Genomic DNA, 52,006 nt, shown 5'->3' on the forward strand with positions numbered 1-52,006 from the left:
AGATCATGCAGATACGAAGAAGTTCCCTACTGTTAACAAAGTATGATCCCGCCCTGCTCACACAGGGAGCTGAGTTTGGGTTAATAGTGGCAGAATATACTTGGCCTCAAACGCCGCGGTATCTAAGGGACGTGAAAATAAATACCCTTGTAAAACCGTGCAATGGCGCGCAGTACAAAACTCTGCTTGCTCAACGGTTTCTACTCCCTCCGCCACAGAAATAACATTAAACCCATAGGCAAAGTTGAGTAAAGCAGCGAGCAATCGGGTGTCTTTTTCATCTTTATCGTAGGAAGCGACAAAGCTTTTATCGATTTTCAGCACGCTGATCGGAAACAGTTTGATGTGTTCTAATGACGAAAAACCCGTCCCGAAATCATCGAGGGCAAAACGCACCCCTAATCCGGCGATTCTATCGAGCACTTTGGCATGTTCATGGGGATCTTCAATGAGGCAATTCTCTGTAATTTCAAGCTCTAATGCTCCAGCAGGCAAGCCTGTCTTAGTCAATATATGCACTATTTTATCGAATAGGTTCTCATTGCCTATTTGAGAGGCGGAGAGGTTAACTGCAATAGTAAATTCTTGGCCTAAAGGCTGTAACTGGGATAACCAAATCTGAGCTTGGGTGCAGGCTTGTTCAAGCACCCAATCATCAATGTCATCCATTAAGCCAATTTCGTCAGCAATAGGTAAAAATTGATCGGGGGCGATAATGCCATCCACTGGATGCTGCCATCGGATAAGGGCTTCCATCCCCACCAACTGATGGGTTTTCGCATTAACCTGTGCCTGATAATGGACCTTAAACTCATGTCTTTTTAAGGCCATACGCAAACTTGACTCGATATGATTACGGTAGCGCACCTCTTTATCTAAGGCTTCGGAATAAAACTGTATCTGATTTCGGCCCATCTTTTTAGCGCGATACATGGCAATATCGGCGCATTTCATCAATTCAGAACTATTCGAAGCCGCTTCATTATAAAAAGCCACACCGATACTGGCGCCAATAAGCACGTCGTTATCACCGAGACAAAACACGTCCTCAAAGACTTTTAGCAGTCGATTGGCCACTATCATGGGGAAATATTTATAATCGTTATCCGTCACCAGTACGACAAATTCGTCCCCGCCTAAGCGGGCAATAATATCGCCATCGCGCAGCACTTCACTTAATCTGGCCGCCACTTGAACTAACAGCACATCACCAGTTTGGTGGCCTAAAGTGTCATTGATCGCTTTAAAATCATCGAGATCGAGTAAGATAACGGCTAAATAATCGTGGCAACGTTTCGCCCTTGCGATCGCTCGATTCAGACACAGTTCAAAGCCATAACGATTAACCAACTTAGTGAGCGAGTCGTGCTCGGCCAGCTCTTTGAGTTTTTGATGGCTATTACGTAACGCCAATGCCATTGAAGATCTTTGTTTTGCGTAGCGAATCGCACGGGTTAGTATCCGCGAATTAACCTCATCCTTGAGCAGAAAATCCTGCGCACCTAATTCAATACAGCGCTGGGCCAGTTTCTCATCTTCATAGCGACTCAGCATCACGACCACAGTCTGGTCTTGCGTCATGGCATTGAGCTTAATCAACACTTCTAACCCATTGGCATCGGGCAATAAATAATCCAATAGAATGCCATCGAAATGGCGTTCTAAAGCAAGATTTAACCCATCAAATGCACAATTTGCTTCGATCACATTAAACGTCAATTTCGACTGTCTAAGTGCTCGGATAATTGCCGTTCTATCGACTTCATCATCATCGATCAGTAGTAAATCCATATACTCACCTTATGCGGATGGGAGCTCGACTATTCGCCAGTAACCTTCAAGCATGTTAAAAATATTGTTAAAACCGTCTTTTATGTCAGTTTTAACCATGTAGCCAGCCACATGATGGCTATAGGCTTTCATTCTATCTTCATCGGTACTCGACGTCGTGAGCATAAAAACGACAGATGATGAAAGTGAAGGATCTGAACGTATCCGCTCAAGAAACTCAAAGCCATTCATTCTTGGCATATTAAGGTCGAGTAAAATTAGATACGGGCCTTTAATTGTGTCTAAGCTGGTGAGAATTGCGAGTGCCTCAATGCCATCCCGTGCGCGCACTAAAGGATTGAGTAACCTAAGCTGTCTCATCGCCCGCTGCACGGCCATGTAATCCACATCATCGTCATCAACTAATAAAATAGTGACCTGTTGATATTGATCTGCTGCTCTCATAAAAGCTCCTTTTTCACTATGTGCTTAGGCCAAGTAAAGTAAAAACAACAGCCTCTACCCTGCGATTTGAGTTGAATATTACCGCCTAAACTTTCAACTGTTTTCTTCACAAGTGATAAACCTAAACCACTGCCTTCGACTTCATCTCTAGGTTTAAGTGTTTGAAACATTTCGAAGACTTTATTCTGATAGGCACTCGAAATACCTGGCCCATCATCCAACACACTGAATAGATAATGTTTACTTGTACTCTCACATAAAACGGTAATGACACCTGTAACTAAGTCATGGTGCTTAATGGCATTACTGATTAAATTGCGTATCACCAATTCCAACAAGGCGCGAACGGTATGGAAGTTCGGAAACTCCCCTTTGAGGACTAATTCGAACCCCTGAGGTGGCGCAACGAGCGCAAACATATCTTCAACCAGTTGCCGACTGTTGACCTCAGTGGTTTCAGTATCGACACGGCCAATACGGGAGAACATCAATAGCCCATCGAGCAATAACACCATGCGGTGAATACGGCTTTGGATCAGCCCGAGATATTTCTGCACATTTTCATTGGTGTTATCGGATAAATCCTCTGTTAGCCAAGAGGTTAACTGCTCGATACCCCGTAGCGGGGATTTCAAATCATGGGAAGCGATATAGGCAAAACGGTCGAGTTCTTGATTGATGCGCTCAAGCTCTTGCATGTGTTCTGCACGCTGAACTTCAATGCGCTTACGTTCAGACACATTGTTAATTGTCGCAAGAATGAAAATGCCATTACTGAAATGAATAGGCGTCAGCCCCACTTCTATCGCGAGTCGACTGCCATCTTTACAACAGCCAAATAAGTCATCCCGCATCGACATATTTTTCGCAATCGGCTGCACTAAATAATGATTCATGTGCTGCTGGTGCACATCCCTCAGCGCGTCTGGCAATAACATATTGATAGAGCGGCCGAGTAACTCATCTCTGGCATAACCAAATAAACGTTCGGCATGGGTGTTTACCAATGTAATAATTCCAGCCTTATCCACCATAAACAGTGCGCTTGGAGAGGCTTCAATGACGAGTCTAAAGCGTTTTTCATTCGCGATTAGCTCAGAGGTAAGTAATGACTCTTTATATCGATTACGCGCCATGATTAGCACCGAGTAAAACAATGCCAAAATGAATGCACAACCGATAAATTGCAGCCAGATACCTTGGGTCTCTTCCGATCTTGAGATAAAACGCGATTGTGATGAAATGTCCAAGCGCCACTGCCTACCGCCAATCAAGTCGGTCTGTGACTGATAAAACACATCTTTTTGATTTGGCAGTACTTTACTGCTAGTGAACATTAAACTGTCTGCATTTGCCTGCGGGTTTTCATAAATAGCAAGTTTCAAACCTGAGAATCGATCTCCCATAATCCCTTGCATGAGGTCGTCCATCCTAAACGCCGCATATACGAGTCCAATCGCCTGTTGTTTCCGTTCAACCTCCGTTGCCACCGTTCCTTGATAAATGGGTAAATACATCAAGAAACCCGCTTGAGCATCTTCGGGCGTATCTTGAACTAAGGCCACCTTGCCTGAGATAGTTGGCTGGCCAGTGCTAATGGCGTAATCTATGGCTTTGCGCCGATTAGCCTCGGAACACATGTCATAACCAAAGGCTCTTTGATTGCGCCAATCAAAAGGCTCTAAATACAAGATCACGCAATACTGATCACGTACGCCTTCTGGGTATACTTTATAATCTTTAAAGCCTTCGGCCTGAACGTGTTGGACATGGTTATCTAATGTGTCAGGCTTAAGTAACTGAGCATAGCCAAAGCCTTGAAAACCTGGGTAATACTCAGATAAATGCGCATTGACAACATAGGTTTGCCACTCCTTTCGGGTCACATCATTTGAAGATAATAACAAGCCAACACCACCGCGTAAGACTTGCTCATAGGCAAGCATTCTGCGATTCACCGCTTCGGTTAACTCTTGCACACTGTTTTCGAAACGCTCTTCACCCCTATCTCTAAGATATTGCTCCAGCACATACCAGGAAATGCCCATGAAAAGTAAAGCAGCGATAATCATCAGCCAGCTAGAGCTCAGCACGCTAAAATAGATATTATTTGATGGGCTATGCAGTTTAGAAAACTCATCCTTGTCCATTTGAGCCAATTCCCTAGCAAACTATCAGCAATAAACCTAGTTACAAGTGTTGTTGTAAATATGTCTAAATTCAAGTTTATCCTACTATTTAACTCGGAATTAACCCGAATATATCGATGACACTGTTGTGCTCTCAATCACAAAATAAGCAAGAACTGAATTAATCAAATATCCAATTGTAGCCTCAGGCTTAAGCCAAACAGCGGCAAGCTGAATCATCCGGCACACGGGAAGAATTTTTCACCCTGACTCACAAAATTATTTGCTTTTCTACCCTACTCTTTTTAGTTAGAAAGTCGTTAGGAACAACAAGAGGAATTCGTTATGGCTCATATTACTGAAGTCGTGCCCAACGATACTGAACTTGAGGCAATGACCACACCGAAAAACAGCAAAGCTGCCGAGGCAATGCAACATAGACGTGAAGTCAAAAAGCGTTTAGAAGACTACCTCGAACGGGCGGAGTTAAAGCGTGCATTAGGAGATGACGATTTTTTCTAGCCTATTTGATCTCAGTATCTAGTGGGCAAAATTAGGGTGATGCTGCGTTAAATAGCAGATTATTCATCTAGGACTCTCACAGTTCTTGTCCACTCAGACCTAATATCTCACCCAGCTCTCAGTGCTGGGTGTGACCTTGTTTAGCCCTCTTAATCACCACCTTCAAAGCTACATCATCCTTGTCACTTTTTACCGCTTTTATAGGCTTGCGTTTTAATCAGCAACCATTCGGCCTTAGCACCTAAATAAACGTAAGCACCTAATCCTACGAGTAAACCAACTACGGCTAACATCATCCAAATCGCGGGTTCAATATATTGTTTCTCGCCGAGTGACGCCTTGAACATAGTCAATAACGCCTCAATGGAAATGGCAATAAGGATGGTAGACACAAACCGTGTAATGGTTCGCCGCGTTGAGCTGTGGCGAAAGATATCCTTATGCATTAGCACTTCTTCTTCGAGAATAGTTTTTCCGAGATCAAAAATCGCTAAAGCTAACGTCATAAAAATAATGATCCCAAAAGGTTGCAGCGGATCTTGGCCAATTCGCTCGACCGTAAAGAGTCCGTAAATATCCCGCAATGCGGTCCAGAGCAATACAGTAACCAGCACAAACAACCCTGCCACTATCACGCCATAAACCGCTTTAAATGCTGGCGTTACGCGCCGCCGTGCACTGTCGCCCATCATAAATTCAATCAAACGGGTCAAGTCCACATCCACCACTAAATAACCCAGTTTTTGCTCCTGTTGATAAATCGCTAAAGAGGCGGAGAGGCATAAATTACCACTGGCATTGGATAAATAGGGACGTGTAATGTTGACGCCATCGGACTCATCACGATTAATGAAATAGGGTCGTTGGCTGCGATCACGATTGCCACCTAACGGAATTAACTCAATTTGGTGGTCTACTACAGCGATATTCTGACTTATCTGCAAGCCTTGGCTATCGAGTAAATACATCAGCTCGACAAAGGGATAGCTCTTCGCGATTCCTTTCATCGCTTTGACATCGACCTTAGGTTGTTTAAATAACTCGGCATCGGCAATCCCAGTTAAAATGGACTCCATCAGTTCATGCACTGTGGCTTCGTATTCGTGATACCGCTCGATCACACTCAAATAACTCATCGCTGCCATGTTTTGCTCCAATCAACCGATTTCTAAGTCCAAAACAAAGCAGCTTTAATGCCATATCAATAAAACAATATGAAACAGATAGTTATTAATTTATATCCAATGCACACAGCGCTAAAATAGTCACAGGTGCACCAAAATGATTCACAAAACCGATAACAGTTAATTTATGTAATCGGTATATTTCCTCAGCTAGTCTGCGAATCAATATGAATAAATGAGGTTTAAGGCTATGATTAGCCACATCTCTCTCGCTGAAATTACCTGCAGGATATACGGGAATGTCTGAGTCGTTAGCCCAATATCAACAAGATCTACGCCGTTTTTCCGATGAATTAATTCGCATCCAAACGCCAATAAAAATCTTAGATGCCATCAAATGGCCGCGGGAAATGGAGGAGCGTTTTCTCTCAAATAAGGGCACTGTACTACCGGCTATCAAGCAAGAGTTCTATCAAAACATTGCCTTACCTTTTGACCCAGTCAAAACCCAAGCAGAACTCGCCTCCCTCAAACAGGATATCCATAGACGTTTAGGTAAACGGGATAAACTCGGCAAGATATTAGTAGCCAACGTCGATCAATATCGCCTTGTAGTTGATATGTTAGGAAATAGAGGTACGCCAACCTTTGGTAAATTAAGCCAAGAATTATACGGTAGTGCTAGCCATAAACTGCATGGCGATCGCCATACGCTGCGCCAGTTAGGCGATAAGCTCAGCTACATTTTCTCGCTGCCTGCGGCGAGACACATGAATAAACATCATCCTAAAATTATTAGCGCACCCGAAGCGGTCCACGTGCTTAGTCAACGTTTAGAAAAGTACTTCCATAGCGATGATATGCGCGTGCGCCTCAGTGACGGTATCGTTTCTGACGCTGCTGTGGGTGGCGATACCGTTAAGCTCAATAGCAGAGCCATGTTTAGCGAATCCGATCTCAATGTATACGAAGTTCACGAAGGTTGGGTACATGTCGGCACTACGCTTAATGGCCGAGCCCAACCCCACGCCACTTGGCTCAGTGTCGGTTCGCCGCGGGTAGCCGCGACTCAAGAGGGTTTAGCTGTTTTACTGGAAATGCTAACCCTCAGTTCAAATCCAGGGCGAGCTCGACGCATCAGCGACCGTGTCGCCGCGGTCGACATGGCGGAAAATGGCGCCGACTTTATTGAAGTATTCAATTATTTCAGAGGATTAAACCTGAGCGCGACCGACAGTTACCGCGTCACCCAAAGGGTTTTCCGTGGAGGTATGGTGGAAGGCGGCAGCTTCTTCACTAAGGATATTTCCTATGTGCGCGGTTATGTGGAAAACATTAACTTTATCCGCAGCGCTATCACCTCGGGCCTTCCCGAACTTATCCCTATGTTGTTCCTCGGTAAATTGGCGATCGAAGATATCCCAGTGTTATACCAAGCTTGCCAAGAGGGCATACTGACGACACCGAAATATTTACCGCCCATGTTCGATAACTTTAGCGGTCTTTATGCTTGGTTTGGCTTCGCCTCAGGCTTAGCAGGAATCGATTTGAAAGGCGTACAACGTCACTTCACACGCCTGTTTAAAGATGTACCTAACGTCGCTCCAGCCTTTGAGTTACTCGATGATACTGAGTTCGACAACAACTCAGATTAATACGGCAATATTATTGATTTAAATAAAAAAGCTCACAATCATGTGAGCTTCTTTTATTCTAACGTGACTCAACTTTATTCATCAGATTAAGATTGGGCTTTTGCTGCTTCATCGGCACGCTTTTTAATGAAGTATTCCCGTGTTAACCCAAAGACCACAGGGCTTAACAGTGCCAAGGCGATTAAGTTAGGAATGGCCATCATGGCGTTTAAGGTATCAGCCAATAACCAAATAAAATCTAACGAGCTAACGGCGCCTAGTGGCACGGCTATGGTCCATAGCAACCTAAAAGGTTTTACCGCTTTAATACCAAAGAGATACTGCACACATTTTTCGCTGTAGAAACTCCAGCCAATAATGGTGGTGAAGGCAAAGATAGACAAGGCGATAGCCACGATATAATTACCCAGAGGCAAGGCATGGGAGAAAGCGTATGACGTCAGCGCGGCGCCATTTTCACCCGAGGTCCAAGAACCAGAAACCACAATCGCCAAACCTGTAATCGAACAAACCACGATAGTATCGATAAAAGTGCCGAGCATAGCCACCAGCCCCTGCGCCACGGGATTATTGGTTTGTGCCGCAGCATGGGCTATCGGCGCACTACCTAAACCCGCTTCGTTGGAGAATACGCCGCGCGCCACACCAAAACGAATCGCCGCCCACACAGCTGCGCCCGCAAAACCACCTTGGGCTGCCACTGGATTAAAAGCGCTGTGAATAATTAGGGCGAATGCAGCTGGTACGTCTTGAATATGCACCACCAACACACCTAGGCCAGCAGTGATATAAAAAATCGTCATAAATGGCACTAACTTACCGGCAACTTCAGCGATACGCTTAATACCCCCCATCAATACCGCGCCGACCAGCAGCATCATCACCACGCCAGACACCCAAGCCGGAACGCCGAAGTTACTGCTTAATGCTGCGGCGACTGAGTTGGCTTGTACCGTGTTGCCAATACCAAAGCCAGCGAGTGATCCAAAAATCGCAAATAGAGTGCCCAACCAAGCCCACTTTTTGCCAAGACCATTTTTAATGTAATACATAGGGCCACCGACATGGTTACCCTGATCGTCTACTTCGCGAAATTTAACCGCCAGCACAGCCTCAGAATACTTAGTCGCCATGCCAACTAATGCGGTGCACCACATCCAGAATAACGCGCCTGGGCCACCGACAAAAATTGCCGTCGCCACACCTGCAATATTACCCGTACCAATGGTGGCTGAAAGGGAAGTCATCAACGCATTAAACGGACTCACATCCCCTTTCACATTTTTATCTTTATCGGGAATACGGCCAGACCAGAGTAACTTAAAGCCTGTGCCTAACTTCAGAATGGGCATTAATCTCAGCCCGAGGGAAAGAAACAAACCAACGCCTAAGATCATCACCAACATAGGTGTGCCCCAGACAAAGCCATTAATCAGGCCAACAAACTCCGTAATCGCTTCCATTCAAACCTCGTGATTGCTTGTTATTGTTATAGTTTGACTGACGCCGTCGGATTAGGACTTGGCCTAACGAACACGACATATCAAGGAGCCAATCTAACAGTTGCACCTCAGATTACAACGAATAGTTAACAATTGGAAATCTAAATCATCTGCGAATTTATCTGAAATGGATTGGCACGCAGAGTCGTTGCCGAGCGGTGAGATATTGATTTGTAACATAAATAAAAAATCCCCGCATTGAGTATGCAGGGAGTATCTCGAGCAATACGCCGCTATGTAGGATAATTAACTTAAGCTGGTTTCCACACTAACTGTGGCAGCGCGGTTAAATCTAACCTGTCGCCATGGGTCGCAATCGCGGTGGCCTGAGGTTTAGTCTTAGGATCTTGATTAACCACATCGACCAATCCATGCTGCGCATCGGGTTCTCCGTGGACTAAAATCAGCGGCGGTTGGCCTTCAAAATGGCGATACCAACGCAATAATTCAGCTTGATCTGCATGGGCAGAAAGCCCGCCCACTGTGTGTAACTTAGCCGCAACTTTAATACTATTGCCATGGATAGTCAGCTCCTCAGCACCGTCAACCAAGGCACGCCCTTGTGTGCCAAGGGCTTGATAACCACAGATAATCACATCGCATTCAGGTCGCCATAGATTATGCTCTAAGTGGCTACGAATACGCCCACCGTTACACATGCCGCTCCCCGCAATAATGATCAATCCCTTATGCACTTCATTCAGCGCCATCGACTCTTCGGTCGTCTGGATAAATTCGACATTCGACAACAGCGGATGCTGCCCAGGATGTTGGCGGGTAAAGCGTTTAAAATCCTCATCCATCAGCGGATAATTATTGACGTAGACGCGAGTCGCCTCAATCGCCATGGGGCTATCTAGGCAGATTTTCCAGCGACCGAGATCCCATTCTTTAGCATATAAATGAAAGAGATATAATAACTCCTGCGCCCGTCCAACCGAGAAAGCTGGCAGCAAGATATTGCCTTGGCTCTCGTTGACTGTCTTAGCAAAAATGTCTTTCAACTCGGCTAAGGTTTCCGTCCAACTACGGTGAAAACGGTTGCCGTAGGTGCTTTCCATTAACACTAAATCCGCCGTATCCACTAAGGTCGGATTGCGTAAAATCGGCATCCCCGCACGGCCAAGATCGCCACTGAAAACGACTTTTTTCTGGGACTTACCCTCGCCTAACCACAGCTCGACTAAGGCAGAACCTAAAATATGTCCCGCATCTGAGAGGCAAATATCCACATGGGGAATGACCCGAGTTACTTGGCCGTATTCCAGCGGCACAAATTGGGTGATGGCCTGTTCGGCATCTTCAACGGTGAATAGCGGTTCTAAGGGTTCAAGATCATGTTTAGCGCGCTTTTTATTAACCCTTTCGGTGTCGCGAGTCTGCAGCATGGCCGCATCTTTGAGCATGATGGCGCACAGTTCTGCCGTGGCTTTATGGGTGTAGATAGGCCCATCAAAACCCGCTTTAACTAAGAGTGGTAAACGCCCTGAATGGTCGATATGGGCATGGCTGAGCACAACAGCGGAAATAGACTCAGGGTCGAAGGCGAAGGGATCATGATTACGCAGTTCATCCGCTTTACCACCTTGGATCAAACCACAATCGAGTAATAAGTGTTCATGATCGACCGAGAGTAAATGGCATGAGCCGGTAACTTCCTCTGTCGCTCCTAAAAACTGCAGTGTCATTCGCATGGTGTCCCTCCAACGTTTTTACCTTGTATAAAGCTAGACTATGCCCTTATTCCTCAAAGAAAAAGAATTAATTGGTCGCATGCGAGCAATGTCAACTTTCGCCGTAACACTCAAGCATCAATAACCTAGTAGCGGGTATAACTCACCTTGGCGCACGGTTTTATCGGCATGAGTTAGGGTCCCATCACGCTGCCATTGAGCGAGCTGAGCTTGAATGATAGGTAGTGCTTCTTTTGCCGTCATACCCGCACTAATCTGGTTACTGTAGAGCAATTTCAGCAAAATATAATCGAGCCCAGTGAGTAAGTCCTGCGGGGTTTTATCATTAAAGATGGAGGGGAATACTTTTTCAGAATCATTGGGCAACCCCAGCACTTGGGTGACTTCCTCGACCACACAAGCCACTAACTTACCGTGCATTTTTGCCTGATCAACGGGAATAATCACCCATGCGCGGTCAATTTCACTGTTAGCGTTCAGAGCAAACTTGGCCATACACACTGAGCCATGGACATTCTTCGCCGAACTTGGCCCCATTAAGCGGGTAACTTCACTCTCCCATTGGGATTGACGAGTAAACACTAAGTGCAGATTCGCCTCAGAAAGCGTATCCACCAGCTGAATATCATGATCCGTAATCTCGGCTAAGTGCGCTAAGTGCATCTGTACTAATTGGGTGTGCAGCGCCCTATCGCCCACTTGATGCTCAATAAACACTCGCACCGGAATGCGCCACTTACGCACACGATGCTTATCTTTATCGTATTCATTTTTAAGGGCGACTTCGCTAAAAGCTTGGGTGATATAGGCTGAGTTTTTCCAATCTACTGCGGGACCTAACGCCGGAGCTAATGCCGGAGTTAACGCAGATTGCATTGGAGCAGCGTAAAGCGGACAAGCAGTAGCAAAGAATAAACCTAAGATAAAACACCCACTGCATCCTAAACGCCGCAGACGCGCAAGTAACATAAACCCGTTGCAGTAATCTGTTGATACCTTACACCACGTTTGCATTGGCACTTATTCCGCGACTTGCCGAGGTAACTTAATCGAAATCATAGCAGTGATGCCGATAAAAGCGGTCGAAATCCACAAACAGGCAGCTAAACCATAGGCTTGATACACTAAACCAGACAGCACAGTGCCGACCAAACGCCCCATAGCATTGGCCATATAGTAGAAACCCACATCCAGCGATACCGCCTCTTCACTGGCGTAACTCACAATCAAGTAACTGTGCAGCGACGAGTTCACCGCAAACAGGGCACCAAATAACATTAAGCCCAACAACAAACTGGCTTCAGGGTAAAAACTAAACTGTATCGCGCTGGCAATGAGCGCTGGTACAAAGGCTAGCAAACTGGCCCAAATTAACGCGCTGCGACCATCGGGTACAGCACCGACTGCTAAGCTTTGGTGTTCATGATTCCCTGTGATCTTAGGTGCCAAGGTTTGCACTATGCCATAGCCAATAACCCACACAGCTAAAAAGCCGCCCACCGCCCAATGATCCCAGCCAAATTTACTCGCCAGATACACAGGCAGCGCCACCACAAACCACACATCTCTGGCGGCAAACAGGAATAGTCGTGCCGCCGAGAGAATGTTCACACTGCGACTCTTAGAGAAAATCTCCGTAAATTTAGGCTTATTCTTGGCTTTACCTAGATCCTTTTTCAGCATCACTAAACTGAGTAACCATACGAGTCCAAGCATGCTCGCCATAGTGGCGATCGCCAGCTCAAACCCTAGTAACGCAAGCAAGGCGCCGCCGAGGAAAAATCCCGCACCCTTGAGGGCATTTTTAGAACCCGTTAATAAGGCAACCCACTTATAAAGCTTGCCCTGCTCGCCTTTTGGCACTAGCAGTTTGATCGCGCTTTTGGCGCTCATCTTATTGAGATCTTTAGCAACTCCAGATAACGCCTGCGCCGCCATCACCCAAGGCACGCCGGCGAGCCACAAAGGTAAACTCGCCGCCGGCACTAATAACATGGCTAAGGCAAACACTTGCATCCCAAGACCCACGTTCATGGTGCGATTTAACCCTAAACGCGCACCAAGATAGCCGCCCAGTAGATTGGTCACTACGCCAAAAATCTCGTAGAACAAAAACAGCATAGCGATCGCTAGCGGACTGTAGCCAAGGTCGTGAAAATGCAGCACCACTAACATCCGCAGTGCGCCGTCGGTTAAGGTAAAACTCCAATAATTGAAAGTGATCAGCAAATATTGCCGCACGGCAACAGGCAATTGCATTAATTGTTCAAAAAGCTTGGCGGCAGACATTGAGCTCTCCTAGCGGGGCAAATCAAGCTGGCCGACTAAACGGGCGAGCTCAGCCGTACGGTTAGCGTAGCCCCATTCATTGTCGTACCACACATAGAGCTTAAGTTGAGTGCCATTCACCACCATGGTCGAGAGCGCATCAACAATGCTCGATCGCGGATCGGTTTTGTAATCCACCGACACCAGCGGCCGCTCTTCATAGCCTAAAATCCCCTTAAGCTCACCCTCGGCGGCGGTTTTAAGTAGCGCATTCACTTCCGCTTCAGTAACGGCGCGCTCAAGCTCGAATACACAATCCGTCAGCGAGGCATTAGCCAGTGGTACCCGCACGGCATGACCATTAAGTTTACCCTTAAGCTCTGGGAATATATGAGTAATTGCTGTCGCGCTGCCAGTGGTGGTTGGGATTAAACTCAAACCACAGGCGCGGGCGCGGCGTAAATCTTTATGCGGCGCATCGAGAATGGTTTGGGTGTTAGTAATATCGTGGATAGTGGTCATAGAACCGTGTTTGATGCCTATCTGCTCATGGATCACTTTCACCACAGGCGCAAGGCAATTAGTGGTACAAGATGCGGCGGTCACTATGGGATGAATGGCAGGATCGTATAGTTGATGGTTCACGCCCATCACCACATTTAACACGCCCTCTTCTTTCACGGGAGCAGTGACAACCACCCGCTTAACACCTTGATCTAAATAAGCTTGCAGTAAGGCTTTGGTTTTCATCACCCCAGAGGCTTCAATCACTACATCGCATCCCGACCAATCGGTCTCGGCAATGGCTTTATTGCGCGTGGTGCGAATGGCTTTATCTTGGATCTGGATCGCATCGGCATTCGCCGTCACTGGATAACGCCAACGGCCATGGACAGAATCAAACTCGAGTAAATGTGCCAATGTATGGGCGTCGCCTGCGGGATCGTTGATCTGCACAAACTCCACCTCATCCCAGTCCCATGCCGCGCGCAGTGCTAAACGCCCCATACGGCCGAAGCCATTAATGCCGATTTTGATTGCCATGATGATATCCCAATATGTTGATTTTAAATTTATATTGTTAATTTTTAATATGTTATGAATAAGACGGACTTTTTACTTAAGTGATAACATCGCCATTGCCAACCCTAGTGGATGACAATGGCGCATCTTGTTAACGACGATTATTGCTAGGCCAAAAGCAAGTCTTGCTCAACGATAATGGCGGCTAATTTACTCCCTTAGCCATCCTTCAATTTCATCTCGGGTCGGTACTGAGCCGCTGTGGATTAACTCACCATCGATCACGACTGCGGGGGTTTTCATTACGTTAAATTTCAACAGGGTTTGCGGATCTGTGTCCTTTTTCACAATCGCATCCACGCCCATTTCTTCTGATATGTCCGCAATCATCTCGGCGGTTTTACTACATTTAGCGCAACCACTACCTAATACTTTGACTTGTTTCATGTTATTTCCTTAAAGATACGGTGCTGCAAAATTAAAAATCCAACCTACTAACGTAAATGCCGTCAATAGCACAACCAACAGCAGCGCCAACAGGCGCCACTGCATCACTTGTTTGAGTAAAATAAATTCGGGGAAACTGGCAGCCACTGTGCTCATGCAAAACGCTAGCGTAGTACCAATTGGTAGACCGTTCGCCAGCAAACTTTCCATCACAGGAATGATGCCCGTCGCGTTCGAATACAGAGGAATACCGACTAACACTGCCGCAGGCACAGACCACCATTGACCTTGGCCTAAATGGGTTTCAACCCAACCCTCAGGCACAAAACCGTGCAAGGCAGCGCCAAGACCCACGCCGATAATGACCCACTTCCAGACTCGGCCAAAAATCTCAACCGCCTCAGCTTTGGCAAATTGATGCCGTTCAGAAAAAGATAAGACCCGCGCAGCGGTAGAAACGGTATCAGATACCGCCATTTGGCGCCCACGGACGAGGGCTTCGGCGGCGAAGGATTGCAACCAACGTTCGGCCTTCATCGCATCTAACAATAATCCGCCGAGCACACCCACTGTCATGCCCACAACCACATATAGCAAGGTAAATTTCCAGCCGAGTAAACTGATGAGCAGCAGCACGGCGACCTCGTTGATCAAAGGAGAAGTGATCAAAAAGGCCATAGTGATCCCAAGGGGGATCCCGGCCGAGGTAAAACCTAAAAAGACAGGGATACTCGAGCAAGAACAAAAAGGCGTGATGGCACCAAAAATCGATCCCAGCAGATAACCCACGCTCTTATTCTTACCCGCTAAATAATCGCGGACTCGCTGAACATCTAAGGACGCACGCAGCAAGGCGATGAGATAAATCATCACCACCAGCAATACAAAAATTTTACTGACATCTTCAACAAAAAAATGCACAGCGCCGCCCAAGGCCGAACCCGCCTCTAAGCCAAACACGCCGTACACTAGCCAAGTTGCCAAATCAGTAAATATTTGGAACATATTGATCCCTAAAGCGTTATTAACTTACATCATGCGATGACTTAGATTAAAACCAGTGCCGCGTGCGATTCGCAAAATACACCAGCGACAACATCACAGGCACCTCAACTAATACTCCAACCACAGTCGCGAGAGCTGCTCCCGAGTGCAGACCAAATAATGAAATGGCCACTGCCACCGCCAACTCAAAAAAGTTTGAAGAACCTATCATGCTCGCAGGTGCGGCAATCGCATGGGTCAGTTTTAGTTTTAAGGCTAACCAATAGGTTAAAATAAAGATGCCATAACTCTGAATAATCAAAGGAATCGCGATGAAAAGTATGTTCTGTGGCTGGGAGATAATGGTTTCAGCCTGAAAACTAAACAACAACACGACAGTGGCTAATAAACCGATCACAGACCAAGGTTTAAGCTTTGTCAGCAACTGCGGCACAGCACTCACATCATGGCGAGCTTCAAGGCGTTTTCGAGTCGCGACACCGGCAATCAAAGGCAGTAACACATAGAGAACCACGGAAAGTAACAGGGTTTCCCATGGCACTTGAATATCGCTCACACCGAGTAATAATGCTGATAGTGGCGCAAATAAAAACACCATAATGATATCGTTTACAGAGACTTGCACTAAGGTGTAGTTAGGATCGCCCTTCGTCAGTTGACTCCACACAAACACCATGGCGGTACAAGGCGCCACACCGAGCAATATCATTCCCGCGATATATTCACTGGCAGTTTGTGGATCAACCCAGTCGGCAAATAGCAACTTGAAAAATAACCAGCCTAACAATGCCATAGTAAAAGGTTTGACTAACCAGTTAATGAAAAGCGTTAATATCAATCCTTTCGGCGCTTTACCGACATCTTTCACCGCAGAAAAATCAATCTGCACCATCATGGGATAAATCATTACCCAGATAAACAAGGCGATGACTAAGTTAACATGGGCAAATTCGATGGCGGCCACAGCGGCAAACACACCCGGAGCTAAGTTTCCAAGCACTACCCCAACAAGAATACTTAAGCCAACCCAGACACTTAAATAGCGTTCAAAGAACCCCATAACGACCTCGACTCACAAAATGCATTCTTTTCAATTTAACAACAGGCTTTAGCGCGTTCGGGACGAGCACCCATGTTGCACAGGTTGTTCATATTCGCGGCTAAAAACGGACTGTTGGCCTCACAACTTTGCGCTAGTACTTGCTGACACCAAGGACTCAACTCAGGATTGATTTGATAAAAAACCCATTGCCCCTGACGCCTATCGACTAAGAGCCCTGCTTTTTTTAACTGCGCTAAATGCCGAGAGATCTTAGGTTGGATCTCCGACAGCGCAGCCATTAATTCACACACGCACAACTCCCCTTCTCGCTGGATGAGCAGTACACATTTCAGCCGAGTCTCATCGGCAAGGGCCTTAAAAAAGGCGACGGGTTGCATGAAATAGCCCCTATACAAATCAAATAAACATATGAATAAAAGTATATATGAAAAAACACATATATCTAGTCGCTATCATCAAAATAAACTCTGTATATAACCCATTTAAATTTAAGAAGATGTTTTTTGAACCAGATCACATCAGCACAATCGATATGAAAACCATTAATTGCAAATGATAATGGTTGCCATTAAAATCCGTACTAAGCTAAAAGTTATGGTGCAATATGTTGTTTTCTCTCCTCTACCACATCATCAAACCAAAGCTCTGTAATCATAAAAACATTAGATAATTGCCAAACTCCGGAGCCAATCCATATGTCTACTAAAGGCATTTTTCGTGTATCCCTTATTCAAATCGCCATCTTAAGTGTGCTTACTCAAACAGTTTATGCCGAAGAATCCACGCCTAATATCGAACACCTCGAAGTCAAAGGTATTCGCCAACCATTTCGGGGGGATGTGCCACTGAAAGCTCAGCCGCAGGCGGTAGAAAGCCTGTCGATGGAGCAAATTAGCGATGCGGGTATATCAACGCTGATGGATGCGTTGGATTTATCAAGCTCAGTCAATCGCCAAAATAATTTTGGTGGTATGTGGGACAGTTTCGCCGTGCGCGGCTTTGTGGGCGATGAAAACGTCCCCTCAGGTTATCTAGTTAATGGTTATGATGCGGGACGTGGTTTTGGTGGTACTCGTGATACTGCGAACGTAGAAAGTATCGAGATCATGAAAGGCCCAGGTTCTGCTCTTTATGGCCGCGCAGAACCCGGTGGCACCATTAACATCATCACCAAAAAACCTAAATTTTCCCAAGAAGGCTATCTGCAAGCCAGTGCCGGTCGCTGGGATAATTACCGTCTTGAGGGGGATTATACTAACGCCATTACCGACGATTTAGCCTTTAGGGTTAACGGTGCGATTGAAGACAAGGGTAGTTTCCGCAATCCCGTTAATTCGGAAAAACGTGTTTTAACCCCTTCTTTGCTTTGGGTAGCCAGCGATACCACGCGTCTAAGCTATGAACTGGAATATGCAAACCAAAAAGTCCCCTTCGACCGCGGAATTGTGGCTATCGACGGCGACATTAAAGCCTTACCCATTAATAGATATCTAGGTGAGGCCAGCGATGGTGCGACCCAAATAGATTTGTTAGCCCACCAATTTACCTTAGAACATGACTTTGGTGATTGGAGTTTGTTATCGGGTATTAGCTACCGCGACACAGGACTTGAAGGCTACTCAAGCGATCCAGAGTTGGTAAAAAGTCGTCAAATGCTCAACATCGACGGTGAAACCCTAAGCCGTCAACATAACTACCGTAACTTCACCTCAACTGACTTATCGGGCCGCGTTGAGCTAAGCTGCAAAGTCGAGACCGGCGATATTAGTCACCACCTTCTCATTGGTGCAGACGGTTATCACTTCCATTTCGACAAATATTGGGAGCGCTTCCGCCCAGCCGCTGGCGATACCACTTACAGCATCAATGTTTACAATCCAGTCTATGGACAAATTGCGCCCGAAGGCGCCCTGCTCTACAACCAAGTAGAGACTCAGGATAACTACGGGATCTATTTGCAAGACCAACTCGATCTCAGCGAAAAATGGAAGCTCACCTTAGGTGGCCGCTTTGACAGTTTCGAGCAAAGCATTGAAAACCATAAAAACCAGACAGAATCCAATCAAACCCAAAATGTCTTTAGTCCAAGAGCCGGTATCGTTTACGAATGGCAACCTTGGTTAAGCCTCTATGGCAGTTACTCTGAAGGTTTTCGCCCTAACACAGGTTCTGATTATCGCGGTGTCGCATTCGAACCCGAAGAGAGTAAATCCTATGAGCTAGGTACTAAGTTTGAGTTAGAAAATCTGACAGGCTCTATCGCCCTCTTCCGCGCCGAAAAGAGTAATGTGCTAACTGCAGACCCTGTGAATTCAGGTTTTTCAGCGGCACTAGGTAAAGCCGATAGCCAAGGGATTGAGCTGGATTTGGCTGCCTACCTAACAGCCAATACTCAGCTGTTGCTATCCTACGCTTATACCGATGCCAAGACGGCTAACGATATTCTCAACGCAGATTGGGGCGTGAGCATTCCCGAAGGCAGTCGTTTAATCAACATTCCAAAACACAATGGTCATCTCACGCTAAAACATGATACTTCATTGTTTGGTTCCGATGCCTCCGCGGGAGCGACATTGCTTTATGTGGGCGATCGCTTAGGTGAAACCATTGATCCAAACTACATACTGCCAGCATATACCTTAGTGAATCTATTTAGCACCTACGCGTTAAATCAGGATCTTAGCCTGCAATTTAATATCACTAACCTGTTCGACGAAGTTTACTATCAAAGCTCTTATTCATCGATGTGGACTATGCCAGGCGAGCCACGCAGCTACAAAGTCAGCGTGCGTTATAATTTCTAAGCACTGCTGATCTGTTTCCAATCAAAAAGCCCCGGAATCTTTCTGGGGCTTTTTACTCGGTGATCAATTACAAACCGCGCTGCCATTCCTGCCTTAAGGGAATGCTGCGCGGCGCGTTAATTGCCTGCTCGACCTGTGCCAGCAATTTGGCCTTGTCCTTACCTAATACTCCTTTTAGCACAAGGTAATTAGAGGCATGATCGGATCTAAATATCGTTTGCTCTAATTCCAAATGATCCAATAAGGTGTGCATTTCTTGGAACAAGCCCATTTGATCCGGCAACTGAAATTGCCCGCCAAATACCGCGTCCATTCGCTCCGTGCCTAGCGGTAAAGTGACTACCAATGTGGATAAATAATCGGGCTGGGCGGCATTCATTAACTTGGCCGAATTAACCGCATGTTGATGGGATAGCGCGACACCGCCTAAACCATTAAGGATCATCACAGATGACTTCATCCCCGCCGCGCGGATTTTAAGCAGTGCCGCTAAGGATGATTCGAAGGTTTCGCCCTTTTGGATTTTGGCGAGCACTTCGTCATCGCCACTTTCGCAACCCACATAGAGTAAAGACAGCCCGAGTTCGCGCAGACGTGCGAGTTGCTCTGGGGTTTTATTATTCAGATTGCGCGGCAAACAATAACTGCTGATGCGAGTCACCTGCGGCAAGTGGCGGTTGATCAGCTCACAAATCGCTTCGAGGCGCGCAAAGGGCAAACTCATGGCATCGCCATCGGCCAAAAATACCCGAGAAACGGGGACGCCAGACTGAGCAACGGCCAAAATATCCTGCTCAACCTTGTCGAGCTTTTGTGCCCTAAAGGCTTTTTGCGGTTGGGTATACATGTCGCAAAAGCTGCACTGGTTCCAACTGCAACCATTAGTCACTTGCAGTATCAATGACTTCCATTCAGATGGCGGTCTAAATACTGGCTCGATATAGTTAATCAACACTGCAAGCTCCTAATAATTGGTCTCACGGTTAAACAATGATTTGGTGATAAGTTTCCACATGAAATGACTCAACCAATTCGGGCATCACTTGGTGGAAATAATGTTGAATCGCATCTTTAGCGCAATGCTCATCGAAGGCGGCAATATCGACAAACTTCTCTACAAACGTCACGCGACGTGGTTCATCACGGCTCACATTGAGTTCGTAACGAATACAACCCGCTTCACGGCGCGTATCAGGAATAAGGCTCGCGAGCGCAGCGATTAGCGCTTCGGTTTTGCCCTCTTTAGCCAGAAAACTCGCCACGCAGGCAATTTGTTGTTGATTGATTTTATAGTCCGTTGCAGTCGTCATTTCGGTTCCTTAATTGGCTTAATTTGGATGCTTACACGCATTGCTTATATTGATAGCCGCTTACGCTGGCTGATAGCGCATATCTAAATGGGGAATTCCATCTTCTAAATACATCTCAGAGCAGGCGACAAAACCGAGCTTTTGATAGAAAGCTTTAAGGTAATCTTGAGCGCCAATTTGGATCCCCGCATCGGGCCAAGTCGTCAATGCCGATTCGATGGCGTGCTGCATTAAAGGCATGGCTAGCCCTTTGCCTCGTCCCGCTGGCGATACCACCACGCGGCCAATACTCGCCTCTGGATAACTTAAGCCCGGCGGCAAAATACGCGCGTAGGCAAGCAGTTCCCCATCTGGCGATAAGCCCATTAAATGCAGGGTTTCTGGGTGTCTATCCTTCTCATCAAGCTCAGGATAAGCGCAGGCCTGCTCGACCACAAACACATCGACTCTTAACTTCAATATGTCATATAGGGTATTGGCATTTAATTGATTAAATGTAAGATTTTGCCACTGCAAACGATTATCCCTCTGTAAATCATCGAAAAAGAGCTTTGAGTCTACCACAGCATAAAGACCATAAAAAAGCGCCTTAATCCGTGAGGACTAAGGCGCAAAGCTGTTGCGTAAACCAATAGATCTGGGGAAATCTATGGCGACAACAGGATAACGAAAAACGTTATTACTCAACCATGGCATCGTGGGCCACAGGCCCAGCCGGTTTACGGATCAGCAGCACGGCGAACACTGCGATAAGTAGCAGAGCGCCCATGATGTAAAACACATCGTTATAGGCCTGAATATAGGCTTGCTGACTCATGGTTTTGCCCAGCAAAGCTTTCGCCTGCGCGGCCGCGGTATAGGGATCTGAACCACCCGCCTGCAACACACTTGCGCTTTGGGCTAAATAATCCTGTGCCTGCGTGCTCACTGCGGGTAAGGATTCCTTAATATGGGCCAAATGCCCGCGCGACAAAGTGTCAGTCAGGGTCGCAACCAGTGCAATACCAAAGGCGCCGCCTAAGTTACGCATCACGTTTAATACCGTCGATGCCGAAGCATTTTCATGGGGTTTTAAATGCATGGTCGCAAGCATACCAATAGGCACCAAAATAAACGGCTGACCTAAGGCACGCACCACTTGCGAGGCGATCATCTGCGGTCCGGCATAATCTGCGGTCATCTGGCTATTCATGTAATAGCTAATGGCGAACATTAAAAAACCAAAGGCAGCGAGATAACGACTATCGAAGCGCTCCATTAATTTTGGTACTAAAGGCAAGACTAATAGCTGCGGAAATCCCATCCACATAATCACACCACCAATTTCTAACGGTGTGTAATCATGGACTTGTGATAGATAAAGCGGGATCAAATAAATAGCGCCGAATAGTGCCATCCCCAGTAAAAAATACGCCACGGTAGAGAGCACAAAATCACGCTTACCAAGCAGGCGTAAATTCACTAACGGTTCTTTACGCCTTAACTGGAGCCAAACAAACAACACCAGATTGACTACGGCAATAATGGCCAGATTGCGAATGAGTTCCGAGCCAAACCAGTCCTTGCGGTTACCTTCTTCGAGCACCACTTCAAGGCAACCCATCCCCAGCGCCATAGTGACTATGCCCGCCAAATCGACATTCTTTAGTTTATCCCAAACGACCGACTGCTTCTCTAAACCGTAGGCCAACATGGCCATGACCAACAAGCCTGGTGGCACATTGATATAAAACAGATAATGCCAGCTAAATTGCTCGGTCAACCAACCGCCTAAGGTCGGGCCGATTGAAGGCGCAAAAGTCGCCGTCACGCCAAATAACGCCATGCCGACGGCACGTTTGTTATCAGGTAAAAACTCAAGAATAAGCCTAAAGGCCAGCGGGATCAGCGCGCCGCCAAAGAAGCCCTGTAGCGCCCGAAAGGCGATCATGGCCTCTAAATTCCACGCGATTGAGCAAAGCACAGAAGCAAAGATAAAGGCTGCTGTAGTCCATAACAGATAACGCCTGACCGACAATCCCGTGCTGAGCCAACCAGAGAGTGGAATAGCGATCATCTCAGCCACCAGATACGCGGTCGAAATCCAACTGCCTTCTTCGAGCGTAGCCCCAAGACTGCCTTGAATCTCCTTCATCGATGCATTGGTGATTTGGATATCGAGGATCGCCATAAAGGCGCCGATCAACCCACCAAATACCGCGATCCATGAGCGGCGACTGCCACGCTCATAATCAGTAGGCTTGTTAGGGACACTGATGCCCTGCGCCTCCATATCGGCAGACGCAGTGATAGAGCCAGTTGCGCTCATACTAACGACCTGTATTTGCAGCGATTGCCGATGTTACAGGACCCGACGCCGTATCCACTTTCACGACCGCACTTAAGCCCGGTAGCATGTGTGCTTCTTCCTCAGACAAATCTAAGCGAATACGCACGGGAATACGTTGCACGATTTTTGTAAAGTTACCTGTAGCGTTTTCCGCAGGAAGTAAACTGAATTTGGCTCCGGACGCCGGTGACAGACTATCGATAACACCTATAAAGGTTTTGTCGGGAAACGCATCGAGACTGACCTGCACCGACTGTCCTGGTTGCATATGTTGGATCTGGGTCTCTTTAAAGTTCGCCGTGATCCACACTGCCCCATCCGGAACCAAACTGTAGAGTGCTTGGCCGGGTTGCACATACTGCCCCACCATAGCGCCACGTTTACCAATCACCCCAGAAAAAGGTGCGGTCACACGGGTATCATTTAACTGAATTTTCGCCAATTCTAAGGTCGCATTGGCCTGCTCTACTACTGAACCCGCCTGATCTAATTGGGCATTAAACACAGCTAACTCACGTTGCTTTGCCACTAACACGGCTTTGGCTTCATCGAGGCGGGCGGCGGCAGAATCGAATCCCGCTTGCAGTTGATCGACATCATCTTGGGAGCTGTAATTACTGACTTTAAGCTTTTTCGAGCGACTCAATTGTTGCTGTGCACGTATTTTATCTGACTCAGCCGCCACGACACCGGCACTGGCTTGGGTGATTAACGCCCGTTGTAACTCAACCTTAGCGGCTAAGGTTTGCAAATCCGCCTTCGAACTTGCCAGTGAGGCTTCGGCTTGGCTCACTTTGGCGCTAAATTGGTTATCTTCGAGCTGAGCTAATAGCTCACCCTTTTGCACATGCTGGTTATCGGTCACATCGCTTAACACGACGTAGCCGGGTACTTTAACGCTGATATGGGAAATATCGGCCTCAACATAAGCGTTATCAGTGGTTTCGATAAAACGTACCTGTGTCCACCAGTAATAACCGCCTCCCGCAACCGCAGCGAGTAACAGTGGAACGGCGATAATGAGTTTACTTTTGGACATGAATGACTCCTTGATTAGTGATATCTAGTGTACTACTGTCTCACTAAGTTTATTAGTCAGTAAAAAATCAACCCACTGTTTCACAGGTGTAACAATGATGGATCTCAATCGCGTGCAAATTTTCGCTCAAGTGGTCGAGCAAGGCAGCTTTACGGGCGCCGCCAAAGCCCTTGGGATCACTAAGGCAACCGTCAGTCGTAAGATAGCCGAACTCGAAGCTGATACCGGCACACAACTGTTATTTCGCACCACCAGAGCCCTAAAACTCACCGAGGCGGGATCGAGTTATTACAACAGGATCAATAAGATCCTCACTGATCTACAGAGCGCCGAAAATCAGCTCAGCGCCCAACAGCAATTGATCAAAGGCAATCTAAAAATTGTCTGCCACTTAAAAACAAAAAAGAGGCTAATTAGCCTCTTTTCGATGTTTTTACCACTTTTAGCCTAGTCGGCGTATTGAGGTAAAGTAGGAATCGCAGCAACACCAGAGTCGATAGCCGCCTGAGCAACCGCACGGGCAACATTAGACAATAAACGTGGGTCCATCGGTTTTGGCAGCACGTATTCAGGGCCAAAACTCAGTGAACTCACATTAGGATAAGCCTTCAACACACTCGCAGGCACAGGCTCTTTTGCCAGTGCAGCAATGGCATGAACCGCGGCGATTTTCATCTCATCGTTAATGCATGACGCACGTACATCCAAGGCGCCACGGAAAATAAACGGGAAACACAATACGTTATTCACTTGGTTTGGATAATCGCTGCGACCGGTACCCATGATCAAATCGCTGCGCGTTGCGTGAGCCAGTGCCGGTTTGATTTCAGGATCTGGGTTAGAACAGGCAAAAATTACTGGCTTATCGGCCATCAACGCAACTTCTTCTGCACCTATCACGTCAGGACCAGATAGACCTAAAAACACGTCTGCGCCTTTAATAACATCAAGAAGCGTGCGTTTGTCTGTATCATTCGCAAATAGCGCTTTATATTCATTAAGATCCGTACGGCCAGAATGAATCACACCTTTAGTGTCTAACATATAAATGTTAGCGCGATTCGCACCACACTTGACCAGCATAGTCATACAAGCAATGGCTGCCGCACCTGCGCCCATACACACAAACGTTGCGTCGCTGATCAACTTGCCTTGAATTTCCAGCGCGTTAATCATACCCGCCGCGGTCACAATTGCGGTGCCGTGTTGATCGTCATGGAATACTGGCACTTTACAACGGGCAATCAATTCACGTTCGATAACAAAGCATTCTGGCGCTTTAATATCTTCAAGATTGATACCACCAAAAGTGTCAGCAATCGCAGCAACTGTATTGATAAATTCTTCAGGCGTATTGTGGGTGATCTCAATATCTGTCGAATCGATATTTGCAAAATGCTTGAATAATAATGCTTTGCCTTCCATCACAGGTTTAGAAGCCAAGGGGCCTAAATTGCCTAAACCTAAGATCGCCGTACCATTGGTAATCACGGCAACCGTATTACCTTTATTGGTATAACGATACGCATTGTCAGGATTAGCCGCGATTTCACGCACAGGCTCAGCCACTCCAGGGCTATAAGCTAGAGCGAGATCGTGACTCGTTTCGGCAGGTTTGGTAAGGCAAACTGCGGTTTTGCCTGGTATTGGAAATTCATGATAATCGAGTGCTTGTTGACGAATATCTGACATTTTAAAATCCTGAAATGCGACATTTATAATTTATGAGAGTAAGGCCTACCAACACACATCTAGTCTCACCAAAGGGTGATGTTAATAGTCTGGCTGGTCGGGGTAAGATACGCCAATAAGGGGGATTTTTAAATAAGAGATTCAGAAATTTCACTTTAGCCTGCAAATATCACCTCTAAGCTTAGTTTTATAAACTTATCTCCTATAATAAAGCTGCATTTCTTAATATATTTTGTAGGAAACAAACATATATTTTGTAGTTATAGCGCTAGTTGTAGCGAGTTAATCTCAAAAATGTTGGTTAAATTACAATATATAACGGCTAGCATATTTATCTTATAGATAATTGCTATAAATAAGTCGAATTACATACTTGAACTCGCAATACTCAGTAAGTTGACGATTAATTGAGTGAAGTCGTACCAGATGGGGGATTTAACATAAGTATTAAGATAGGCGTAAATAAAGCAGTTCAGCAAATGACAGAAAGCAAAAAGGCGCCATAGGCGCCTTTTCTAGAAACATTGCAATCGCAATTATTTCTTTGCAAGCACTGCGAAGCGCTTGTTGAATTTGTCGATACGACCGCCAGTATCAACAACTTTTTGTGTACCAGTGTAGAATGGGTGACAAGCACCACATACGTCTAAATGCAGATCTTTACCAGCAGTAGAGTTTACTTTGATAACGTTACCACAAGTACAGTTTGCAGTGATGATAGCGTATGTTGGGTGGATACCTGGTTTCATTGGGGTTACCTCAAAAGTGTAAGGCCATGTCGCTCTTCCAACCCGTAGTCGGACACCACATGCATGTTAATAACAATATGTTTAGGGCGCAGAATGGTACAGCATACCCACAAGGGATACAAGTAGATTATCTGAGCGTTTGGCGGTTAATCTGCGTCTATTTTGACTTTAGTTCGCCGCTTCATTCTCCCGCCTCTTTAGCTTCAAACATCGCCTGAGCCTCTTTGGCGTTAGCATGCTGTGCCAAAATCATTTTCGAAGGACAGGACAGAGCCGCATTACTCTTGAGTGCGTTGATTTTATTTTTTGAGAACGCCGCAGGATTCGCCTCATAGATCGCCAGCATAGCGCCATAGACACTCACGTCCCAATCGTTGGCATAGCGATTGGCGATTCGCCACAAGGTCTCACCTGCAAGATAAGTTAACTGACAATGTTCAGGTGTCTGCGAAGCGGTTGGGGACGTTTCAGCGGCATTCACTTTGAGTTCGCTATTTGTTGTCTTAACTGCTTCAGTGACTACGACTTCAGACATAACAGGCTCAGGCATCATAGTTTCAGCAGACGTTGCTTTAACGGCAACAGGTTCAGAGTTTTTGGCGGCAGCCTTTACCTCGGCAACCTGGGTATTTTGCTCATCCGCTGCTTCAGGAAATTTAAAGCCAGTCACAACTTCAGCCGCTGGCACTGTGGGCTTAGTATTTACATGAGTATTTACATGAGTATCTATATGAATATTTGCAGCCGTAATAACCGTCGCGGTCTTAGCACCCACCGCTGATGTGGATTCTGCGGCCACTTTTACAGGCTGAACATTCACTTTATCCGCACGCTTTTGCACCAGCGCTGTCGTCGTATTTTTACTGCCCGATGCCGCGCTCATAGATAGCGCAGCCGATGTTGGCTTAGCCTCGCCAAATAGATTGATACTTTTGACCTCGTACCATCGGTCGAGTCGATACTCCCTCACTAAGAGTTTAGCTTTGTCATCCTTTACATCTTCAACACCTGTGAGCAAAACTAAAAAGCGATTAAGCTCCTCAACCATTAACTTTTCTTCGCCGCCAGCTTGCTGCACCACAAACTCTAAGCGCGACATGTCTTGATTGTCCGCAATCACATTCACCCTGAGTTTTGGATAACCACCTAACTCAAACATGCGGCTGTTAACGCTCACATGGGAGACTTGTGCCATGCTCGGTGCGCTACACACTAACGCGAGTAGACCTAATGATTTCACTATATTAGCCATTTATTTACTCTCAACTATCCTTGGTAAACCATCATTAGGGCTAGCCCTAGCCAGCCGCGCTGAGTACACTAAACCACATTCTTGCCTAAGACTTGCCTGCATATGTCATTGTTTGTCGAAGTTGCGTTACCTGTGCCTATGCGGCAAACCTTTAGCTACCGCGTACCCGAAACTTATCCTAGTACACCGCAGATAGGCGTGCGCGTTAAAGTCCCCTTCGGTCGTCAACAATTAATCGGATTAGTCACAGGTATCACAGATACGTGCAGCTTAGCGCCTAAGCAGATTAAGTCTGTGCTTGAGTTTATCGACGATAAACCTTTGTTGCCTGAATCACTTTATAAATTAACCCTTTGGGCCGCGAGATACTATTTTTGCAGCCAAGGGCAGATGCTAACCCAAGCCTTACCAGTGGCCCTTCGCAAAGGGCTCGATGCCGCGCCGCAAAAGATCCAATTCTGGCAATTAACTGAGATAGGCCAAAATATTGCGCCAGAAGCGGTTAAGCGAGCACCCGCACAGAAAAAATTACTCGAGTTACTCAAACCCGCCAGTTTAACCCAAGAAGAAGTGATCAGCTTAGATATCAGTAAAGCGGCACTGAAAGCCCTAGAAGATAAAGGCTGGGTGGCACGCCACGAAAAAATCGCCGAGCTTAACCTCGACTGGCGCACCACACTCGAAATGGACGAAACGCCACATAAACTCAATAAAGAACAAGCCGTCGCCGTTGCCACTTTAAATCTGCAACAAGGGTATCACTGTACTTTATTAGAAGGCATTACCGGTTCGGGTAAAACAGAAGTCTATTTGGCGGTGCTGGAAGAAATTCTTAAGCAAGGCAAGCAAGCGTTAATTTTAGTGCCTGAAATCGGCTTGACGCCCCAGACTATCAATCGCTTTAAGCGCCGTTTTAAAGTCAATGTCGCCATATTGCACTCAGGGTTAACCGACAATCAAAGACTCGAAGCTTGGCGCCAAGCCCGCTGTGGTCAGGCCGCCATCATTATCGGCACCCGCTCGGCCTTGTTCACGCCTATGGCCTATCCCGGCATAATCATACTTGATGAAGAACACGACAGTAGCTTCAAACAACAGGAAGGCGTCGGTTATCACGCCCGCGACTTGGCAGTCATGCGTGGCCATTTAGAATCAATTCCGGTGATATTAGGCACGGCAACCCCCTCACTCGAAAGTCTACAAAATGCCTTAAGTGGCCGTTACCATCATTTGCAATTGGGTGAGCGCGCTGGCTCGGCTAAAAAAGTGCGCCAAGGGATTATCGACATTAAAAATATGCCGTTAAAAGCAGGCATGTCGGTACCGCTGCTGAACGAAATACGCCTGCATTTAGACGCAGGCAACCAAGTATTACTGTTTCTCAATCGCCGCGGCTTCGCACCCGCCCTGCTTTGCCACGAGTGTGGGCACTTACACGAGTGCGACCGCTGCGACGCGTTTTTCACAGTGCATCAATCCCTTGGTGAAATTTGCTGCCACCATTGTGGCAATCAATATGCCATCCCTAAGCAATGCCACAAATGCGGTAGCACTATGTTGATGGGCCAAGGCATAGGCACAGAACAGCTCGCCGAAGCGCTGCAACAGGAGTTTCCGAAACATCCAGTGGTGCGTATAGACCGCGATACCACTCGCCTAAAAGGCTCATTAGAAACCCACTTAAACGCAATTCATAAGGGCGAATATAAAATCCTTGTCGGCACGCAAATGCTGGCCAAAGGTCATCACTTTCCTGATGTGACGCTTGTTGGGCTACTCGATGTCGATGGCGCCTTATTCAGCGCCGACTTCCGCGCGCCCGAGCGTTTTGGGCAACTCTATACCCAAGTCGCCGGTCGTGCTGGGCGCGCCAGCAAACCCGGCACGGTATTATTGCAAACTCACCAGAGCGACAATCCTATTTTGCGGGATTTGCTGCACCGCGGTTATGGCGAGTTTGCCCGCAGCCAGTTAAAAGAGCGTCAACAAGCACTGCTACCGCCAGCATGGCACATGGTGTTGGTGCGCGCCGAAGCCCATTTAGCCAGTGATGCCGATAACTTTCTCAACGCCTTCGCCGCGCTCTTGCCGCAAGATAAAGAATTTGAGGTGATTGGTCCTATGCCTGCGCCCTTAGATAAAAAAGCCGGCAAGTTCCGTCGCCAACTGCTATTCCAAGCTAAAAACCGCAACCGTCTGCAGCAAGAGTTTGAACGTATTCATCCGCTTGTAGAGCAGCTTATCGAAGCCAAGCGGTGCCGATGGAGCTTAGACAGAGATCCGCAGGATCTCCTCTGAGTCGTGTATTTGATAAGTATTTAAGTGCCATTTGATAAAAAATCATCGGGAAGATAGCAATTGTTAACCACAAACGGCTAAAATATGCGGTTATTCCCTGTATTCACTCTTAAAGTTAGTGCCGATTAGAACCCATGAAATCACATATCCAATCATTACTTGAACAAACTCTAGAATCCTTTAAACAACAAGGTATTGTGCCTGCTGACTTTGAAGCGCGCATTCAGGTAGATCGAACCAAGGATAAGAGTCATGGCGACTTGGCAACCAACTTAGCCATGATGCTGACTAAGGTCGCGGGCAAGAATCCACGCGAATTAGCCCAACTGATCATCGACACCTTACCAGCTTCGGCTTATGTGGCTAAGGTTGAGATCGCAGGTCCTGGCTTTATCAACTTTTTTATCAACGACAGCGCCTTAGCTGATCAACTGCAAAATGCCGTCAACGATGAGCATTTAGGTATCAAGTTACCGACACCGCAAACCGTTGTTGTTGATTACTCTTCACCAAACCTCGCCAAAGAAATGCACGTAGGTCACCTACGTTCAACCATCATTGGTGACAGTGTGGTGCGTGCGCTGGAATTTTTAGGCCACAAAGTCATTCGTCAAAACCATGTGGGCGACTGGGGTACACAATTTGGTATGTTGCTGGCCTATATGGAAGAGCTACGCGCCAAAAACGGTGAGAAAGCGCAACTTGAACTGTCTGATTTAGAAAACTTTTATCGCGCAGCCAAACTGCGCTTCGATGAATCGGCCGAGTTTGCGACCCGCGCTCGTCAATTAGTGGTTGAGTTACAATCTGGCGACGAATACTGCAACAAACTGTGGCGCGAATTTAACGACATTTCGTTGAGCCACTGCCATGAAGTCTACGCCCGTTTAGGTGTGAGCCTGACCCGCGCCGACGTGCACGGTGAAAGTGCCTATAACGCAGATCTAGAACAAGTAGTTAAAGATTTAGATGCCCAAGGTCTATTAACCGAAAGCAACGGCGCCAAAGTTGTGTTCCAAGAAGCCTTCCGCAATAAAGAAGGTGAGCCACTGCCAGTGATCATCCAAAAAGCTGATGGCGGCTACTTGTATGCCACCTCAGATCTTGCGGCAATGCGCTACCGTTCGAACGTATTAAAAGCCGATCGCGTACTGTATTTTGTTGACCTACGTCAGGCGCTGCATTTCCAACAAGTCTTCAGCCTAGCCAAGCTGGCTAAATTTGTTCGTGAAGATATGTCATTGGAGCACTTAGGTTTTGGCACGATGAACGGCGAAGATGGCCGTCCATTCAAAACCCGTAGCGGCGGTGTCGTTAAGTTAGTCGACCTGTTAGAAGAAGCCAACGTGCGCGCACTTGAACTCGTTCGCAGCAAAAATCCAGATATGGATGAGAACACGCTGGCTGAAATCGCTCGCGTCGTTGGGATCAGTGCCGTTAAATATGCTGACTTGTCGAAAAACCGTACCAGCGATTACATATTCAGCTTCGAACAAATGCTCAGCTTCGAAGGCAATACCGCACCTTACCTGCTGTACGCATACACCCGTGTTGCAGGCATCTTCAAGCGTGTAACCGATCTGGATCTCAGCCAAGCGAAAATCGTGCTTGAGCATGAAAAAGAGAAAGACCTCGGTAACAAGTTAGCGCAGTTCGGTGAGATCCTCAGTCGCGTTGTCGATAAAGGCCAACCGCACGTACTGTGTGCTTACCTGTATGAATTAGCGGGTGCTTTCTCAAGTTTCTACGAAGCGTGCCCCGTGCTTGCTGCCGATAACGACGCACAAAAGAACAGCCGTTTATTACTCGCACAACTGACGGCTCGTACGTTACAAAAAGGCCTAAATCTACTCGGTATCGAAACCTTAGAGCGGATGTAAGCCATGAGTAATCGCGATTATGCCAATAGAAGGCCGCAGTCGGGCGCTAAACCGCGCCCAGTCCGCGCGACTCGCCCAACCCGAGCAAAGCCTTCACAATCTAAATCAGCGCCGCGTAAGAAGCTGCCGCTGACGCTGATAGGCTTTGTCATACTCGCTGTGGGTTGTTTCGTCTATTTTCTATGGAGCATTAAAGATAATGCGCCACAAGAAGAAAAGCCGCAGCCAACTCCGGCCAAGAAAACTGAAACTCGAGTGAAGCCGCAAGAAAATGTGGTGCTCACTCCTAAAGTGAAAGAACCCGAGCGTAAAGCCGTCGTTATTCCTGTGGAGAAAGAGGAAGCAGCAGAGCCTGTTGCGCCGCCGAAGAAGGACCCTAACGCTCTGCCGCCTCAACCAAAGGAAGAATGGACCTATCTCAATGAGCTTGAAAACAAGCATGTTGAGGTCGATATTCCCGATGTGGTTGCAACACGAGCGCCAATGCAATATCAATTGCAATGTGCTTCTTTCCGCCAAGAATCACAGGCGAATGAGATGAAAGCTGTCATCGCTTTCCAAGGTTTAGAAGCGCAAGTAAGACAAGTCGAAGGTACGACTGGCGTGTGGTACAAAGTCGCTTTAGGTCCTTATGAACGTAAGCGTGATGCCGAACGTAAGCGTCACACGCTGCAAAATGCAGGGATTAATGGTTGTCAGATTCTGGCTATCCCTAAATAAGGTTTCACCCTTTCTAGGCGTTTTTTAAATACCTAATCACAAAAATAGCGGCCAGCGTTTATCGCTCGTCGCTATTTTTTTATCCGCTACGCTTTAGCTTGCCGCATAACCCAGCATTCGCTCCAAGTTCATCTAGACACGCCCAGTTTTAAACAACCCTATTTTTTAAAGTACTGTTTTGCTAAATCTATAACTGATTATTTATAAACAACAAAATCCTTTATTAATAAAGATTAATATGCAGTTTAATTGACCTAGATCAAACTTAGGCGTATCTCTTAAGTAACAGCAAGACTGTTGTATCTGTGTCAAATCCAACCTTAGGGTGAAGTATTATGAATGCATTAATCGAGATAGAAGCCACCGAATTCAGCCAACTTTTCAAAAGTGGTGACATGCTAGGAATTAGAATGTTTATGGAGCATGTTCGCATGCCGCTGGATGTTCAAGACAAGATTTATGACGAAATTTCTGCGCTTCAGCAATTAGAGCAAAACCAAATTGCCAAGCTCATTGAAACCCACGCCCATTCCCAAATTCATGAACGCCTAGCTTATTAGCCTTCCATTCAATGAAAAATTTATCTATGCCCAACTGCAGCTTCTCGCGGTTCACTCAACAGAAGCTGCATGATCTCCCCGTAACTCACAACACAAACCGTTATATAAACCGCCACGACACACATCATCCAATTACAGCCCAAAAATAAGGCCAAATACCTGAGTATTTGGCCTTAATAAACTAGCGAGTTTCAGATGTTAACCAGGGCCTTAGCTCGGTTTTTCTTCCGTTAAACCTATGCTATTCATCCAGTAATCGAAATCCACCATATTACCCGGCAATACCACTCGACTATTCTTCTGGCTTAAGCCATCGAGCTGTTTAAAGTACTGTTCACCGAGCTGCATCCGCAGAGCATTGTGCCCACCCGGCGCGGCAATCACAGAGGCTAAACGCTCAATCGATTCCGCCGTCGCGCGGGAAATCGTTAAAATTTCCTCAGCCTTACCTTCAGCTTCGTTAATCCGGCGCTGCATCTCACCTTCAGAGCGGTTTACCGTCTCAGCTTTAACGCCTTCTGAACGATTAATCTTGCTCTGCTTGTCGCCTTCACTCTTAGCCAATAATGCGCGGCGCTCACGCTCAGCATTCACTTGCATTTCCATGGCATTTTTAACCGTTTCAGGCGGCGTGATATTTTTAATCTCATAACGATGCACACGTATTCCCCACATAGCACCCGCTTGATCTAATACCTGCACTACCTTGGCAGAAATCACATCACGCTCTTCAAAAGTACGGTCTAGGTCCAACGTTCCTATGACAGAGCGCGTGGTGGTTTGCGCCAACTGGATAGCGGCGTAGCGATAATCAGTAATACCGTAACTGGCTTTGACTGGGTCGGTCACAGAGATATAAATCACCCCGTCCACTTCAACGTTAACTTCGTCGCTCGAAAAACATTCCTGCGGCGGTACGTCGATGGTCTCTTCTTTCAAATCATGAATGAAAGCGACTTTATCCACGAAGGGGATCAAGGTATGGAAACCCGCATCTAAGGTGCTGTGGTACTTACCTAAACGCTCCACAATATAAGCCGACTTAGTGGGAACGAGTCGAATCGATTGGAAAAGCTTAATCACGAAAATGGCAAAGATAAGTCCCCAAATTGCCATCACAATCAAATCTGTATCTAATGGAAGATTCATTATCGCGCTCCTTTGCCACTATTATTTTGGCCACTCACAGTCTGAGTGACTTGCTCCATGCCTTCGAAGAAACCTTCAAGTTTCGCCATTTCAGCGGGGACAACAGAGACCTGTGCATCATTGAGGATCTTGCCAACCTGAGCAATAAACTGTTCTTTCAATAACATATTCATTGCATCTGTGCCGCCATTAACCGCTAACGCCTGCGAGATCATTGCCATGCCTTCGGATTTCGCTTTAGCGATAATAGCAATCTCTTGCCCGGTACCTTTGGCTTCATTAATCCGTTTCTGCTTTTGACCTTCTGACAGGTTAATCGCCTCTTGGCGCTCCCCTTCAGACATATTGATCATCGCCGCTTTTTCCGCATTGGCTAAGGTGATTTCGGCGCGTTTGCGACGTTCGGCTTCCATCTGCTTCTCAAGGGTGTGGATCACATGGCGCGAAGGGGTGATATTGCGAATTTCATAGCGCAATACTTTGATCCCCCAAGGCTCAGACGCCTTATCTATTTCCCGCACTATGGATTCATTTAAGCTATCACGCTCGGAGAATGTCTCACTCAAACTCAGCTTACCGATTTCAGAACGCATTGTGGTTTGGGCTAAATTCACCGCCGCTTTACGGTAGTTTTCAATACCATAACTCGCCAGTTTGCCGTCCATCACTTTTAGGTAGACTAAGCCGTCCACTTCCAGTTGAGTGTTATCTTTAGAGATACAACTCTGTGGCGGCACATCTAATACTTGCTCACGGGTATCGTGACGGTAGGAGACGCGGTCGAAGAAAGGGATCAAAAAATGAAATCCAGGGCTTAATACTGCACGGAATTTGCCAAGACGCTCAATGACATGCACTTCACGCATCGGCACGATAAGCATCAACTTATAGAGAATAAAAAAGATAAATAAAATGACTAAGGTAAATACAAACATAGATTCCATCCTTTAGTTTTTGGAAGCTTCTATTGAGATAGGCTCAACGACTAGAGCGATATTTTCACGACAAATAATTCTGACTTCGGTCCCCGCAGCAATAGTGGTGCCATCGCCCAGCGCTGGCCATTCACTCCCCTGAAATTCCACCCGCCCGGGTGTTTGTCCAGGACCTATGGTCTGCTTTACGCGAACAATTTGATTGTATAGATCGATTGCTTCATCCGTGTTATCCACATGGGAATCACCACCAACGAGCCTTTGAGTCACTTGTCTGAAGGTCAATAACAGCACAATGGCCGAGATAAACCATAGTGTCATGCTCTGCACCACGCCTTCGACTAGTCCTATGCCTAACGCGCCAGCCACGACTAAACAAGCCGCGCCCAGCAACACTATGATGCCACCGGGAACCACTATTTCGGCGAGCATAAATACTAGCCCCACCACTGCCCACACTAAAATCGGATTTGAAAACTCCATATTTCCCCCTGAAATGAGAGTGTCCTTGCAGCAACTATAACAGCAGCTTTTCGGATAAGCGACATAATATGTCAAAATTTACGAAGCAAAATGCCCAATCAATCACTTCTGTGTAAGGCCTCATTCTCCCATATCCACACGGCAAAGCCCTTAGGTTGTTTTAAAATTAAGCATAATCAATTCAAAAAGATAGCCAACACCAAAGGAATAACTCATTCTGACATAGCAAAATCCATTTAAAATCAATTAGCTAAAAACAGATTGCCACAATAATGATTATGTGATTTTGACAACAACATTCGATAAAAAACTTTGAATAAATGTAAATTTTTGCATATATTGCCCCCACTTTTGTGCCAGTCCTTTGACGTACACTCACGCTAGGTTTGAACTTACCCATCAAACCATGCCATAGGTCAGAGAGCGGATTGAGTAAGACGCGAATTAACTTCCACCTATACAACAGGAAATAACAATGAAAAAAACATGCCTATGCCTAGCACTTATGCTTTCTCCTCAAGCATTTGCGGGTGACTTAGTACAATGGTGGGATTTCAGTGCAACAGCCCTCTATGGCGAAGACTACGATTTAGCGCCATCAGACAAACAAGCCACTATTACCTTAGAAACGGCGGGCGGCTGGAAATACGGTGATTGGTTTGCCTTCCAAGACTTTATCTATTTCAAAGGTAACGACACGGGCATGGAAAGCACCACCTATGGTGAAATTTCGCCACGCTTCAGTGCCAGTAAAATCCTCGGCGAGAAAATCGTCTTTGGTCCAGTAACAGATTTGTCTCTGGCGCTAACCTATGAAGAAGGTGAAGGCCCAGTTCACAGCCTGCTTTACGGTTTAGGCGTTGATGTCGCCGTGCCTTATTTCACTTACCTGAACTTTAATACCTATCGCCGCAATGGCATGAGCACAGGTAACAACAGTGACGGCTGGCAGTTCACCCCAGTATTTCGCATCGACATTCCCGTTGGTTCAGCCAACATAGTGCTCGATGGCTTTATCGACTGGGTATTTGCCACCGACGATAACGGCTACGAGGAGAACTTCCACTTCAACCCACAGCTGAAATACGATCTTGGTAAGAGTCTGTTCGGGGATCATCAAGCAAATAAATTATTGGTGGGTATCGAATACGATTTGTGGACCAACAAATACGGTGTGAAAGGCGTCGATCAAGACACCTACTCTGTGATTGCTCAATACCATTTCTAATCGGTATCGACACCATTTTGAAGTAACAAAAAAGGTGCCATTGGCACCTTTTTTAGTTTGGTCACTCACTTTGCAGGGGAGTGTCGCTTAGCGTAATAAAAATTAGGCTAACAGTTTTTTCGCTGCAGCAACCACGATAGAAACCGCGCTTACTTCGGTTTTCTTCATTGTTGCTTCATCAGGAATTTCTTGTTGGGTGCGGTTTACAATCACACCAGCAACACAGGCAGCACGCCAGCCTTGAGTGGCACACATAGTGAATAAGGTGGAAGATTCCATCTCATAGTTCAGTACGCCCATATCTTGCCATTCTTTCATTGAACCCGCGAAACGACGCGTTACACGGCCAGTGACAGTGTCATAACGCTCTTGGCCTGGGTAGAAAGTATCGGAAGAAGCCGTTACGCCAATGTGTGGCTCTACGCCTGCATCGCGACACGCTGCAACCATAGCAGTGGTACATTCAAAGTTTGCAACCGCAGGGAACTCCATAGGTGCAAAGTGTAAGCTTGCGCCATCTAAACGCACTGAAGCTTGAGTCACAATCACATCGCCCACATTCACATGGGGTTGAATTGCACCTGTAGTACCAACGCGCAAGAAGGTATTCACACCTAACTGTGCAAGTTCTTCTACTGCGATAGAAGTCGATGGGCCACCGATACCGGTTGAACACACGACTACTGGCTTACCATCGGCATACGCTAAATAGCTTGTATACTCGCGGTGGCTAGCAAGAAACGTCGCATTGTCCATTAGTTCGGCAATACGTTTTACACGCTCTGGATCACCTGGAACGATTGCCAAAGTTGCACCATCGAGCATTGCTTTGGTCAAACCTAAATGAAATACATCAGCCATTGTGAAAACCCCTTTCATTTTTGATAATTAAATTCTTATAAAATCGACTTTAACCTAGTATCGAAGCGGTGAAGGTTAACTTGATCACAGAATTATCGGCAAGAAGTAATTGTTTAGTCGTAATCAAATTACCAATCACCCTCACATCTGATCACAAGATAGCAAATTTGCCCGCACTGCGAATGTCAGTCTGATTTATGCCTAACAAAGTGTGAACCAGATCCTAATCACATGCCATAGATAGCGGCAAAGATCGTTTAATAAACTGATTTATAAGAAATTAAAATAAATCATCATTTAGTATTAATCTGAAGCGGGATGAAAGGTGATCTAAATCACGTTTCACTACAGAGTGAAAGGTTAGGGTTAAGGCGAAACCAGAAGTGTAGTAGATGACGACAAGGAGAATGCCGATGTTTCCAGAGTACAGAGAATTAATTTCCACCCTGAAAACCCAAGATGCTCATTTTCAACGTAAGTTTAACGAGCATAATCAGTTAGACGAGGAAATCAAACAACTGGAAAAACGTGTCGCCAGTGATTTCAATCCGACAGTGAAAGAACTCAAAAGCAGAAAGTTACACCTAAAAGAAGAGATTTATCAGATCCTCAAATCCCACGAGTAATCCCAAACTTCTTTAGCGAACAACAAGGGCGCCTAAGCGCCCTTATTCATGTCAACGTAATCGCTTACAGATAGTAATCTTTCAGCGGTGGGAAACCGTTAAAGCACACTGCTGAATACGTCGTCGTATAAGCGCCAGCGGTTAACCAATACATGCGGTCACCAATGGCTAAGTCATTCGGTAAACCATAGCTGTAGTGCTCATACATGATATCGGCACTGTCGCAGGTTGGGCCGGCAATCACGCATTTATCCAGCTCGCCTTGACGATCAGTATAAATCGGGAACTTAATCGCCTCGTCCATCGTTTCAATCAAGCCTGAGAATTTACCCACATCGGTAAACACCCAACGCTCTAACGCTGTGTAGGATTTTTTGCTGATCAATACCACTTCAGACACTAAAATCCCCGCGTTAGAAATCAACGAACGACCCGGCTCCAGAATAATTTGCGGTAAATCATCACCGAAATCTTCCTTCAGGAAGTGAGTGATCTGCTCGGCATACACACCCAATTGATTTGTTTTATCAATATAGTTAGCAGGGAAACCGCCGCCCATGTTGATCATCTTCAGGGTGATATTGTGCTCATCACGCAGACGGTCAAAAATGCTTTTCACTTTACCAATGGCAGAATCCCAAGCACCGATATCACGTTGCTGTGAACCGACGTGGAACGAAATACCAAAAGGTTCTAAGCCCAATTCCTGCGCCAATACTAATAGCTCATAGGCCATTTCGTTTTGGCAGCCGAATTTACGCGATAACGGCCAATCAGCCGTGTCTGTACCTTCGGTCAAAATGCGCACGTAAATACGCGATCCCGGTGCTTCTTCAGCGATCATTCGCAGATCGGCTTCTGAGTCGGATGCATACATACGCACGCCGCGCTCATAAAATGCACGTACATCTTGACGCTTTTTAATGGTATTGCCGTAGCTGACTCGATCGGTTGTCACGCCGACATTCATGACCATATCTAGCTCATAAATCGAGGCAATATCAAAGTTTGACCCTTTATCTTTCAGTAAAGATAAGATCTCGGCCGCGGGGTTTGCCTTAACTGCATAATAAACGTTGGCGTAAGGAAAACTATTAACCATGTCATCGTATTGTTTCGCTATGATACTGGTATCAATCACTACGAACGGGGTTGCTTTGTCTTTGGCAAACGCTTCAATACGCTTGAATGTGTCCATGTCATAATAGTCAGCAACATCAATAGATTGAAATTGGCTCATTGGGCCAGAGTCTCCTTTGGGTCAGGTAGATAAAAGTGAGTGTAATGTCTTAAAAAACGTGCGCAGTAAACGATATTTTATCGCTTTACGCAACGAATTTTTATGCTGATTTTATAACTTTTTATTCCACAATGTTTTAAGGGGCCAAACCATCAAAAAAAGCCTCTATAAAACAAATGATTATGCACACAAACCCTAAGGTAAATTTGTGTGCATTAGCAGAATAAAAAGTGAATTTTTTACGACGTTATCGCAAAGGAGATGGATTGACTGGCTCACGCCAACATTTCCATCCCAAAGCGATAAGCTTGAGGGGCGAGCGCACCACGAAAGAAGGCTAATCTGATGCCTTAAAATAGTTCAAGTAAATTAAATCGTTACTGCGGCTGATTCAGTTTTGCGAGTGCTTGGCCCAAGGCTTCACTGGAATCAAAATAGGCGATATCTAAAATATTACGCTGATTGAGCAATATCATAGTGGCCATATCTTTGGTATCTGGTAGTAAACGACTGATCTCACCTTCCCTATCTAACCCAATCGCAAAGGGTAAATCTTGCATTTGTGGCACAGCAACAAACTTAGCAATCAAAGAAGGCATGCCACTGATATCCGCGACATAAACTAACCCAGCAGGCATTTGAGTCGCACTCAGAGGCGTGAGTGCTTCTTTAATCACATCGCCGCCTTTCATGCTGCGGCTAAAGAGTAAAACTTGAGTTTCATCTGTCACACTTATCGTTTGATCATTTTGATCGAGAAGTGAAATAGGATTAATCGCATCGCCAGCAACATAACTCGCAGCATACGCCCACATGGGGGTTAATAGACAAGACAGACATAACAACAGCGTTTTCATAAACACTCGACTCCATTATTGGATAGGCGGACAGCATACCTGACTCCCCCTATCGACTCATTAAACCAACCGCGATTACATGATACGCTTCACACATGCATGGCGAATAAGCATTTGATTGGATTTCTGCGCTATAATCGCACAGTTAAGTTTATTACAAGGATATCATAATGATAACACCTGGACTCGATCAAGAATTGCAGCAACTACAAGGCGTTTATCAGCTGATCACAGAGTTTTTAGTCACCTACAGCTTCCAATTGGTCGGCGCTTTGCTGATCTTTTTACTGGGTTTGTGGGTCGCCAGTAAGGCATCACGTTTAGTCGCGAAGCAGTTCGAAAAACACAATATCGACATTACCTTAAGCAATTTTGTCAGTAACCTGATCCGCATTCTGATCATCATCATGGTCGGGATCATCGCCCTCGGCAAAATAGGCATCAGCGTCACCCCTATGGTGGCAGCCATTGGTGCAGCCTCCTTAGGTGCTGGCTTAGCCTTGCAAGGCATGTTAGCCAACTATGCCGCCGGCGTGACCATTATCGTCACCCGTCCTTTCGTTGTGGGAAACACTATCGAAATCAAAGGGGAAAGCGGCGTCGTTAAACGTATCCACTTAGGCATGACCATTCTTAGTAATGAGGAAGGCGAGCAAATCAGCATTCCCAATAAGCATATCGTCGGTGAGATACTACATAATTCCTTTAGCAATAAACTGGTCGAAACCCAGTTTAATCTCAGTTACAACACAGATCCCGAACGGGCCATTAGTGTGATCACTGAATTATTGAGCAACAATCCCTATGTTTATCAAGAGACTGCACCCAATGTCGGCATCAATGGTTTTAATGCTATCGGGATTGAAATGGGAGTGCGCTATTGGGTGCCCACGCAAAGCTATTTTCAGCATAAATATAAGGTGAACTTAGCACTCTACAACGCCCTTAAGCAGGCGGGAATAGAGATTGCCTGCCCCATCAGAGAGATCCATCTGCAAGATAAATAACGCTAATGATCCTGGGGTTGACCGGCGTAGTCAGTCAGCCTAGCTCACATTGTAAACTTGCATTCTTGTACGAATTTACGTTTACTATGCTCCCAAATATCGATAGTGATGGATTACTATGTTGTTGATACTCATAATTATTGCTTTTGTTGTACTGTTTATTTTCTTCGCTAAATATCAAAAAAAACAAGCTCAAGCCGAAGCGCTTGCCGCAGGAGAGCCCAATGCGCTACTCCATCATGGCATCGCACTGATTAATAAAAATCAAGTGGAAGCTGGCTTAGATTTTATTCATCAAGCAGTGGATAAAGGGCTGGCCGTTGCGGCTATCACCCTTGCCGAATTATATTCGGGTCGATTCCCACAAATCCCCGCCGATCCCAAGGCATCTAACGATTGGTATAAAAAAGCCGCCGAAATAGAGCCTCAATATTTACCCATGCTCACCTTACCTAATTTGCTCTCTTCTGGATCGCAAACACTCGATGAGTTAATCGCACAAGTAGAGCAACTCAAACCTAATGCCGAAGCGGGGCAAGCCGAGTTTCAATATGAGCTTGCTTACTTGTATCTAAGCCAGCCCTTTCTCGATCCCGATGCTAGCCAAGCAATTTACTGGTTCGAAAAAGCCGCCGCACAAGAAGACCAAAGAGCCTATTACCATTTAGCCACACTCTACTGGCATGATGAACGCGTTACTTCGGACTATTCCAAAGCACGGGAATACTTTGAAAAATCTGCCGCCGCTGGTGATGAATTAGCAAAAGATGATCTAGGGTATATGCTTGCCGCAGGCCAAGGTGGACCTAAAGATTTAGCTCGCGCAGAGGCATTACTTAGCGAGCGCGCCGCAGACGATGATTTCCGCCAGTATTATCTTGGTAAACGTTTCCTCTACGGTGAAGATTTTGCTGTCGACTATGACAAGGCGCGCCATTGGTTAAGCCAATCTGTCGCTAGAGGTAATGACTTCGCTAAGATTGAATTTGCTCATCTTTTACTGAAAGCGCCACAAAATGAAAGTGATTACCAACAGGCTAAAATTGACTTTGAAGAATTCGCACTTAAGTGGAATGAAGACGCACTGCTAGGCCTAGGCAAGATTTATGAGCAAGGTTTAGGCGTGAGTCGCCAACCGATTAAAGCGTTAATGCATTACCAGCTCGCGGCCATGAGCAATAGAGCCGATCATCTAAAAGAATTAGCCAGATTCAGTCAGCAACTAGGCACCTTAGAGATAAGAGAGGCCGAGCGGCTGCGTGACAGTTTCTTGCATCAGTATCCAATCCCCGCTGAGCAACAACAATATTTTTATTCCTATAAGGCTGAATCATTTTTAAGTGGTGAAAAAACCACTCAAGAGGCTCTACAGGCAGCAGAAACTTGGTTCATCAAATCGGCAGAGCTAGGTAATGAAATTGCTATGCGGGAACTGGTCAATATTTACAGCGCGGAGCGATTAAACAAGCCAGTACAAGTGTTTATTTGGTCTAGTTTATTGCTACGTCATTTTGGTAAATACGGGATGAATAGCGCTCAACGACTCCATCAAAACACCGCAAAATCATGCTTAACAGAATCCGAACTTGCCTACGCCGAAACTCAAATTGAGGTCATTGAAACCCAATTAGCGCCCTATCTTGAGTCAGAAAGGTAAGTTGACCAGCAGCGAATGAGTCCCAAAAAGGTTTGGCCAAATTAAATAAGCCAAACCTTTTAGTGGCAAAATAGAGTGCATTTATAAATCCTTAAAAAGCACAGTAGATATATAAGCACTACAATCATTGTATTCACTAAACCTGTACGGCCAAATGACTAGACATAAAACCTAGTCCGATTAACTGTCCAGCCCGATAATTAAAACTGACCATTTTAATAGGCAAGATGAATGAGGCTGATACTGACCATTGTCATTTCATGCTTATTTCTGTCCCAAGCGAAGGCAGAAACTTCTGCTGTTGTCTGGCAAGCACACTGCCGCGATAGGCATCCTGTTATTTATGTAGAAAAGGGTGAGTGTAAAGGCCCTGGTGCAGCTGTCATCAATCAAGTCATCACCCGCCTAGGTCACAAGGTAAATTGGAGTAATGTGCCTTGGGCACGCACGATTAAAGTCGCCGAAACGGGGCAAGTCGACCTCATTCCCGTCCATTCGATGACACCCGAGCGCAACGATTTTCTGGACCCTATGCTACTGGGCTACGACAAGCGCTACGTCTATTACTTTGCCCTTGCGAATCGACAGCTTGAGGTCAAACATTTCGATGAATTAAAACCCCATATCATTGGCGCACTCAGAGGCGCTTTTTACTGTCCGCAGTTTAATGACAATCAAAACCAACTAAAAGTGTCTTTTGTTAATGATAACGGCCAGTTAATCAATATGTTGAAGGCAGAACGTATCGATTTAGCCATCACCTCCGAACAACATGAGATGCAATTCTTTGCTAAAGATCCCCAACTTAAGCAGATGGAATACGTCGACATCAGCAAGAACGGTCGCTATTTCAGCATTCCGCTCAAGTCGCCGCGGCATCAATATGCCAAGCAAGTTCACCAGATAGTCGACGACATGCGCACCTCAGGCGAAATCACTCGGCTATTTGAGTCCTATGGTGTCGAGCCACCGCTAAATCTCACTGAATCGCCCTTAGCGACTCACTGATCTGAATACTGATAACCCAAAACTAACTTGGAATTAATTCGCGCGTGCGGCTAAATGCCGTAACAAGGCAGCCAGCGTTGGCGCAATCGTCTGATGGGACGGGTAACACAGACCAATACGACGAAACATTCTCGGACCATCAAATTTTACTTGCTTGAGCCTAGGCTCATCCTCAATTAAACCATCAGGCAAAAAGCTCACGCCAAATCCAGCCAACACCAGCGACATCACGAGAGACTTAGATTCGGCCTTAGCGACTAAATTAAGCGACATATTGCTGCACGCCAGTAAACCTATCGTCTGCTGATGAGCTTCACAGGGTGGACACTCGATAAAGTCAAAACCATTTAGCTGCTCGGGGCGTAGGCTATCTACTTGGGCGAGGGCATGCTCCTTGGGGACGCACAGCACATAATCTTCTTCCCATAGCGGGAAAAAAACTTCATCTTCATGGCGTAAACTGTCGATAGTTAAACGACAATCTGCGGGGCTTTGGTAATCCACCAGCTCCAGATCTAGCTTCTCAATGGCTTGATTCACCTGCTGTAAAAATCCCGCCAAACGCCACTGACTGAGATCTGGCATCACAGCCAAACGTAGCTTTTGTCGGCTCGCCTTCGCCATAAACAGACCCGGCAATTTACTCGCCTCCTCAACTAATTTAACCGCCAAAGGATACAAATAATGGGCGCTATCTAAAGGTTTAACGCCTTTCTTACTACGCTCAAATAGCTGGCCGCCTAACTCTTCTTCCAATTGCTTTAAGCCAGCTGACAGTGAAGGCTGGCTCACAAAGCAACGGTTAGCCGCTGCGGTGATATTGTTCTCTTCAAAAATTGCGATAAAGAAACGCAGTAAACGTAAATCAACCATTTTATCTTCTCCGACAACGGCAAATTAAGTACAAAGTTCGATAATAGTGTCATAGGCTGAGCCTATCATATCCAGCTGGAATAAGTATTTTTCGGCTAAAAATCCCCAGCCTATACTGATTGCCAACTTAAAGACGCCGAACAACAGTTTGTTTACGGCTCAGATTGGCTTCAATTAATAGGAAATACTAATGAATCAAGTTACTAAATCACTGGTTGTCATCACGGGCGCTTCATCGGGTATTGGCGCCGCTATGGCCAAAAGTTTTAGCGCCGCAGGCCACCCACTGTTATTACTGGCACGCCGGGTTGAAGCAATGCAAGCACTTGAATTACCTAACAGCCTCTCTATCAGCGTCGATGTCACCGACACTGCAGCCATTAAAACCGCCATAACTCAAGCAGAAGCACAATTTGGCCCTGTCGGCTGTCTTATCAATAACGCGGGTGTGATGTTGCTGGGTCAGATCGATGTGCAAGATCCTAACGAATGGAGCCGCATGCTCAATATCAATGTGATGGGCGTGCTTAATGGCATTCATGCGGTATTAGCCGACATGAAAGCTCGCAAAACTGGCACTATCATTAATATCAGCTCAGTGGCGGGGCGTAAAACCTTTCCAAACCACGCTGCTTACTGCGCCACTAAATTTGCCGTGCACGCCTTAACAGAAAACATTCGTGAAGAAGTCGCCATAGATGACGTACGCCTTATCACTATCGCCCCCGGCGCAGTAGAAACTGAGTTGCTAAGTCATACCACCTGCGATGACATTAAAGCCGGTTACCATGACTGGAAAGAAGAAATGGGCGGCGTTATCGCGCCTGAAAACGTCGCCGCTGCTGCGCTGTTTGCATGGCAACAACCGCAAAATGTGTGCGTACGCGAAATCGTTTTAGCGCCAACACGCCAGCAGCCTTAATCCGTCCCGAGTCCGTATTCGCCTAGACTGTTTAGGCGAATACGGCTCAGAAACACTCATCAACCCAAGCCAAAAAACTAAAAATGTCAGATCATGCTCTAGCATTTATAGCTTAGTGCCACATCCCGCCACCATCTCGCTAATTTTAAAATAGCTACTTTAGTTAATACATATTTTACAAAGTGTTAGCTAAATCACAGTCGCTTTTGGCGTGTTAAGTACCAAACACGACAGGTAAAATCGACATGGCTAATTTAGCTAAAAAATCAACCTATTGGTTTTACTGAAATAAAAATGACGTAAACCGCGACAAAATACAGTCAATTAGATTTTTATCAATGAAGTTTTTATCAATTAGTTTTTTTTAATGGAAGTGATGCACCTCAAATTTACTCACTGTGGTTTTTGATAAATTTGTTCACAAGGTGGAATCAATAAAAACACTTCGCCAACAAAGTCATACAAATGGCCACAAAAGTAAGGAATGAGATGATGAAAACATTAACCAAGATAGCAATAGCAATGGCCGTAATAGGCAGCTTAGGTATCAATGCCTACGCAGCAGACGGTGGTAACCCAAAGAAAGGTAAACATTTATACAAAAAAGAATGTAAAGCCTGCCATAGCCAAGGTGGCGAAGGCGGTGAACTCACACCTATGACCAAGACTATGAGCCAATGGGATCGCTTCTTTGATAAAGATAAGCACAAGCTCAAACCAGAAGTATTCAACGGCTTCACAGAACAAGACCTTAAGGACATACAGCAATTTTTGTATGACCACGCCGCTGACTCAGACCAACCACAAACCTGCGGCTGATCTCTGCCCATTTAACGGCCTAAGGCAATGCTAGAAAGCAGCCCTGCAACTGCGACCTAAATCATTGACTTAAAAATTTAAAACCCAATGCGAGAAAAAATGGGGAAACACCTCAGGGACTCCTATTGGGTAAATTTGGCGAAATGCTTTTTAGCGAGATAACGCCAACAGAAAAACTCAGGGAGAAACCTTATGCGTACCCTTATCTCAATACTCGTTGCTAATGCCTTGTTTATGTCGGGCCAAGCCCTTGCTGCACCGAACGATGTGCAAAGTGAAACGCAAAAAATTACCGAACTCAAGCAGCAACTTGCCGATATTACCGAGCAATTGGATGACCTTAATGATCGCGTAGATAAAACCGAGCGACACACATCCTTAGATCGACTTGAAATTACAGGTGATTTCCGCACTAAAGCCCATTCATTGCATTACCAAGATGTAGTCTGGAGCCCAGCGATGAAGGTTAACTTCAACGACTTTGGCGCCAAAGCTATGTCTGGCGCCTTCGGCATGCCCAACGATCTAAATTCACCACTTGGAAAAATGATGCAAGCCAATCCAGACCTTGCCGCCGCCTTCCAAAATGGCATGTTGCAGGGCGTGATGCCCTATGTGCTCGCCCCCAAAAGCGTGCAGGACATAGATAACGACATCTACTACACCACTCGTCTGCGCCTCAACCTCAAGGCAAAAGTATGGGATAACGTCAGCTTTGCTGGCCGTCTCAGTATGTTCAAAAACTGGGGCGACTCCACAGGAGTGCAAGTATTTGACTCTTGGCGGTCTTTCACTATGGATGGCACCAGCAGCGGCAATACCAGTGGCGACTGGCTGCGGGTCGAACGCGCCTATTTTGACTGGAAAAAAATCAACGGCTCCGAGTTTTATCTCTCCATTGGCCGTCGCCCTTCAACCTATGGCCCACCAAGCCACTACCGTGAAAACGAGCTACGCGGCGGCACGCCTTCAGGCCATTTAGTTAACTTCAACTTCGATGGCGCGACCTTAGGTTATAACCTAGGGGAAATCACCGGGGTTGAAGGGCAAGTTGTCCGCTTCTGCTACGGCCAAGGCTTTGAATCACAATGGGGCAATGGCGAAATGTTTGGTGACATAGTCACTAAAGATACCCACCTAGGTGGTTTTAATATCGATGCCATCAACGATGGCACCAACTTCCTCCAGTTCACCCTGTTTGGCGCTAAAGATGTGAATGACGGCTTTAAAGGCACTATGGCCTTCCCTACCCAGCTGGCGGGCATTTTCGCTCCGACCATGTACCAAGATATGCAAAAGTTCGACAATTTTAACTTTGTTACCCGAGTACAACCCAGCGGTGTGATTGGTGACATGTACCTAGGCGGGATTGGCTTTGCGCGTGAAGAAGCAAACGATATTAAATGGTTTGCCTCACTCGGCTGGACTCGCGCCGAGCCCAATGGCAACGCAGGTATGTTTGGTGGCATGTTATCCGATGCTATCTTCGAGGCTGAGTTAAATAGCACTGGTACTGAGATCATCATGGTGCCTAAAACCAGTGACGATAGTGATACCAAAGACGGTTACGGCATTTATGTCGGCGTACAAATTCCTGCACCCTACGGCAAGTTTGGTCTGGAATATAACTATGGTTCTAAATATTGGACACCCTTCACCCAAGCCCAAGACGACCCTATCGGTAGCAAACTTGCCACTCGTGGTCATGTGGCCGAAGCCTATTATATCTTTGATATCAATCCAAAAATGTTTATCAAATTGGCCGGGCTTTACTACGACTATGAATACACAGGCAGCGGTACGCCAGTGGATGCCCCTCAAAAAATTGATGATGTGTTAGCGGGCACGGCTTACTCCATGTTGCCTGTGGTCGATACCGCCTTTGATGTTAACGCCTCACTGACCATTAACTTCTAATCCGAATAGATAATCGCAATCAGCCCTCGGTCAAGCCGAGGGCGGGAGTACAAAATGAAAAGACTCTTATTTATTGCCTTGGCGGGCATGACATTACAAACCTATGCCGCCAATCCCCATAAAGATGCACTAAAAGGCCCCTTTACCACAGGTTCCGAAGTCACCACACAATGTTTAGTCTGCCACGAAGACCAAGCAACAGATGTGATGAAAACCTCCCACTGGACTTGGGAGTTAGCCCAAAAACTCCCCGATAGGATAGTAGTGCGGGGCAAGAAAAACAGTATTAACAACTTCTGCGTGTCTATCTCCAGCAATGAGCCTCGCTGCACTAGCTGTCATGCTGGCTATGGTTGGAAGGACAACACCTTTGATTTTAAAGATAAAACCAAAGTGGACTGCTTAGTCTGCCACGACACCACTGGCACCTATGTGAAAGATCCTGCGGGCGCTGGCGAACCTATGGCTAAGCTCGATCTAGCGAAGATAGCCCAAAATGTCGGCGCTCCAGTACGGGACAACTGCGGTAGCTGCCACTTCTACGGCGGTGGTGGTGATGCGGTGAAACACGGGGATCTTGATTCTTCCATGTCTTACCCTGACAAAGCGACCGATGTGCATATGGACAGTGATGGCAATGACTTCCAATGCCAAAACTGCCATACCACTGAAAAACATCAAATTTCGGGTAATGCCATGGGCGTGTCACCAGGCGGTATCGACCATATAGGTTGTGAAAACTGCCACGATAGCGCGCCGCACAGCAATAAAAAGCTCAATACCCATACCGCAACCGTGGCTTGCCAAACCTGCCATATTCCCTTCTTCGCTAAGAATGAACCCACCAAGATGCAGTGGGATTGGTCAACCGCAGGGGATGATAAGCCTGAAACCGTAGATCAATATGGTAAACACACCTATCAGAAGAAAAAGGGTGACTTTGTATGGGAGAAAATGGTTAAGCCCCAGTACGCTTGGTACAACGGCACCGCCAATGCCTATATGGCGGGAGACAAGATGGACCCGAATGTCGTCACTAAACTCACCTACCCAATGGGTGATATTAACGATGCCAAAGCCAAAATCTATCCCTTTAAAGTGCATACTGGTAAGCAAATTTACGACAAGAAACTCAATATCTTTATCACCCCAAAAACCTATGGCAAAGGCGGATATTGGAGCGAGTTTGACTGGAATTTAGCTGCGAAACTGGGTATGGAAGCCAATCCAACCATGTTGGAAAAAGGCATCAAATACAGTGGTGAATATGACTTTGCAGCCACCGAAATGTGGTGGCGTATCAACCACATGGTATCACCTAAGGAGCAAGCATTAAATTGTAACGACTGCCATAACAAAGGCACACGACTTGATTGGCAAGCCTTGGGGTATCAAGGCGACCCAATGAAAAACAAACAAGGCCCTAAACATAAGCAATAACCCTATTGACTCGCCTAAAGCCTAATCGAGGCCAAGGCGAGTATCGCTCCCCTGCAAACCTTTGAGAGCTTAGTATCCCGTCGGCTAAGCTCTCTTTTTTTATCTCACAACCTAACCTCAACACGCGTTAAGTGAGCGGTAAATGCAATCGACAAAAGGAATTAACCTCAAACTTGCACTTTGCGATGATAACAAGATGAATTTACGCATCGCATGACGATAATTTTCGAGCACTAAGCAAGAGTAAACTTGAAAAAATCTTCCGCAGCCAAAGGCTTAGAATAATAGTAACCTTGGATAAGTTTAACTCCTAATTCACCTAAATACCCTTGCTGTTCAACCGTCTCCACCCCCTCCGCAATAACATGCAACTTAGACTCGTTTGCAAACGAGATAATGGCATCTAAGGTTTTGCCATTAAAATTATGGGATTGACCAATGGTATCGACAAACATCTTATCTATCTTCAATGTACTGATCCCAAGGTGTTGAACATAACTAAAACAACCATAGCCCGTACCTGCGTCATCCAACTTAAGGTCAATACCTAGCGCATAAATCTTATCGAGTGTCTGGCGAGCTAACATCATATCTTTGATCGGTAGTCGCTCGGTGATTTCCAAGGATAACCTGTGATGCCCCAGTATTCCTGATTCGACAATTTTTTGTAATTGATGATAAAAATCATCATTTTCAAGATGAGCAGGCACAATGTTGATACTAAAAAATAACGGCGGGCATTGCCCCCCTAGCAGTTGAATATCATTAATGACCTTGTTCAACATACTCGTCGTCATGGGAAGAATGTGTCCCCTCGCTTCAGCAAAGGGAATAAACTGATTGGGTGGGATCATCCGATTATCATGCCGAAGCCAGCGCACCAACACTTCTGCCCCCACAGGCATTCCCGTACTACTATCGACAATAGGCTGATAATAGGGAATAAACTCCCCCCGCTGAATGCCCCGTTTTATTTGACTATCAAGGGAAATTTGATGGTTGTTCCAACGCCAATACACTAAACACGCCAACAAACCTAAGACAATCCCGGTTGCTACACTGACCCGCCAACCGAGCTGTGAATATTGTTCAAGGAAAACACGATTACCTGATAGCTCAAAGGTCGCATGGTAGTAGGGATTTTGCTCTTGAACGACATGGTAAACCACAGGTTCATCAGCAAAATTATCAAACCCAAACTCAATATAAGGATCTGAATCTAAGCTCACCTTGTACTCAAGACATCGCTCGCAATCCACAGGAACAAAATACCTCTGCCTAAGGGGAGTGATACTGGCAATGTAATCAATCCCCTCCATGTGACGTATTAAAAATAATTCGTGACTTGTCTGAGTATTATGGCTTGCCACCGCAATACTTAAATTCTCTCTCACCTTATGGGCTTTCAATGCAGTTAAATCATGGGGTATTACGCCAGACTGACAGAGCACCTGATTATCTTTGTAAATGGCCAACCAGCGGACAAAGCTGGAGTCAAAGGCTTTCTGTTTCAATAGACTTTCTAATTCTGCAGAGCAAATCACACTAGGCTCTAAGCGAGGCATTTCAAGTAGTTGTTCAGCTGATTCAGTAATATACATCTGAAATTTACTTGCGAGCATCTCCGAATCACGCGCGATAACGCTATTAGCAATGATGCGATCCACGCCCTTCACCAGCACCA

45 protein-coding genes and 1 pseudogene are annotated in these 52,006 nt (G+C 46.1%); 17 read left to right on the forward strand and 29 right to left on the reverse strand.

Features of this window, described 5'->3' with window-relative positions; genetic code table 11:
• Positions 1 to 57: 57 nt before the first annotated feature.
• The 3 genes from Q4Q54_RS20075 to Q4Q54_RS20085 are packed head-to-tail and all read right to left on the reverse strand — an operon-like array spanning position 58 to position 4,385.
• Positions 58 to 1,791: a putative bifunctional diguanylate cyclase/phosphodiesterase gene (locus Q4Q54_RS20075; RefSeq protein WP_106648238.1), complete on the reverse strand. Its 1,734-nt coding sequence runs from the start codon at positions 1,789 to 1,791 to the stop codon at positions 58 to 60.
• Positions 1,792 to 1,800: 9 nt separating this feature from the next.
• The gene (locus Q4Q54_RS20080) at positions 1,801 to 2,235 is read right to left on the reverse strand and encodes a response regulator (protein ID WP_006079986.1); all 435 of its coding nucleotides are present in this window, start codon (positions 2,233 to 2,235) and stop codon (positions 1,801 to 1,803) included.
• Positions 2,232 to 4,385 (reverse strand): CHASE domain-containing protein, encoded by a 2,154-nt coding sequence (locus Q4Q54_RS20085; protein ID WP_311989390.1) that lies wholly within the window; start codon positions 4,383 to 4,385, stop codon positions 2,232 to 2,234. Before Q4Q54_RS20085 ends, Q4Q54_RS20080 begins: the two co-directional genes overlap by 4 nt.
• 324 nt (positions 4,386 to 4,709) lie before the next feature.
• Between Q4Q54_RS20085 and Q4Q54_RS20090 the strand changes: the two genes are divergently transcribed.
• Positions 4,710 to 4,886 carry a PA3496 family putative envelope integrity protein gene (locus Q4Q54_RS20090; protein WP_311898546.1) on the forward strand — a complete coding sequence of 59 codons (177 nt, stop codon included), beginning with the start codon at positions 4,710 to 4,712 and terminating at the stop codon, positions 4,884 to 4,886.
• A gap of 182 nt (positions 4,887 to 5,068) precedes the next feature.
• Here the strand turns inward: Q4Q54_RS20090 and Q4Q54_RS20095 are convergent, their stop codons facing one another.
• Positions 5,069 to 6,031 carry a PDC sensor domain-containing protein gene (locus Q4Q54_RS20095; RefSeq protein WP_006084247.1) on the reverse strand — a complete coding sequence of 321 codons (963 nt, stop codon included), beginning with the start codon at positions 6,029 to 6,031 and terminating at the stop codon, positions 5,069 to 5,071.
• 278 nt (positions 6,032 to 6,309) lie between these two features.
• Between Q4Q54_RS20095 and Q4Q54_RS20100 the strand changes: the two genes are divergently transcribed.
• Positions 6,310 to 7,665 (forward strand): flavohemoglobin expression-modulating QEGLA motif protein, encoded by a 1,356-nt coding sequence (locus Q4Q54_RS20100; RefSeq protein WP_106648241.1) that lies wholly within the window; start codon positions 6,310 to 6,312, stop codon positions 7,663 to 7,665.
• A gap of 86 nt (positions 7,666 to 7,751) precedes the next feature.
• Here the strand turns inward: Q4Q54_RS20100 and Q4Q54_RS20105 are convergent, their stop codons facing one another.
• The 9 genes from Q4Q54_RS20105 to Q4Q54_RS20145 all read right to left on the reverse strand — a co-directional run bounded on the left by Q4Q54_RS20105 (position 7,752) and on the right by Q4Q54_RS20145 (position 17,044).
• Positions 7,752 to 9,128: an alanine/glycine:cation symporter family protein gene (locus Q4Q54_RS20105; protein ID WP_006079981.1), complete on the reverse strand. Its 1,377-nt coding sequence runs from the start codon at positions 9,126 to 9,128 to the stop codon at positions 7,752 to 7,754.
• A 290-nt stretch (positions 9,129 to 9,418) separates the two neighbouring features.
• Complete coding sequence (locus Q4Q54_RS20110; protein ID WP_311989391.1) at positions 9,419 to 10,861, reverse strand: MBL fold metallo-hydrolase; 1,443 nt, start codon at positions 10,859 to 10,861, stop codon at positions 9,419 to 9,421.
• A gap of 117 nt (positions 10,862 to 10,978) precedes the next feature.
• A complete protein-coding gene (locus tag Q4Q54_RS20115; RefSeq protein WP_311989392.1) occupies positions 10,979 to 11,875 on the reverse strand; it encodes a DUF2927 domain-containing protein in 897 nt (298 codons plus the stop codon).
• Between the two features lie 6 nt (positions 11,876 to 11,881).
• Complete coding sequence (gene arsJ / locus Q4Q54_RS20120) at positions 11,882 to 13,150, reverse strand: organoarsenical effux MFS transporter ArsJ (protein ID WP_311989393.1); 1,269 nt, start codon at positions 13,148 to 13,150, stop codon at positions 11,882 to 11,884.
• Positions 13,151 to 13,159: 9 nt separating this feature from the next.
• The gene (locus tag Q4Q54_RS20125) at positions 13,160 to 14,173 is read right to left on the reverse strand and encodes an ArsJ-associated glyceraldehyde-3-phosphate dehydrogenase (protein ID WP_311890102.1); all 1,014 of its coding nucleotides are present in this window, start codon (positions 14,171 to 14,173) and stop codon (positions 13,160 to 13,162) included.
• A gap of 189 nt (positions 14,174 to 14,362) precedes the next feature.
• Positions 14,363 to 14,599: a thioredoxin family protein gene (locus Q4Q54_RS20130; protein WP_055648658.1), complete on the reverse strand. Its 237-nt coding sequence runs from the start codon at positions 14,597 to 14,599 to the stop codon at positions 14,363 to 14,365.
• Between the two features lie 9 nt (positions 14,600 to 14,608).
• A complete protein-coding gene (locus Q4Q54_RS20135; protein WP_311989394.1) occupies positions 14,609 to 15,604 on the reverse strand; it encodes a permease in 996 nt (331 codons plus the stop codon).
• A gap of 46 nt (positions 15,605 to 15,650) precedes the next feature.
• Entirely contained in the window at positions 15,651 to 16,664 is a 1,014-nt protein-coding gene (gene arsB, locus Q4Q54_RS20140) for an ACR3 family arsenite efflux transporter (RefSeq protein WP_311989395.1), read from the reverse strand.
• Between the two features lie 35 nt (positions 16,665 to 16,699).
• Positions 16,700 to 17,044, reverse strand: a complete 345-nt coding sequence (locus Q4Q54_RS20145) for a metalloregulator ArsR/SmtB family transcription factor (RefSeq protein ID WP_107949373.1) — start codon at positions 17,042 to 17,044, stop codon at positions 16,700 to 16,702.
• A gap of 318 nt (positions 17,045 to 17,362) precedes the next feature.
• Here Q4Q54_RS20145 and Q4Q54_RS20150 point away from each other — a divergent pair, with 318 nt between their 5' ends.
• Complete coding sequence (locus Q4Q54_RS20150; RefSeq protein WP_311989396.1) at positions 17,363 to 19,471, forward strand: TonB-dependent siderophore receptor; 2,109 nt, start codon at positions 17,363 to 17,365, stop codon at positions 19,469 to 19,471.
• Positions 19,472 to 19,538: 67 nt separating this feature from the next.
• On the opposite strand, the gene Q4Q54_RS20155 is transcribed toward Q4Q54_RS20150, so the two are convergent.
• The 5 genes from Q4Q54_RS20155 to Q4Q54_RS20175 form a co-directional block, all read right to left on the reverse strand.
• Positions 19,539 to 20,426, reverse strand: coding sequence for a radical SAM protein (locus Q4Q54_RS20155; protein WP_311989397.1), 888 nt, complete (start codon positions 20,424 to 20,426; stop codon positions 19,539 to 19,541).
• Between the two features lie 28 nt (positions 20,427 to 20,454).
• Positions 20,455 to 20,781, reverse strand: a complete 327-nt coding sequence (locus Q4Q54_RS20160) for a putative quinol monooxygenase (protein ID WP_107949380.1) — start codon at positions 20,779 to 20,781, stop codon at positions 20,455 to 20,457.
• 60 nt (positions 20,782 to 20,841) lie between these two features.
• On the reverse strand, positions 20,842 to 21,297 hold the full coding sequence (locus Q4Q54_RS20165) for a GNAT family N-acetyltransferase (RefSeq protein ID WP_107950345.1): 456 nt from the start codon (positions 21,295 to 21,297) through the stop codon (positions 20,842 to 20,844).
• 163 nt (positions 21,298 to 21,460) lie between these two features.
• Positions 21,461 to 23,089 (reverse strand): DHA2 family efflux MFS transporter permease subunit, encoded by a 1,629-nt coding sequence (locus Q4Q54_RS20170; RefSeq protein WP_311989398.1) that lies wholly within the window; start codon positions 23,087 to 23,089, stop codon positions 21,461 to 21,463.
• Between the two features lies 1 nt (position 23,090).
• Entirely contained in the window at positions 23,091 to 24,149 is a 1,059-nt protein-coding gene (locus Q4Q54_RS20175; protein ID WP_311989399.1) for an HlyD family secretion protein, read from the reverse strand.
• 97 nt (positions 24,150 to 24,246) lie between these two features.
• Between Q4Q54_RS20175 and Q4Q54_RS20180 the strand changes: the two are divergent.
• A pseudogene (locus tag Q4Q54_RS20180) lies at positions 24,247 to 24,591 on the forward strand (LysR family transcriptional regulator); the annotation flags it as partial.
• A 5-nt stretch (positions 24,592 to 24,596) separates the two neighbouring features.
• Here the strand turns inward: Q4Q54_RS20180 and Q4Q54_RS20185 are convergent.
• The 3 genes from Q4Q54_RS20185 to Q4Q54_RS20195 form a co-directional block, all read right to left on the reverse strand.
• On the reverse strand, positions 24,597 to 25,841 hold the full coding sequence (locus Q4Q54_RS20185; RefSeq protein ID WP_311906282.1) for a malic enzyme-like NAD(P)-binding protein: 1,245 nt from the start codon (positions 25,839 to 25,841) through the stop codon (positions 24,597 to 24,599).
• A 536-nt stretch (positions 25,842 to 26,377) separates the two neighbouring features.
• Positions 26,378 to 26,590: a 50S ribosomal protein L31 gene (gene rpmE / locus Q4Q54_RS20190; protein WP_063883331.1), complete on the reverse strand. Its 213-nt coding sequence runs from the start codon at positions 26,588 to 26,590 to the stop codon at positions 26,378 to 26,380.
• A 181-nt stretch (positions 26,591 to 26,771) separates the two neighbouring features.
• Positions 26,772 to 27,842, reverse strand: a complete 1,071-nt coding sequence (locus Q4Q54_RS20195; protein WP_311906283.1) for a FimV/HubP family polar landmark protein — start codon at positions 27,840 to 27,842, stop codon at positions 26,772 to 26,774.
• Positions 27,843 to 27,944: 102 nt separating this feature from the next.
• Between Q4Q54_RS20195 and priA the strand changes: the two genes are divergently transcribed.
• From priA to Q4Q54_RS20215, 4 genes are all read left to right on the forward strand, one after another.
• Positions 27,945 to 30,140: a primosomal protein N' gene (priA, locus tag Q4Q54_RS20200; protein WP_311989401.1), complete on the forward strand. Its 2,196-nt coding sequence runs from the start codon at positions 27,945 to 27,947 to the stop codon at positions 30,138 to 30,140.
• Positions 30,141 to 30,274: 134 nt separating this feature from the next.
• A complete protein-coding gene (gene argS, locus Q4Q54_RS20205; protein WP_311989403.1) occupies positions 30,275 to 32,020 on the forward strand; it encodes an arginine--tRNA ligase in 1,746 nt (581 codons plus the stop codon).
• 3 nt (positions 32,021 to 32,023) lie between these two features.
• Complete coding sequence (locus tag Q4Q54_RS20210; RefSeq protein WP_311901067.1) at positions 32,024 to 32,740, forward strand: SPOR domain-containing protein; 717 nt, start codon at positions 32,024 to 32,026, stop codon at positions 32,738 to 32,740.
• A 335-nt stretch (positions 32,741 to 33,075) separates the two neighbouring features.
• Positions 33,076 to 33,300 carry a hypothetical protein gene (locus Q4Q54_RS20215; protein WP_006083282.1) on the forward strand — a complete coding sequence of 75 codons (225 nt, stop codon included), beginning with the start codon at positions 33,076 to 33,078 and terminating at the stop codon, positions 33,298 to 33,300.
• Positions 33,301 to 33,510: 210 nt separating this feature from the next.
• Here the strand turns inward: Q4Q54_RS20215 and Q4Q54_RS20220 are convergent, their stop codons facing one another.
• From Q4Q54_RS20220 to Q4Q54_RS20230, 3 genes are read right to left on the reverse strand one after another with little or no spacing between them, the layout of a single operon-like run.
• A complete protein-coding gene (locus Q4Q54_RS20220; RefSeq protein ID WP_198555603.1) occupies positions 33,511 to 34,449 on the reverse strand; it encodes an SPFH domain-containing protein in 939 nt (312 codons plus the stop codon).
• Positions 34,449 to 35,384 (reverse strand): SPFH domain-containing protein, encoded by a 936-nt coding sequence (locus Q4Q54_RS20225; RefSeq protein ID WP_006083284.1) that lies wholly within the window; start codon positions 35,382 to 35,384, stop codon positions 34,449 to 34,451. The genes Q4Q54_RS20220 and Q4Q54_RS20225 overlap by 1 nt, the downstream gene beginning before the upstream one ends.
• Positions 35,385 to 35,396: 12 nt before the next feature.
• Entirely contained in the window at positions 35,397 to 35,867 is a 471-nt protein-coding gene (locus Q4Q54_RS20230) for an NfeD family protein (protein ID WP_107946433.1), read from the reverse strand.
• 475 nt (positions 35,868 to 36,342) lie between these two features.
• Between Q4Q54_RS20230 and Q4Q54_RS20235 the strand changes: the two genes are divergently transcribed.
• Entirely contained in the window at positions 36,343 to 37,095 is a 753-nt protein-coding gene (locus tag Q4Q54_RS20235; RefSeq protein WP_311989404.1) for an outer membrane protein OmpK, read from the forward strand.
• Positions 37,096 to 37,197: 102 nt separating this feature from the next.
• Here Q4Q54_RS20235 and udp read toward each other — a convergent pair whose 3' ends face one another.
• Positions 37,198 to 37,956, reverse strand: coding sequence for a uridine phosphorylase (gene udp, locus Q4Q54_RS20240; protein ID WP_006083287.1), 759 nt, complete (start codon positions 37,954 to 37,956; stop codon positions 37,198 to 37,200).
• A gap of 413 nt (positions 37,957 to 38,369) precedes the next feature.
• On the opposite strand from udp, the gene Q4Q54_RS20245 reads away from it, so the two are divergent.
• Positions 38,370 to 38,582 (forward strand): YdcH family protein, encoded by a 213-nt coding sequence (locus Q4Q54_RS20245; RefSeq protein ID WP_006083288.1) that lies wholly within the window; start codon positions 38,370 to 38,372, stop codon positions 38,580 to 38,582.
• 64 nt (positions 38,583 to 38,646) lie between these two features.
• On the opposite strand, the gene Q4Q54_RS20250 is transcribed toward Q4Q54_RS20245, so the two are convergent.
• Positions 38,647 to 39,822 (reverse strand): type III PLP-dependent enzyme, encoded by a 1,176-nt coding sequence (locus Q4Q54_RS20250; protein WP_006083289.1) that lies wholly within the window; start codon positions 39,820 to 39,822, stop codon positions 38,647 to 38,649.
• A 377-nt stretch (positions 39,823 to 40,199) separates the two neighbouring features.
• A complete protein-coding gene (locus Q4Q54_RS20255) occupies positions 40,200 to 40,679 on the reverse strand; it encodes a hypothetical protein (RefSeq protein WP_107402739.1) in 480 nt (159 codons plus the stop codon).
• 170 nt (positions 40,680 to 40,849) lie between these two features.
• Between Q4Q54_RS20255 and Q4Q54_RS20260 the strand changes: the two genes are divergently transcribed.
• The 3 genes from Q4Q54_RS20260 to Q4Q54_RS20270 all read left to right on the forward strand — a co-directional run bounded on the left by Q4Q54_RS20260 (position 40,850) and on the right by Q4Q54_RS20270 (position 44,351).
• Positions 40,850 to 41,686, forward strand: coding sequence for a mechanosensitive ion channel family protein (locus tag Q4Q54_RS20260; RefSeq protein WP_311989405.1), 837 nt, complete (start codon positions 40,850 to 40,852; stop codon positions 41,684 to 41,686).
• A 118-nt stretch (positions 41,687 to 41,804) separates the two neighbouring features.
• Positions 41,805 to 43,343, forward strand: a complete 1,539-nt coding sequence (locus tag Q4Q54_RS20265; protein WP_311989406.1) for a tetratricopeptide repeat protein — start codon at positions 41,805 to 41,807, stop codon at positions 43,341 to 43,343.
• A 231-nt stretch (positions 43,344 to 43,574) separates the two neighbouring features.
• The gene (locus Q4Q54_RS20270) at positions 43,575 to 44,351 is read left to right on the forward strand and encodes a transporter substrate-binding domain-containing protein (protein WP_311989407.1); all 777 of its coding nucleotides are present in this window, start codon (positions 43,575 to 43,577) and stop codon (positions 44,349 to 44,351) included.
• 33 nt (positions 44,352 to 44,384) lie between these two features.
• On the opposite strand, the gene Q4Q54_RS20275 is transcribed toward Q4Q54_RS20270, so the two are convergent.
• Positions 44,385 to 45,224 (reverse strand): LysR family transcriptional regulator, encoded by an 840-nt coding sequence (locus Q4Q54_RS20275; protein WP_311989408.1) that lies wholly within the window; start codon positions 45,222 to 45,224, stop codon positions 44,385 to 44,387.
• Positions 45,225 to 45,414: 190 nt separating this feature from the next.
• Between Q4Q54_RS20275 and Q4Q54_RS20280 the strand changes: the two genes are divergently transcribed.
• The 4 genes from Q4Q54_RS20280 to Q4Q54_RS20295 all read left to right on the forward strand — a co-directional run bounded on the left by Q4Q54_RS20280 (position 45,415) and on the right by Q4Q54_RS20295 (position 50,322).
• A complete protein-coding gene (locus Q4Q54_RS20280; protein ID WP_311900989.1) occupies positions 45,415 to 46,146 on the forward strand; it encodes an SDR family oxidoreductase in 732 nt (243 codons plus the stop codon).
• A 489-nt stretch (positions 46,147 to 46,635) separates the two neighbouring features.
• Positions 46,636 to 46,965 carry a cytochrome c gene (locus tag Q4Q54_RS20285; RefSeq protein ID WP_006087070.1) on the forward strand — a complete coding sequence of 110 codons (330 nt, stop codon included), beginning with the start codon at positions 46,636 to 46,638 and terminating at the stop codon, positions 46,963 to 46,965.
• A gap of 192 nt (positions 46,966 to 47,157) precedes the next feature.
• Positions 47,158 to 48,882, forward strand: a complete 1,725-nt coding sequence (locus tag Q4Q54_RS20290) for a DUF3373 family protein (protein WP_311989409.1) — start codon at positions 47,158 to 47,160, stop codon at positions 48,880 to 48,882.
• 54 nt (positions 48,883 to 48,936) lie between these two features.
• A complete protein-coding gene (locus Q4Q54_RS20295; protein ID WP_311989410.1) occupies positions 48,937 to 50,322 on the forward strand; it encodes a tetrathionate reductase family octaheme c-type cytochrome in 1,386 nt (461 codons plus the stop codon).
• Positions 50,323 to 50,555: 233 nt separating this feature from the next.
• Here the strand turns inward: Q4Q54_RS20295 and Q4Q54_RS20300 are convergent.
• The coding region (locus Q4Q54_RS20300) for an EAL domain-containing protein (RefSeq protein ID WP_311989411.1) at positions 50,556 to 52,006 on the reverse strand (1,451 nt) is incomplete at its 5' end.

Source organism: Shewanella sp. SP2S2-4 (assembly GCF_031932025.1).
Taxonomy (GTDB): Bacteria; Pseudomonadota; Gammaproteobacteria; order Enterobacterales; family Shewanellaceae; genus Shewanella; species Shewanella baltica.

Excerpts from the sequence above, each read along its gene's own strand:
- Q4Q54_RS20150 (WP_311989396.1), top strand. The coding sequence starts at position 17,363 with ATGTCTACTAAAGGCATTTTTCGTGTATCCCTTATTCAAATCGCCATC.
- Q4Q54_RS20260 (WP_311989405.1), top strand. The coding sequence starts at position 40,850 with ATGATAACACCTGGACTCGATCAAGAATTGCAGCAACTACAAGGCGTT.
- Q4Q54_RS20290 (WP_311989409.1), top strand. The coding sequence starts at position 47,158 with ATGCGTACCCTTATCTCAATACTCGTTGCTAATGCCTTGTTTATGTCG.
- Q4Q54_RS20285 (WP_006087070.1), top strand. The coding sequence starts at position 46,636 with ATGATGAAAACATTAACCAAGATAGCAATAGCAATGGCCGTAATAGGC.
- argS (WP_311989403.1), top strand. The coding sequence starts at position 30,275 with ATGAAATCACATATCCAATCATTACTTGAACAAACTCTAGAATCCTTT.
- Q4Q54_RS20175 (WP_311989399.1), bottom strand. The coding sequence starts at position 24,149 with ATGTCCAAAAGTAAACTCATTATCGCCGTTCCACTGTTACTCGCTGCG.
- Q4Q54_RS20100 (WP_106648241.1), top strand. The coding sequence starts at position 6,310 with ATGTCTGAGTCGTTAGCCCAATATCAACAAGATCTACGCCGTTTTTCC.
- Q4Q54_RS20080 (WP_006079986.1), bottom strand. The coding sequence starts at position 2,235 with ATGAGAGCAGCAGATCAATATCAACAGGTCACTATTTTATTAGTTGAT.
- arsB (WP_311989395.1), bottom strand. The coding sequence starts at position 16,664 with ATGGGGTTCTTTGAACGCTATTTAAGTGTCTGGGTTGGCTTAAGTATT.
- Q4Q54_RS20170 (WP_311989398.1), bottom strand. The coding sequence starts at position 23,089 with ATGAGCGCAACTGGCTCTATCACTGCGTCTGCCGATATGGAGGCGCAG.
- rpmE (WP_063883331.1), bottom strand. The coding sequence starts at position 26,590 with ATGAAACCAGGTATCCACCCAACATACGCTATCATCACTGCAAACTGT.
- Q4Q54_RS20110 (WP_311989391.1), bottom strand. The coding sequence starts at position 10,861 with ATGCGAATGACACTGCAGTTTTTAGGAGCGACAGAGGAAGTTACCGGC.
- Q4Q54_RS20295 (WP_311989410.1), top strand. The coding sequence starts at position 48,937 with ATGAAAAGACTCTTATTTATTGCCTTGGCGGGCATGACATTACAAACC.
- Q4Q54_RS20250 (WP_006083289.1), bottom strand. The coding sequence starts at position 39,822 with ATGAGCCAATTTCAATCTATTGATGTTGCTGACTATTATGACATGGAC.
- Q4Q54_RS20130 (WP_055648658.1), bottom strand. The coding sequence starts at position 14,599 with ATGAAACAAGTCAAAGTATTAGGTAGTGGTTGCGCTAAATGTAGTAAA.
- Q4Q54_RS20220 (WP_198555603.1), bottom strand. The coding sequence starts at position 34,449 with ATGAATCTTCCATTAGATACAGATTTGATTGTGATGGCAATTTGGGGA.
- Q4Q54_RS20215 (WP_006083282.1), top strand. The coding sequence starts at position 33,076 with ATGAATGCATTAATCGAGATAGAAGCCACCGAATTCAGCCAACTTTTC.
- Q4Q54_RS20270 (WP_311989407.1), top strand. The coding sequence starts at position 43,575 with ATGAGGCTGATACTGACCATTGTCATTTCATGCTTATTTCTGTCCCAA.
- Q4Q54_RS20160 (WP_107949380.1), bottom strand. The coding sequence starts at position 20,781 with ATGACGACTGCAACGGACTATAAAATCAATCAACAACAAATTGCCTGC.
- Q4Q54_RS20245 (WP_006083288.1), top strand. The coding sequence starts at position 38,370 with ATGTTTCCAGAGTACAGAGAATTAATTTCCACCCTGAAAACCCAAGAT.
- Q4Q54_RS20210 (WP_311901067.1), top strand. The coding sequence starts at position 32,024 with ATGAGTAATCGCGATTATGCCAATAGAAGGCCGCAGTCGGGCGCTAAA.
- Q4Q54_RS20195 (WP_311906283.1), bottom strand. The coding sequence starts at position 27,842 with ATGGCTAATATAGTGAAATCATTAGGTCTACTCGCGTTAGTGTGTAGC.
- Q4Q54_RS20265 (WP_311989406.1), top strand. The coding sequence starts at position 41,805 with ATGTTGTTGATACTCATAATTATTGCTTTTGTTGTACTGTTTATTTTC.
- Q4Q54_RS20255 (WP_107402739.1), bottom strand. The coding sequence starts at position 40,679 with ATGAAAACGCTGTTGTTATGTCTGTCTTGTCTATTAACCCCCATGTGG.
- Q4Q54_RS20280 (WP_311900989.1), top strand. The coding sequence starts at position 45,415 with ATGAATCAAGTTACTAAATCACTGGTTGTCATCACGGGCGCTTCATCG.
- Q4Q54_RS20185 (WP_311906282.1), bottom strand. The coding sequence starts at position 25,841 with ATGTCAGATATTCGTCAACAAGCACTCGATTATCATGAATTTCCAATA.
- Q4Q54_RS20095 (WP_006084247.1), bottom strand. The coding sequence starts at position 6,031 with ATGGCAGCGATGAGTTATTTGAGTGTGATCGAGCGGTATCACGAATAC.
- Q4Q54_RS20085 (WP_311989390.1), bottom strand. The coding sequence starts at position 4,385 with ATGGACAAGGATGAGTTTTCTAAACTGCATAGCCCATCAAATAATATC.
- Q4Q54_RS20125 (WP_311890102.1), bottom strand. The coding sequence starts at position 14,173 with ATGGCAATCAAAATCGGCATTAATGGCTTCGGCCGTATGGGGCGTTTA.
- Q4Q54_RS20090 (WP_311898546.1), top strand. The coding sequence starts at position 4,710 with ATGGCTCATATTACTGAAGTCGTGCCCAACGATACTGAACTTGAGGCA.
- Q4Q54_RS20275 (WP_311989408.1), bottom strand. The coding sequence starts at position 45,224 with ATGGTTGATTTACGTTTACTGCGTTTCTTTATCGCAATTTTTGAAGAG.
- Q4Q54_RS20135 (WP_311989394.1), bottom strand. The coding sequence starts at position 15,604 with ATGTTCCAAATATTTACTGATTTGGCAACTTGGCTAGTGTACGGCGTG.
- Q4Q54_RS20115 (WP_311989392.1), bottom strand. The coding sequence starts at position 11,875 with ATGCAAACGTGGTGTAAGGTATCAACAGATTACTGCAACGGGTTTATG.
- arsJ (WP_311989393.1), bottom strand. The coding sequence starts at position 13,150 with ATGTCTGCCGCCAAGCTTTTTGAACAATTAATGCAATTGCCTGTTGCC.
- Q4Q54_RS20230 (WP_107946433.1), bottom strand. The coding sequence starts at position 35,867 with ATGGAGTTTTCAAATCCGATTTTAGTGTGGGCAGTGGTGGGGCTAGTA.
- Q4Q54_RS20225 (WP_006083284.1), bottom strand. The coding sequence starts at position 35,384 with ATGTTTGTATTTACCTTAGTCATTTTATTTATCTTTTTTATTCTCTAT.
- Q4Q54_RS20145 (WP_107949373.1), bottom strand. The coding sequence starts at position 17,044 with ATGCAACCCGTCGCCTTTTTTAAGGCCCTTGCCGATGAGACTCGGCTG.
- priA (WP_311989401.1), top strand. The coding sequence starts at position 27,945 with ATGTCATTGTTTGTCGAAGTTGCGTTACCTGTGCCTATGCGGCAAACC.
- Q4Q54_RS20105 (WP_006079981.1), bottom strand. The coding sequence starts at position 9,128 with ATGGAAGCGATTACGGAGTTTGTTGGCCTGATTAATGGCTTTGTCTGG.
- udp (WP_006083287.1), bottom strand. The coding sequence starts at position 37,956 with ATGGCTGATGTATTTCATTTAGGTTTGACCAAAGCAATGCTCGATGGT.
- Q4Q54_RS20235 (WP_311989404.1), top strand. The coding sequence starts at position 36,343 with ATGAAAAAAACATGCCTATGCCTAGCACTTATGCTTTCTCCTCAAGCA.
- Q4Q54_RS20075 (WP_106648238.1), bottom strand. The coding sequence starts at position 1,791 with ATGGATTTACTACTGATCGATGATGATGAAGTCGATAGAACGGCAATT.